Below are 57,671 nucleotides of genomic sequence, written 5' to 3' on the forward strand. Positions count from 1 at the left end.
GGCCTGAGAGGTCTTGAGGCGACTTAAAACGGCCTCAAACTATTGCCCCAGTATTTTGTTAATAAAACAGTCATGGCGCTAGAAAAGCAAAACCCCAGCAAAAATACTGGGGTTTATCAGTAACCTGAAACCGCTCAACGGAGCGGTTTTTTAATAACAGAGGGTAAGCAGATATTAAGCGTGAACTTTTGCTTCAAGGTAACGGGCATGATCCGCCGCAACACGGCAACCATAAACACCCACTTCACCTTTCCACCGCATCCAGGTTATAAAACCGCTTACGGCTGCAAACATCGAGCTGATCGTAGACGTCGTCTCGTTACCATACTCATCGTAATAGCCCATCGCTTGTAACTCACTCGCGATACGACGATCATCACACTCTACTCCGGTAAACACCGATTGTTTCATTGCGGGTCTCCTAACGGATCAATATTTAGACATAAGTATAATACATGTTTTGTGCAGTGCACAATTAAATTGTACGTTAAACAAACAAAAAACTGAGTGTTTGCTCAATAAATTCCCATTTCAATACCCGCTGCCATCGTCATTCCTAACGTTTCACATTGCTGCAAAAAAGCCTCATCCCAGTCGCCTCGACACACTAACGGCGGCTGGATCCAGTGCCAACGCAAGCCGGTACAAATCGTTTCAACCCCTCGGCAGGTTCCCGTACCATCATGGCCCGCCCGCACATAGAGCGCGCAAGGCAACCCCTGTTTCAGCTCCAATACAGGATAATAACAACGATCGAAAAAATCTTTTAAAGCACCGCTCATATACCCCAAGTTTTCGGTGGTTCCTAAAATAATGGCATCACAGCCTAAGATATCTTCTGGCGTAGCCTGCAAAGGCTCAACCCAACGACACTGCACCGCATCAATATCTGGATGATTGGCCCCGCGCAATACCGCTTCGGCCATACGTTGGGTATTCTCTGAAGGCGCGTGCGCCACCAGCAGCAACTGTTTTATTGACATAGGTTTAACACCCTCCTGTGACTATACATCCGTTATCGAGCAACGTAATCTTGAGTGCTCTGTCTATATGGAGCTAAAGAATGGCTAACCTCTGGCAACAACTACAGTTAACCCGTCAGAGCGCGCTTGCCACCGGCGCGCTACAGCCGATTCATACCGAGATCGAAACGGTCTATGAAACCATCGACAATGCTACCCTTACCTATCAGCTTCGCTGCCTAAACAGTCTAGAACAGAAAGATAGTGAACGGCGTCTCAAGCAGGCCGGCAGCCACAAGGTAGATCCGTTTCAGCCCTACGACCCTGACCTTTTTGTCGCTGATATCGGCCAACATCATATTGGCCTGTTAAATAAGTTTAATGTGATCGATAACCACCTACTCATCGTCACCCGTGAGTTCGAGCCACAAACAGACCTATTAACCATCGCCGATCTTAACGCAGCACTGATCGGCCTTAAAGCGATCAACGGCTTGGTCTTTTTTAACGGCGGAGCCAACGCGGGCGCAAGCCAACCGCACAAACACCTGCAACTCGTGCCTCTCAGCCCCCAAGCCCTGCCACTCGCTACCCCCTTGAGCTGTTTTTTAGCTCAGCCACAACCTAACCCAGCTCTCCCCTTTAGACAGGTGGGAATGCGCCTGCCAAACAACCTTATCGACGACACAATTATCGGTGCGCAGTGGTTACACAACGCCTACCTAACACTATTAGATAAACTGAAAATTGATCAGCAGCATCAAGTGGCGAAGGCCTACAATCTACTACTGTGTCGAGAATGGCTAATGTTAGTGCCCCGCCAGAGGGAATCCTTCGCGGGGATCTCTTTTAACGCTCTCGCCTTTAGTGGCACGCTACTGGTCAAAAATAGCGATCAGGCTCAAGCGCTAAAAGCCGCCGGCATTTCTCAGGCGTTGCGCAGCGTCACCGAATAGTCGGCCAAACAGCTCGCCCGATCGACCTCAACCGATCGGCGCTATTCATCTCGATCACCGATAACCGCAAGCCAAAGAGGTTTTAGCTCACCCGGTCATCAGAATCGATCGACACCAAAGGGGCTGGTATCGATGCTGGTTGCCTGCTTCTGTATCAACTGAAGCATCAGTTCGGCCGTGATCGCCGCCTGTGTCACCCCTAGGTGCTGGTTGCCAAAGGCAAAACATAAACGGCCATAGTCGGGATGTTGATCAATCACCGGCAAAGAGTCGGGCAGTGTTGGTCGATGGCCCATCCACTCGCTTCCCTCTCGCTCTGACGTATTCAACTCAGGCAGCAGTTGTTGGCTATGGTGACGCAACACCTCAAAGCGGCGTTGACAAGGCGGTAGCGTTAACCCACCCAGTTCGGTCATACCGACAACACGCAAACCACTGGCCAGTGGCCCCATGACAAACTTACGCTCGGCCGAACCAATATGATGACGCAACAATGTGGTCGCTGTCGGAAACGTCACATGATAGCCCCGTTCAGCTTCCAGAGGCAGATCGAGACCGACGCTGTTTAATAGCTTGCGGCTCCACACACCGGCACAGAGAATCGTATGATCATATTGATAGGTGTCTTTTTCCGTCCTCACGCCCACCTCATTCATGGATGGTATTAAGTCGGTGACCGCTTGCTGAATAAACTGCCCTCCCCGTTCAGTAAAGGCGGTAAATAACCGTTGGCAGAGTTCGTGTGGCTCCTTCACCCGATAGGCATCTGGAAAATACAGAGCATGACTCACCCCACGAGAAAGAGCCGGTTCGAGTTCAATCAGCCGCTCGCCCTGCACCAACTCAGTCTGGATTCCGTTGTCAGCTAACCAAGCCTGATGACGCTGCACCGCGGCGAGCCCCTTAGCGGACTCCCACACCAACAGATAGCCGGACTTTATGATCTGCTCACGGGCATCGATATCATCAAGACTGCGCTGCCAAGCCTCGATCGAGGCGCTATTTAACTGCAGTAATGCCTTGCGACTGCGCTCTAGTGATTGAGGCAGCGCCGCTAGCACAAACCGAAACAGCCAAGGGGCGATACGATGCATATACCTCACTGGCAGCGCTAAAGGCCCTTTCGGATTAAGCCATAAGGAGAGTGCTGAGCGCAGTGTCGCAGGATTGGACAGTGGTTCAATCAACTCGGTAGCCAAGTAACCCGCATTACCAAAGGATGCCCCCAGTCCCGGCTCATCCCGATCAAACAGGGTGACGTTAAAACCTTGTCGCTGTGCTTCAAGCGCACAACTCAAACCGATAACCCCAGCGCCAATCACCGCGATGGAATCCCCATTCGGCTTAACGGACTGATTCCCTATGGATGAAACCATTGCACACCTCTTAAACAATAGAAAAGACGATGATAGCCAGCGCGCTATCCCGTCATGACAGGACCTAACGAATAGCCTTAAACCAGTACTAACAGCCTGTTATTGGTCAGTCGCCGTTTGCTGATAAGCAAGAATCGCTGCCGCTAGGTCTTCCCGCGAATCTCCTACGGATTTAAACAGAGTGATCGCATTTTGTGGGTCCTCTAGCTCAGCTCTGCCCCGATGATGACCTCGGCACAGCTCAGTAAACTCAGCCTGAATAACGGCATCGGTGATAGCGCCTTCCTTAATAGGAATAATCAGATCACCGGTTTCACTCAGGGCTCCAGCACGCACATCGACAAAAACCTGACAGCGTTGCAGTGCAATATTATTCGTTTCACGCATCGTTGGGGTAAAGCTGCCCACCAAATCCAAATGTGCACCCGGCTTTAACCACTCTCCGAGTACCAACGGCTCCGTCGACATAGTGGCACAGCTGATAATATCCGCCTCCCGCGCCATGGATTCCAACTCATCTAAGGGGCACAGTTTTGCCGCTATGCCCTCGGCGACAAGCTCATTTACTAAGGTTAATGCGGCGGCTTCATTACGATTCCAAACACTCACCGTACGAATCGGCCGAACACTCCTATGCGCCGATATCAAATAGCGAGCCATTCGCCCCGCCCCAACCATCAGTAGATCTGAGGCATCTTCTCGAGAGAGGTAACCTGAAGCCATCGCCGATGCTCCCGCCGTGCGCAGGGCGGTTAACTCATTAGCCTCTAACTGCGCCAACGGCTGACCGGTTTTGCCCGAGGACAACATATAGTTGCTATTGAGCCCCGGCAATCCCCGCTGATTATTACCCGGAAACACATTCACCAATTTCACCCCCAGGTATTCACCCTCTAGCCAAGCGGGCATCAATAACAGGGTCGCCTGCGGATCATTCGGCACATTAATACTATGGTGATGACGCACCGGTGCGCAGACCTCTTTGGTAAAGATCTCATTCAGTGCGGCAATCAAGCGATCCCAAGGTAGTGCTTTACGGATATCGGCGGCATTCAATTGCATATCGGCTTCTCATATAACGGGTTTTTGCGTTATGTTAGCCTGAAATACACTAAAATACTTAGCCTAAACTGCTAAGTTATTGACTCACACTTGGTTTCTCAGTGTATGACGCCGAATAACCCCTCTATGAAACCACAGTCTTCTCGCCGTAATCTGTGCGCCTCGCCCGATTTTTATGACCACAGAGTGATATAACTCAAACCCTGAACGACGCCACCTTTCTTATGCAGTTGGAGTGGTTTAAGCGCCTCATTCACTCCCGTCTATAGCGCCAACCTTATCTCATCCTTGCCAACGATAAATAACCTGCAACTACGAGTTGGCCTTTGATTTTCAATAGACTCTCATCCACAGATTGATGACATTTACCGGAGTTAATCTTGACTCTTGCTGCAACCAACGTCACATTGAAGGTAATTAATAGACGAGCGCCGGCTATCACCATGCTTCACCTGGACACTAACGAAATTCTCAAACAGCTTGCAGACCTAACCAGTGCGCTGTCTACTGAAAAAGATCACGTACAGTTACTGGACCGGATTATTCTCGGCTGCATGTTTTTGACCAATGCCGACGGCGGAACTTTATATACCGTTGATGAAGAAAACGAAAACCAACTGCACTTTACGATCCTGCATAACCGTTCCTTGGGAATACATAGCAAGCCTCGCGATATGCCCACCGTTGAGATCTACAATGCTCAACAACAGGCATCTAAGCTGGTGGTCGCACAAACCTTTGTGCAGCAGACAACCATCAATATTGCCGACGTCTACCGGTCGGATAAATATGATTTTTCCGGCACCCGAAAATTCGACAAACAGCTCAACTATCGTTCAAAGTCATTTCTCTGTGTGCCATTGGTCGATCACGAAGGTGAAATTATCGGCGTCTTACAGCTGATCAACGCCATGGATGCTGATAATCAGGTGATGACCTTTCCCCAAGAGCAGCAACACCTAGTGGAATCATTGGCGTCTCTTGCGGCAACGGTATTAACAAAACGTCGACTCATTGACGCCCAGCGGGAGCTGTTTGAATCCTTCATTAAATTGATGGGCCGAGCCATTGACCATAAGTCACCGGTGACCGGCAAACACTGTGAACAGGTACCTGAAATCGCCATGTTACTGGCGGAAGCGGTTAACGACAGCGATAAAAGCCGTTATTCCGCAGTGCAGTTTAATGAGCAAGAGATGTATGAACTCAGGATTGCCGCTTGGTTACACGATTGCGGCAAGATCACCTCGCCCGAATACATTATCGACAAGGCCACTAAGTTACATACGATGTTTGATCGTATCGAACTACTCGAATCCCGCTTTCGAGAATATAAGCTGCAACTACAGCTCAACCATTTAAGGACAATGCCGACCCTCTCCGCCGCTGAGGCAGAGGTCGCAGAGCAGCAGTTACAACAACACTGTCAGACACTCGATGACGATATCGCCTTTTTGCGGCAAAGTAACACCGGTTCCGAGTTTATGATTGACGAAGATGTGGCCCGAATACAGCAGATCGCGAAGATCTCTTGGACCGATGATCACGGCCATACACGCTTAATGCTGACCGAAGACGAAACCGAAAACCTCTGTATCCGCAAAGGCACCTTGTTACAAAGTGAAATTCAGGTGATGCGTGACCATATCAAGGTCACCATCGATATGTTGGAGTCCCTACCTTACCCAAAGCACCTCGCCCAAGTCCCTGAGATTGCTTGCAATCATCATGAACACTTAGATGGCACTGGCTATCCTAGAGGGTTAAAGGCAGAGCAACTCTCTGTTCGCGCTCGAATTATGTGTATCGCAGATATATTTGAAGCACTCACCTCACCAGACAGACCCTACAAAAAAGGGATGCTACTCTCACAAGCGATGAACATTATCGGCAGAATGGTAGAGGATAATCACCTCGACGCCGATCTGTTTAGCGTTTTCGTGGAAAGCGGTGCTTACATCAAATATGCTCAGCGCCATATGTCGCCACGACAGATTGATACCGTTGATATAACCACCCTGCCGGGGCTTGTCTAGCCTGCTTTAGAAAGCGAAGACGCGTTGTTACTTTTCTTGATGACTAAACACCGCATCCCAGTTTTCCTTTGGTGGATCACGCTCTAATGCGTTAAGCCGCTCTAAATAAAGCGGTGCAACACTATCTTCAGCATTGTCTGCTAACCAGTGTAAAAATAATCGCCGAGCCTCTTCCCATTGCCCTTGTTGGTAACAACGCACCGCTCGGTTAAATATCTCAATCTGAGCCACTAAAGAGGCGTCCGCTGAAGCTCGCTCGGCCAGCGGCTGAAACAGCTCCACCGGTTCAGTACGGCCCTTAACCCTCACGCGATCGATATAGCGATAGAGATAATCAGGCGAACCTGTGGCTAGGTCACCACTGACTAACAGTGGGCAACCGTAATACTTCGTCAGAGATTCCAACCGCGATGCCAGATTCACCGCGTCGCCCATCACCGTATAGGCCATGCGAAACTCTGACCCCATGTTGCCAACACTGACCGTGCCACAATGTAACCCGATACCAATATTGACCCTGGGCAACCCCGCCGCCAACAACTGCTGATTAACCCTTGGCAGCTGCAATAACATCTGCCACGCCGTATTTAAGCCATGCTTAGCATGCTCCTCATCCGGTAACGGCGCCCCCCAGAAAGCCATCACCGCATCGCCGATATATTTATCAACAGTGCCCCGCTGCTGATGAATAATACGGGTCATCTCAGTGAGATAGATATTCATCATACGGCTCAACTGCTGGGGTGACAGTTGCTCTGATATCTGCGTGAAGTCTCTGATATCCGAGAAAAAGATGGTCATCTCACGGGTTTCACCACTGAGGTGAACCGCGTTCTGTTGACGACCTAACTCCTGTACGATTTCAGGCGGAATATAATAGCCAAACTGCCCCGCCAACCGCTTCATATTTCGCGTTTCAAAGAAGTAACCGGTCGTCTGCTGAAACAGATAGAGTATGAATATAAGAAACAGGGTATACCCCAATGGAATCACCCAAAGCAGACTCTGCCAAGCATAGAGATTAAAACCCACCAAGGTAGCAACCCAAACCAGCGTCATTAACGTGGAAAACATCACCGAACTACGGGGAATCAGCAGTGATAGCAGCAGCCCACTCAGCAGTATCTGGATGATCTCGACCCCAAGGGTATAGTCCGGCTCGCTGCTAATCCGATCATCCAGTAGTCCCGATAGAATATTGGCATGCACCTCAACCCCCGGATAACGGCTACTAACGGGCGTTACTCGTAAGTCGAGTAACCCGGCAGCACTGGTGCCGATCAGTATAATCGCGCCGCTAAGCTGCTCTGGATCGGCTAACCCGTTGATCACATCGGTTGCAGAGATATAGGGAAAACTCCCTTGACCACCACGGTAAGGTACCAAGAGCCCACTCGAAGGATTCACCGGAATCTGCTGCCCCGCGGCATTAATAGCCACCAGCGTCTGCTGTTCACCGCTAATATCTGACTCAAATTCAGGCATCACCTGATGCTCATCAAACAGAGCCAACCACATTGCTAACGCCAGCGATGGATAATACTCACCTTGATAGCGCTGTAACATCGGCACCCAACGGTAAACCCCATCACTATCCACCATGGGATTATCAAAAAAACCACCGTAGACATCCTGACGTTGTAGCGTATCAATACTGGCGATCACCCCTTTGGCCTCGGGTATTGGCTGTTTATCCAGCAGGACATCTGAGCCCATCACCGACACGCCTGGGTTGCCTACCCGCAACTCACGGTCACTTCGATCAAAGGCATAACCTAACACCACGGGGCGATCATCAATCGCCTCAGCAAGACGCTGATCAGGATCAAGCTGTTGCCGTAAGCTCGCTAGACTCGGTATTGTTTTGGCATCCTGTAACAAGCGGCTCAACTGCTGCAGATCGATACTACTATCGGCTTCGGAAAACACCATATCAAAGCCGACAATCGCCACATCGTAGCGATCGAACAACTGATCCAGTAGTTGTGCCAGCTTAGCCCTATTCCACGGCCACCGCCCTTGCTCAAGCAGACTTTTCTCATCCACATCGACGATAACGATACGCGGATCTTGATCACCTTTGGCGAAGTGTCTTAAACGCAAATCATAAAGATCATATTCAAACTTTTGCAGCAGCGCCGGACGGCTATCCTGAATCACGGGATACAACATCAACAGGGTCAACATAATGCCGAGCAATGTCCGGATTCTACGTTGTTTCATAAGTTATTCCGTTTGAGGATAATAAACCAAGACCAACCATTAACGGCCCTCTTAGCCAGAGATCGATAAGACATCCATCATAGCCTGCCAACACCTTAGGTCGTAACAATTCGTTCTTTTTATTAGCTTAATAGGGCCAACGACTATAAGGATGCTGCCCCCTTGTGCTATAAACATATGATTGACGCTATTTAAATCGAACATAGACGTCAGGGTAATCGGAGATCTAAGTGAAAATTGAAATTTTGGGTTGTAGTGGCGGTATCGGTCAAGGACTGAAAACCACCACCTTTTTGATCGACGAGACCCTGTTATTAGACGCTGGAACGGGCTTAGAACTGTTGACCATGGAGCGACTACTCAATATTCGCGATGTGGTGATTACCCACGGCCATCTCGATCATATTATCGGCTTACCCCTGATGTTAGCGACCATCTTTGATCAACACCGCGCGCCTATCGATGTCTATGCGTTACCCGAAGTCATTACCGCACTTAAAGAGCATATTTTTAACTGGACCATCTGGCCTGATTACACCACCCTGCCAGAAGACAATCCGATTATCAGACTCCACCCAGTCGATGTTGGCGATATCATGAACATCCAAGATAAAGCGATTGAAGTCATACCCGCCACGCATCCGACCCCCACTGCGGGCTATTTAATTAAAGATGCCAGTCACAGCTTTCTGTTTACCGGCGACAGCGGCCTCAATGAGCCACTCTCGGCACTGTTAAACCAACATCAACCGGAGCTCTTAATTATCGATGTATCCTTCATCGATGAGTCCACGGCCTTAGCTCAGTTGAGCGGCCATCTCACTCCGTCGCTGTTAGCCCTGCAACTGAAATCACTTGAGTACAATCCCCGCATCGCCATTACTCACCTTAAGCCGGGCGTTGAAGATCACATCATGCAACAGTGTCATCGTTTACTACCACAGCAGCAGGTAGACCGTTTACTACAGGGCGAAGTCATCACCCTGCGTTAATTAAGCCCAGCAACCCACAGCCCTAAGGCTTATCACGACTAAATGGTTTAAACGGGTTGTTTAGTGAGCCGCTGCGGGTACCGGCCCAGCATCTTCCAATAAAGCAGTACCCACCAGGGTAATATTCTGATCGGCAGCGCTTGTGCCCGAAGCGCCATAACTAGTCACTGCTCCTTCCGCCTGAGCACCCACAAGATCAAAGGTTAGCTGTCCACTCATATTGGTATCGATACCATCCTCGGTACACTGACCACCGCTACAGCTACCCGCTAAGGTCAACTGACCGCCTTGAAGCACCGCGTCTAAATCTGTCTTTACACCGGCCTCTTCCGTCAGGTTATAGATACGTATCCCCGCGCCATCATTGATTTCGGCATTAATATTCACCTGCTCAATCTGCTGAGCATCCCAATCAACCATCACATAGGTGCCGGAAGCGTAGCGTCCCGCCAGCGCATGACCCGAATCGATCGCCACCAACGTACCGCTAGCCCCCGTATCAATCTGAGGAGCGGTTAAGCTGGTTGATTCACTCGTGTGGGTATACAGATAGGAACCACTGCGCGCAGAGACTAGTGCAGCCAGTTCGCTAGGGGTGGTTAAGCTATCGCTGTAGATAAAGTGAAATCCACCCTTTAAGGCCTGCTCGGTGTTATTTTCGACTAAACTAAACTCTGAATTCCAACGTCCCCAAGTAACCTTTGCCCCACCCAATTCGATCGTATCCTCGCCGGAGATTGATGCAGCGCCGCCACGCGCAGTAAACTCACAGGGAGCACAGGCGTGGTTGGTAATATTAGGCTGCGGCGCTTTATGCGTAATACCGGTCAGAAAACGATCCTCTGTTTCGCCACCACTCGCATCATCAAGTTGCTCTAGGGTTATTGAGGAAGTACCGTCTGCCACGACAGAGCCATTACCCGCGATAAAACCACCAGTATCACTATCTTGAGTAAACGCAACCGCCACTAGCGAACCATTGGGGGCCTTATTCGCATCACTGACACCATTAGAATCAGATCGATCGATCTGATTCTCAGTCTCTGGATTTGCCGCAGGAATCACCGGACGATCACCGCCTTTTTTACGCAATAGATAATCACCGGTACGCCCGTTAGCCGAGCTTTTCTTAATCGAACCATTTTCCTTAATGGTGACACCCTCACCGGCACTCACGAGCACCTGTGTAACCTTGGTCTTCACCTCAATAGCGCCTTCAATGGTTTCACAGTAAACGCCTTCTGGCGTATATTGCACGCCATAATGGGTACCGCGAATACCGATAGTCGCTACAGTGGTCTCAAGACGGTAATTATCCTGATTAGCTTTGCCAATCTGACCAGAAATAGTGCGCATCCCACCTTTTAGCAGCTTTAAAATAGCTTTGCCCTCTTCCGGTTGCTGCTTGTCAAACTGATAGGTCGCGATCTGGAATTCAGAATCGGGCTTCAATGCGAGCCGAGAGTGGTCGCTAAAGCGTAACTGCAACCGCCCTGTCTTGCCGGTAACCAACAAGTCATCGGCATAGATATCCGCATGACGCTTCAACAGCCGCTCACTGCCATCCGCCCCCTTAGCGATATTCTCACCAACACTCAAAATCACGCTGCCAACAACCTCAGCGGCACTGGCCAATCCCGTACAGAGAAGCAATACAACGGTAAAAAATAGAGATCTCATAGCCTACCTCACTTGAAGCTATAGCGTAGACCCAGCACTGTCTGCTGACGGTCATACTCATATAGCTCAATATTCGAATTAGCATGGCTTACACTATAGCCGGCCAAAACGGTCCAGTTATTTTCAACGGCCCACTCAAGGTTAAGATTGAAGATGGTGTAGTCATCTTGGCGTCGCACTCGATACAACCAGTCATCACCCTTATAACGGCTCGACTGAAAGGTTAAGGCCGGTGTTAATGTCAGCTTATCCGAAAGACTCAACTGCACTCCAAGATTCGCCCCCCAAAAGAAGCGATCCACTTGTGCATCCGCTAATATGCCAGCGGTATCCGGTGTTTCCTGGCCAACAAAGGCCCCAGCAAACCAGAGAGGCTTCCAGCGGTGATTGCCTGACAGCAGATAGTTGCCTCCCAGATAAGACTGGGTACTATCCTTCCAGCTAGAATCAACATAATCCAGCGAACTAATCCCGCCGTATAAACGCCATTGGGACTGTTTATCCAGTTGGTGGGTCCAGCTACCATTGATACCCAGCAGATCACGATAACCTTCACCATCACGACTAAAATGCTGTAAATCTGCGCCTAATCGGTAGCGGTTGTTCTGTTGTGTCCAACTATGCCCTCCCGATAGCGATAACGTGCTGAAATCCTGTTCAGATTCATTATCGTAGTAACGGAAGTTCCCCTTTAAACTGACATCCAACTGACGATCGGCGGCATATTGATGTTCAATGGTGCTGCCCATCTGTACCCGGTTAAACGGGTCGCCTTGCCCTAGGGCATCACTGCTAAGCGAAACGATCGTTGTCTGAGATTCGGGCCCGGAATTAATATTGCTATCGTAGCCCCGCCAGACTTCGATAAAACTACGCACCCGCGTGATGGGAAAACTTTGCTGGTTGATACGATCGAGGTAGGTCGCAATGCGAACACGGGTATTATCCGGCGGATTCAGTAACAGCACCGCCTCAAAGAGCTGCTGGGCTTTATCGAACTGCTCTAAAAGATAATAACCACGGGCCAGCTCCAACGATACTAGCGGGTTCTCAGGGGCGAAGAATGCTACACGCTCCAGCGCAAACACTCCTTCGCTAACATGGCCGCTGTCGATCGCGGCGACACCATATTGAAGATCAAAGGTGGGGTCGCCTTCTAAATCATCGATATAGTTTAAGGCAAGATCATAAGCTTCACTAAAACGCCCGGCATCCAATAAGGCTTTAACCTCTTCTGCCCCATGATCAGAAGCAGGATTCTCTGAGGCAAAGCTATGGCTGCAGGACAGAATTGTTAACAACGCAATTCCTGTCAGTTTAATCAAAGTAGCCTCTCCAATAATTCGGGCACCAAAAACGTTAAACAACGACATAGGTCACTGCGTAATGATCAACTATAAAGAAAAAATAAAACAAATTAACCCTGTTTATGACATTTCTAACGATTTGTCACCGAAACAGACTTAACCCGCTAAACTAGAAGGAGGATCAACATCTTCAAGGAAGGGTTGAGTAACCAATTTATACAACCGCCACGGAGCTAGCAATGCACTCATCAATAGAGCACCGTTCACCCCAAAAAGCGGCCACCGATTCACCCTGCCAACGCAATTGCTGCCTCAATGAACAGGATATCTGTATGGGGTGCTACCGGACACTCCAAGAAATCTTAGACTGGCATGGTTCAAGCACAGCCGAAAAAGAGGCCATTTTAGCCCTCTGCCAAGAGAGACGGCAGCAGCAGTTACACCGCTAACTGCTCTACCTTGTTTCGAATATCCGCATACCGAAGTGCTTCACAACAGCCAAACCCACTCAGCTGACGCACTTTATGACGCGTAAACAACGGCATACTGATACCGGCAAGAAAGCGACACTGGGTATCCAGTGTCAATGTACTCCTAAGGTGCTGACGCAACCCCGTTAAGTCATTCAGCAATTGTTGATCGGAAGGCCAGCGAGGTGATAACGAATATTCAAGTCTGACCGATTGACCTCGACAAGAGGAACAATGGCCACACTGCTCAGCACTGTTATGGTCATCAAAGTACAGTGCTAAGCAATGACTCAAGCAGCTATCCAACTCAAAAAACTTCACTAATGCCGCGATTCGCGCAATCTCTTTATGCTCTTTATCGATAAAGTAATCATACAGCTGCTGCCCTAGTGCAGGCTCGGCTAACCGCTGCTCATCGACCTGATAAACCTCAGTCACTTTTTTTGTTTCCAACTCGAGCAAACGCTGCTCTTGTAGATAATCTAAGGCAGCCACCACACGTTTACGATCACAATGATAACCCTGCAACAGTGCCTCAAAATCCAACGTACCCCACACCCGCTTAAACTGAGTGTGGGCCAATACCGCCGTCAAAAACGCTTTTCGCTCACCCTGAAAACGGTCAAGAATCTGCTCCTGCGGCTGCAACAGCTTATATTTAAAATCGGCAAAATACGCATAGAGTGGTTGCACCACGCCGAGCAACTCTAACTGTACCAAAAGGGTTTTCATCGGTAGCTGGCGGATATTACTGGCCGTGGATAACGCGTTGAGTTGCAGCTCCCACTGCCCGTTCTGAGATTCACTGCGGATATTATTCAGGACAAACTCAATCCCCTCTAATTCAGGGGTGTCACCATAAACAAAATTTTCTACCGTATTCAGGCCATCTAGATTAGCCAGAGTAATACAGTTGGACGGCAACCCATCACGGCCAGCGCGGCCGATCTCCTGACTGTAGTTCTCAATCGATTTAGGTAGATCATAATGAATAACAAAACGGATATTACTTTTATCGATGCCCATACCAAAAGCGATGGTAGCAACCACCACATCGATCTTTCCCGACATAAAATCCGTTTGAATCTGCTGCCGCTTTTGATCTTCAAAGCCCGCATGATACGCCGACGCGCGCACACCCTGTTTCACCAGAAAGTCAGCCACCTGCTCGGCACTGTGTTGCAAGGTAACGTAGACAATACCGGCCCCTTGCTGCTGTCGAATCAGTTCGATCAAACGGCTGTTTTTTTCTTCACTCGCAACCGACAACACGGTTAAATCAAGGTTAGGTCGATAAAAACCGGTCTGAACAATATGGTCGTCCGTTATCGCAAATTTGCGGGCCATATCCAACTTTACCTGTTGTGTCGCGGTGGCGGTTAGCAGCAGTACCAGCGGAATATTCAGCGCTTCACGATAAGCGGGTAGCTTCAGATAATCGGGGCGAAAGTTATGCCCCCATTCAGAGATGCAATGCGCCTCATCCACCACCAACATCGATACCGATATCGATTGGATAAATTGGCGAAAGCGTTCATTCTTAAATCGCTCGACCGATACCATTAGAATTTTAGTGGTGCCATTACGCACATCACTCATCACCTGCCGGTTTTGCTCTGGCGTGAGTGTTGAATCGATACTCGCCGCGGGAATACCTTTTTTTGCCAGAAAAGCTAATTGGTCTTTCATCAGCGCCAGTAGTGGCGACACCACCAAAGTTAAATGTGGCAAGCAGGTGGCGGTGAGTTGATAACAGAGAGATTTCCCAGAACCCGTTGGGAAAATGGCCAGCGATGATTCCCCCTGCAACAGCTGTCGAATCGTCTGTTCCTGTCCAGGCCGAAACTGATCAAAACCAAACCATTGCTGTAAAGTGTCGTGCAGTGCTACCGACATAATCGCCTCTCCCTGTTCGGGCTCTCAAGAAAATCCCTGAGTATACCCTTGATTATCATGTTCAATCCCTTTGTCAGGCAGAAATACCTGATGAACGCTTATGATGACCCCATTATCTTCGTTGAAGCAGGCCTGCTGCTCATAACAACCCCTTTGCACGTCGTTAACTCATGTAACTCTTATTCCTAAGACAGATGATAGACAGCAAGATAGTGTTCGAAAAATCAGATTTTGCTATTTAGAGGAGTACATTATTCAGTAGGTATGCGCGCGGGTAATTATTTGGCTGTAGCCAAAGCAAAGCAGAAAGAAGACGCATAAAAAAGGGAGGACATACGCATATGCCCTCCCAAAAAGGTGATCCAGAAGGATCTGTGTGTCAAGACAAGGCAGGCTTAGAGGAACCTGCCAGATAGAACTGAGTCTCTAGGCCAACGCATTAGCCCTGAGATAAAGCAATCGAACTGGCCAGTTCTCCACCAGCTCGACCATACAACTCATCGCTCGTTAGGGATTAAGCGACAATCATGCCTTCACGGGTCACAAAGTCGAGCGTCTCATCCAACGCTTTACCCAGTTTCTCGATCATCTCATCGATCTGCGCTTCATTGACGATCAATGGTGGACAGAATGCTAGAGAGTTACCGGCAACCGCCCGAGTAATCATGCCATGGTTCTGACAGGCCTGTACCGCAAAAGCCCCCGCCGCGCCATTATTAAAGGCTTCGCCGGTTTTCTTATTGGCGACCATTTCCACTGCACCGACCATACCCGCACCGCGAACTTCACCCACCAATGGATGATCTCGGAATTCAGCCATACGTTTCTGCATGTATTCACCGATTGTCGCCGCATGACCAAAGATATTATCCCGCTCATAAATTTCTAGCGTTTTCAGTGCCACAGCCGATGCAACAGGGTGACCCGAATAGGTAAAGCCATGACCAAAGGCACCCACTGCAGCGCTCGGTTCAATCATCGCCTCATACATATCACCGCGAATCGCCGCTGCACTGATCGGCATATAAGCAGACGACAACTGTTTCGCCATCGACATCATGTCAGGTTTTTCGATACCCACGGTGGTGCAACCAAAGTCATTACCCGTACGGCCAAAACCGGTGATGACTTCATCGGCCCAGAACAGGATATCGTACTTATTCAGTACCGCCTGCACTTTCTGATAATAGCCCTTAGGTGGCACAATCACGCCGCTAGCGCCGGTAATCGGCTCTGCAATAAAGGCCGCAATCGTGTTCGCGCCCTCTTTCAGTATCAGCTGTTCTAAGTTGTTAACGATACGGTCAACAAACTGCTCTTCAGATTCACCTGGCAGCGCACCACGGTAGTAATGCGGCGCATCCGTCCGCAAAATACCGAGGGCATCAAACGGCAGATCAAAATAGGTATGGTTAGCATGCAAGCCGGTCAGGCAAGCAGCCGCCAAGGTTACACCATGGTATGAACGTTCACGGGCAATGATCTTGAATTTCTCAGGCTTACCAATGGCGTTGTTGTAATACCGCAGCATCTTAATCTGACTATCATTGGCATCACTACCAGAGTTACCAAAGAATACTTTGGCATTCTCAACCGGCAGCATCGCGGTTAGCTTATCAGCCAGATCCATACCCACCTGATGGGTTTTACCACCAAACATATGGGAAAAGGACAGTTGACCCATCTGCTCAGCCGCCGCATCGATCAATTCACGATTATTATAGCCAAGGGATGTACACCATAAGCCGGCAAGCGCTTCGAGGTACTGATTACCTTCGTTATCATAAACATAAGCACCGTCACCTCGCTCCATTGTCAGCGTTTCAGTGGCTTTAAAATTAGTTGTTGGGTAGATCAAATTACTCATAACACGTCTCCACTATGTGCAGCTTATCGCTGTAATGCACCAAAACAGATGTACTTAGTTTCCAGATAATCATCTAGACCATATTTAGAACCTTCACGGCCCTGACCTGACTCTTTAACACCACCGAAGGGAATCACTTCGGAGCTGATCGCTGTTTCATTCACACCGACCATACCGTATTCAACCGCTTCAGATACCCGCCAGCTTCGCCCCATACTCTCGGTATAAAGATAAGCTGCCAGGCCAAACTCAGTATCATTGGCCATCCGTATCGCATCCGCTTCAGTACTAAACTTAAAGACCGGTGCAACAGGGCCAAAAATCTCTTCGCGGAACACGCGCATATCGTCGGTCACATTGGTTAAAACGGTAGGCTGGTAGAAACAAGCCCCCTGTTCACCCGGCTGACCACCGATCACGACGATTGCGCCCTCTTCAACAGCATTCTGTACTTTAGAATGAATCTCTTTAGCCGCTTTCTCAGTAATCACTGGGCCATGAGTCGTGCCAGCCTCAAAACCATTACCGATACGGAACTCGCTGACCGCCGCACTGAATTTTTCGACGAATGCATCATAGATACCTTCCTGCACTAACAAACGGTTAGCACAGATACAGGTCTGGCCTGAGTTACGGTATTTAGCGGTTAACGCACCGGCCACCGCGATATCTAAATCGGCATCATCAAAAATGATGACTGGCGCATTGCCGCCCAACTCCATCGAGGTGCGTTTCACGGTATCGGCACACTGTTTCATCAACAGTTTGCCCACCGGCGTAGAACCGGTAAAGGTGACTTTCTTAACCGTAGGGTTAGAGGTCATCTCACCACCAATCGCGGGCGCATCTATACCGGGTACAACATTAAACAGTCCAGCCGGTAACCCAGCACGGTTAGCCAGTTCGACCAGCGCCAACGCCGATAATGGTGTTTCAGCGGCGGGCTTCAATACGATAGCGCAACCGACCGCTAGGGCTGGGCCGGCTTTACGTGTAATCATTGCATTGGGGAAGTTCCACGGCGTAATCGCCGCAACCACACCCACCGGCTGCTTAACCACCACACCGCGACGATCGGATGGGGTTGGAATAATATCACCGTAAACCCGCTTACCTTCTTCAGCAAACCACTTAACGAAGGATGCACCGTAGGCCACTTCGCCACGGGATTCAGCTAATGTCTTGCCCTGCTCTGCAGTCATAATAATGGCAAGGTCTTCGGTATTATCGAGGATCAGTTGATGCCACTTTTCCAGCACATCACTACGGCTTTTCGCCGGCAACGCCTTCCATTCGATCATGGCTCGAGCGGCCGCATCGATCGCCCGTCGGGTTTCAGTTGCACCCACACTCGCCACATCAGCCAAATGCTGACCGGTGGCGGGGTCTGTGACGGCAAAGGTTTCACCCTGATCACCATCAACCCAAGCACCATCAATAAAGGCCTGAGTTTTAAGTAATGATGCATCTTTTAATTGTATTGTCATGCTTTCTCTCCGGCAGACATTCGCTCAGCTAACTGCGTTATAACTGTATTTATAGATCGACAAAGCTTTTGCTTATATAATTATTTGTAAATATTTATATTTACAAATACAAATATAAATAACCAACTCCCGACAATAACCTAGGATTCCTCCATGGGACGCAGAAAAGTAGCCCTTTCTGGCCAGCTGGCTGATATGGATCTTCGCCTACTCAAAGTATTTAAAGCGGTGGTCGAGTGTGGTGGTTTCACACCCGCAGAGATTGAACTCAATCTTGCCAATTCAACCATTTCCAACTACATCTCTGATTTAGAAAAACGACTCGATATGCGTTTATGCGAACGGGGTCGAGCGGGATTCTCCTTAACAGAGCAGGGACAAACCGTTTATAACGCCACATTGGAGCTACTCAGCGCCCTTGATCAATTCAAAAACACCATCAACCAAAGCCATAACCGCATTCTTGGTGATCTTCATCTAGGCTTTGCCGAACATATGTTGGGCGCCCATAACTCATCCATCCTGAACGTGCTAGACCAGTTCTCACTGAAAGCCCCCGATGTCCGAATTCGCATCAGCACCATGAGTTCCGATGATGTGATTGCCGCACTACTCAACCAGCAGGTCGATATCGGCATCACCGTTATCAATCAGCCCTACCCCGAACTCAGCAACATAAAACTGTTCGATGAAGAGATGCAGCTGTACTGCTCCCAAGACCATCCGCTGTTTGAACGCACCGATAAGATCGACCCAGCGGAGCTACGCCAATACCGGTTTGTTGAGTCCCCTAGATTGATGGCCGGTAGAGAGAGCCATCCCGACATGAAACTGTGGAATAAACAGGCTAAAGCCCACCACCAAGAAGCCCGGGCCACCTTGATTCTCAGTGGCCACTATCTGGGCTTTTTGCCACGCCACTTAGTCAGCAACTGGCAACTGGAAAAAGAGCTACGCCCGTTACTCAGTGAGCGCTATGGCTACACCAACAGCTTCCGGGCGCTATGGCGTAAACGGCAACAGAATCAGCTCATCATTCAGCTATTCATCGATTGCTTAGGCGCATCAACTATCTGATGCATCCCCACGGATGATAAACACCGAACAAGGCGCGTGACGCACGACTCGTTCGGCGTTTGAACCGATAAAGTAACTGCTGATACCTGGTTTACGGGCCATCATGACGATAACATCGGCATTCAGCTGTTTTGCGGTCGCCAAAATCTGATCGTGAGCAACACCATCCCGATAAAGCGATGTAACCTGAATATTATCCGGTAGATCAGCCAGTAGGGTCTCCATCGCTTCAAGGGCTTCTTTGCGATGCCTTTGGTGCAAACTTTTATCAAACTGCGGATCGCCAGCACCGTGCACAAAGCTTTGATCGACATAGAGTAAACACAACTGAGCTGGCTTCCCTTCTGCCAACTTCGTGGCAATCTGCCCCAATTCAACGACCTGCTCTTTATGCGATAAATCCAGCGGAATAAGAATATTGTTGTACATGTTAATGCCTCACCCCATCACTAAATTAGGTAACCAAAGCACAATCTCTGGGAATATCATGCAAATAATCAAGACAGTCAGATTCAGCAATATAAACGGTGTAACCGACTTATAGATTTCTGACATACCGATACCCGCCGGCGCGATACCTTTAAGATAGAAAAGCGCAAAACCATAGGGTGGCGTCTGAACCGCAATGAGAATATTCAGAATCATTAATACGCCAAACCAGATCGGGTCATACCCGAGAGAGACAGCAATCGGCGTAAACAGAGGCGCACACATCAAGACGATGATGAACTCATCAATAATAAAGCCCAGTAACAGCATAATCAGCTGGAACATAATGATGATCATAATGGGGGGAAGATCTAGCTGCCCCGTAAAGTCCGCCACCATACTCTGCACTCCCATCAACAGATGAAAGTTACTAAAGACAGATGCCCCAAAAATAATCCACATCGCCACACTGACCAAGGTAGCGGTCTGAAAACCAGATTGTAAAAACATATCCACTTTGAAACGTTTAAATAGGATCGCAAGGACAATCGCGCCGACCACACCAATAGCACCCGACTCCGTTGGTGTTGCTATACCGGTAATAATACTGCCCAGCACGGCCACAATCAGCAGCATCGAGCACAAACCATCGCGAGCAATACGGAATTTAGCTTTACCTTCAAGCTTAACAATATCCTTGTTATCCATATCCCGTGGCGCCCGTTCCGGGAACAACCAGCAGCTAATACCGACGTAAAGCACCATCATCACCACCGTGAGTAACGCTGGGACCATTGCGCCTAGAAACATCCTACCAACCGAATTTTGCGTGGATGCCGCAAACATGATCATCGGAATACTCGGTGGTATCAGGATACCCAAACCACCGCCGGCCATGATCACCCCAAGCGCCAAACGTTGGTTATAGCCCCGTTCAAGCATTGGCCGTAACGCAATACTACCGGACGTCATAATACCCGCGCCGATAATACCCACCATTGCACCGATCATGGAGCAAACACCGATAACACTGATCGCAAGCGAACCACGCACCCGGCCAATCAGCATCTGACTAAAATTAAACATGGCATCGCCGATGCCAGACTTAGTTAACAACTGTCCCATATAAATGTAGAGAGGAATCGCTAACAGGATAAAACTAAAATACGTTGATTCTAACGTGGTAGGAATAACATTAAATATACCATCGCCCCAGGTCATATAACCCACGGCCATTGCAATCCCACCGAGCGCCAAACCGACCTGGGCGCCAATCGCAAAAAACACCAAAATACATAGCAGAAGAACTACGGTTAATAACTCAATTCCCATCATCATTCTCCTCAATAAGTGCTTGGCCTGTCAGAAGAAAATACAACTCTGCCAGCATATCTCTTGCCAACTGGGCAATAAACAGACCACAGGCAACCATCATCATGATCCAGAAGTGAAACATGGGCGGAGCCCATTCACTCTGACGGCGATAATCAAACTCAATCGCTTCTTCATACTTACCGATACTCATCATGACGATGATGACAAGAAAGAAAATGGCCAACGAAAACGAAACTAGGTTGAACACACTGCGGGTTTTATGAGAGACCTTGAGGTAAAGGATATCAACATTGATATGTGCTCGTTGCTGCTGTGCATAGGCGCCACCTAAGGCGGCCAAATAACCAAACATAAACAACGATAGATCAAATGCCCAGATGGTTGGCTTACCAAGAACATAACGGGAGAAAACTTCAAAAGCGACCACAAGTGCCAACATCGGCATCATAAACGCGGCCATCCGACCCGCTTGACGCACCACCCAATCAACGGCGTGACAAAAACTTGTCAGTATTATTTTAAGCATAAAAATACCTGCAACAAAAAAGGGGGTGATTACACCCCCTTTAGTTCATTCGAATGCCTTACTTGCTGTTACGCAGGATATCGATCAGCTCTTTGCTGTACTTATCCTTAGCCGCGTATTCATCCCACAAACCTGCACCCGCGGCCTGCCATGCTGCTTTATCGGCTTCGCTTGGCTCAGGACTCCACTTAAGTCCTTTTGCTTCCATCTCTGTAACCGCTTCAGATTCCCATTGACGAGACAAACGTAACTGATCAGCGGCATGCTGTTCTGTTGCTTTACGCACAACAGCTTGCAGGTCTTCTGGCAGTTTCTTCCAAGCAGAACGGTTAACAACGATTGGCAATACCTGTGCACCCGCCAATGGCAAGCGATACATATACTTAGCCACTTCAACGTGGTTACCATCGCGGTGATCGATCATGTTACTACCGATAGAGCCATCGATAACGCCGGTAGCCAGTGACGTATAGATTTCGCTCCAAGCGAGTGATACAGGTGATGCACCCAAGTTACGCAGGAACTTACCATAAGCACCCGGAGCACGTATTTTAAGCCCTTTAAAATCAGCGACTGACTTAATTTCTTTCTTAGTTAACACATATACCGGTGGTTGAATGTAAGGTTCAAGCCAAACCAATCCTTGTGAACCATAGGCTTTAGTGAGTACTTTTCCCCAGCCCTTATCATGGAACAATGCCTGTAGTTCAGCAGGGTCATCCGTACCACCAGGCAGGCCAATTTCAACCACGCCTGCAGGTAATTCACCCGCATGCATAGACTGGAATGGTGCGCCCATGGTGATCAAGCCGGATTTAACCGCACCCAATAAACCACTCGTACCAACACCTTCACCGGAATACAAAACCTGAACTTTAATACGGCCTTCTGATTCAGTTTCGATATTCTTCGCTAGGCTTTCATACACATCACCAAAAGCAGTACCGCGACCATAAAGGTTGCTAAAACGCCAGTTATAGTCAGCAGCAGACACATCAGCAGCCAAAGTACTCAGGCCTAATGTCACAGCTAAAGCAGAGGTTGATAGTTTTTTCTTAAGGTTCTTGATCATGCTTCATCCTGGGTTTTGTAATAAGTATGCGGCGAATTAAATAATTGCGGCCGCATTTTCACATAGATCAAAGATGCGTTAAATCACAAATAACCCACATTAACGTTTAACTTTCTTTACGTAAGATAGATTCTTATGTATAAGAAAACCAACGAATCTTAGTTTGCTATCCCACACAAAGCGAAACCTATAAAGGTATAAAAAGAATGACGAAATTTGTGCTTGGGCAACTGGGTGACATCGAGATAAAACAGCTTAAAATATTTAAGTCTGTTGTAGAATGTGAAGGGTTTTCAGCCGCAGAAGTTGAACTCAACATCAGCCGCCCCACCATTAGTAATCACATCGCTGCACTGGAAAAACGCTTAAATATTACGCTATGTAAACGGGGAAGAGCCGGGTTTAGCTTAACGCCAGAGGGCAAAGTTGTATTTGATCAAACCACTCACCTGTTGCATAACCTTGAACAGTTTCGCAGTACCATTAATAACCTTGGCGATAACCCTGCCGGTAAACTGAGAATTGCTCTGAGTGATACTTTCAGTACCGATCCACGCTTCAAACTGCCGGCGATCATCCGCCACTTCTATCATCGAGCGCCGAATGTCGAGCTTCAAATTGAAGTTGAGCACATGAAAGTCATGGAAAAGATGGTACTCAATAATCAACTCGATATTGCCATCATCCCCTATCATCGAAAACTTGAAGGGCTTAACTATATTCACCTATTCACAGACGAAAACTATATCTATTGTGGCAAAGACCACCCTTTGTTTGATCTGCCTAAAGATCAGGTAACACAAACGGTTATCAACAGCTACAAATTGGTACATGCGGGTCTTAAACCCCATGAAGAGATTTATCATCAGCTCTCTCAGATGAACCTTTCCGTTGCTTCTTATCACTATGAATCCCGCATCGCGATGCTGCTATCAGGCTGTTATATCAGTTTTTTACCGCAGCAAATTGCGCAACCCTATGTCATACAGGGATTACTCAAGGCTGTTGCGCAAGACATTAAGCATTTCCGCTTAGGCGTCGCCGTGATTACTAAAAAGTCCACACAACCCAACCGAGCAAGGGATATGTTTATCGACTCCATTAAAGTCATCCATAAAGATGCGGAAAGTGCCCCACCCTATTGAGCATCTGTCGGCTAAGCGTCAATCGCCGAATGACGCTCACCGACTTATCTATCCCCTGATAGGTATAGCGTCTAAGCCCGAGAAAAGATTATCTTAACCCTACATTGAAGGCTGAGGACGACCGTTCGTTATCCCAGCGACTATCAGCAATACCCTTATTGGGTCCGATTACAGGGTTTCCTTATGGCTGCTCCATCACACACCACGTCATACTATGCCGCTTCAGCAAACGATAAAGCGTTTCGGGCACCATTAACTAATCATATCACTGCCGATATCTGTGTTATCGGTGCGGGTTTTACCGGCATGTCGTCGGCATTACATCTCGCCGAACAGGGTTTTAAGGTAGTCGTTTTAGAAGCCAGCCGGATTGGCTTTGGTGCATCCGGTCGTAACGGCGGACAGATCGTTCACAGTTATAGCCGTGATATCGACTTTATTGAAAAGCATTATGGCCAAGACACCGGCCGTGAGATGGGAAAAATGGCTTTCGAAGGCGGACAAATTATCCGTCGTCTCGTCGATCAATATAACATTGACTGTGACTTGAAGGATGGCGGTATCTTCGCCGCCTGTAATAGCCGACAGCTCCGTGAGATGGAAGAAAAGAAAGCGCTTTGGGAAGCCCACGGCCATACCCAACTAGAGATGCTAACCCCTGACAGCATCCGCGACCATGTCGGTTCAAGCCGATATGAAGGCGGTTTACTAGATAAAAGCGGCGGCCACTTCCACCCGCTCAACCTCGTATTAGGTGAAGCGGCGGCCTTCGAAAGCCTCGGCGGTGTGATTTATGAAGACTCTGCCGTCACTCAGGTGCAGGAAGGTGACAAAGCCGTTATCCATACAGCAACAGGCTCAGTTACCGCGGACTTCGTCATTGTCGCAGGTAACGCTTATTTAGGTGGATTGATTCCTAAATTAGAGCAAAAAGCGATGCCTTGTGGCACTCAGGTGATTACCACCGAACCCCTCAATGAAGCGCAACAACGTGAGTTACTACCACAGGATAACTGCGTTGAAGACTGTAACTATCTGCTGGATTATTTCCGCCTCTCTGGCGATGGCCGCCTGATCTATGGCGGCGGTGTCACCTATGGCGCGCGGGAACCGGATAAGATCGAATCGTTGATTGTACCGAATATGCTGAAAACCTTTCCTCAGTTAAAAGGCGTTAAGGTGGATTATGCCTGGACCGGCAACTTCCTACTGACACTGATGCGTCTGCCGCAGTTTGGTCGTATCGGCAAGAATATTTACTACGCTCAGGGCTACAGCGGCCACGGTGTGACCAGTTCCCACCTCGCCGGCAAAGTGCTTTGTGACGCGATCAAAGGTCAAGCGGAACGGTTTGATATCTTTGCCGGTCTGCCACAATACCCCTTCCCTGGTGGCCGAGCATTACGTATTCCGTACACCGCCATGGGCGCTTGGTATTACAACCTGCGCGATAAACTGGGTATCTAATCAGCCACGGTACGAGCCTCCTATGCGCATTAAAGCCTAGCGCCTCGTGCCAATACATTGCTGTCATTAGGTATCTCCCTGCGACTACCACCGCATTCACCCTTTTGCTGGCCCTCAATACCGCGAGGCGTTGAGGGCTCAGGCTTTACATCATCAATTTATAACGATAAGAAAAGGTGCCATATGAGTACTGAGATCGGCTCGACTGTCAGCCCCGACACCATGGCTATCAAGCCAAACAACACCCCAAACACGACCCTTAATCGCCAAGGCAGCCCACAAAAGTGGCTGATCTTTTTTAGCGTTATTATGGCCTTTTTTGCCTACCTTTCGACCCAGCATGTAGACGGCGAGCCCTATGGCTTTTTAAGTTTCCTGCCAGCTATGCTCATTCTATGCGTGGCGGTGATCACCAAGAAGGCTCTGGAATCGATCTTCGCCGGCATTATTGCGGGCTTGCTGTTACTCGATCCGAGCAACCTTGTCAGTGGGCTCGGTGACCTCTCAATATCGGTGGTCATGGATGAAACCATCGCCTGGATCGTACTGGTGTGCGGCATGATGGGCGGCCTCATTAATATGTTGGAACGCGGTGGCAGCGTCTTGAGTTTTGGCGAGCTACTCGCTAAACGGATTAAAACCAAGCGCGGCACCATGCTCACTACCTGTACTTTAGGGGTCATGGTGTTTATCGATGATTACCTGAATTCACTGGCGGTCTCTGCCTCGATGAAAAGCCTCACCGACCGCTATAAGATCTCTCGCGAAAAACTGGCCTTCTTAGTCGATTCTACCGCCGCACCGGTGTGTATTCTGGTGCCTGTTTCAACCTGGGCGGTTTATTTTGCCGCCTTACTGGAAGAAAACGGCGCCGCAGCCGAAGGCAAAGGGATGTCCCTCTATATCGACGCTATTCCCTACATGGTGTACGGCTGGGCGGCACTGCTGGTCGTATTTCTAGTGGCCTTCGGAATCCTTGGTGATTTTGGCGAAATGAAAAAAGCCGAACAGCGCGCCCAAGCCGGTCAGCCCATCCCCGATGGTATTCAGCAAGATGGTTTCGACACCTCAGCGCTGAAGAAAACCCCACCCCTCATTGGTTTATTAAACTTCCTGTTGCCGATGGCCGTGTTAATAGCAGCCAGTGTTTATTACGATATCGATTTACTACTCGGTGCTCTGGTAGCCTCGATGTTTACCATGGTGCTCTACTTCTGGCAGCGATTGCTCTCCTTTGCTCAGTTGGTTGATGCAATGCTGGATGGGTTTAAGGTGATGCTGCACCCCATTGCGGTCGTCTGTGCGGGCTTTATGGTCAAAGAGATCAACGATCAACTCGGCCTAACCCCTTATATCATCGACTCACTGACCCCCTTCCTGTCGAAAGAGATGCTACCGGCGTTAGTCTTTGCTTCGATGGCCATGGTGGTGTTCGCCACGGGTTCTAGCTGGGGTGTGTTTGTGGTCTCCCTACCGATTGTGATCCCCATGGCCATTAGCATGGATATGTCGATGCCACTGACGGTGGGTGCACTACTATCCGCCTCAGCTTTTGGTAGCCACGCCTGTTTCTTCAGTGACTCGACCGTACTGTCATCCCAAGGTTCCGGCTGTACCCCGATGCAACATGCCCTCAGCCAGATTCCCTACGCCCTGATTGGTGCCGTTATCGCGTTTATCTGCTTGGTAACACTGGGCTTTATGCTGGCCTAACGTAGAATGTATCAGCGTTTGCTGGAGACTTCGGTCTCCATTGTTTAAGCCTGTAGAGTCTAGCGACTTAGCTGGCTTAACGACGTATTCAAAAACTGACTCAATAGCTCTATCGACAAGGACTTCCCATGCTTATCCGATCATCACGCACAGCACAACTGCTACTTCTATTAGTCTGCTTTATCTGGGGCGTAGAGTTCGTGTTGATCGATCTAGCGATTGAAGAGATACCCACCCACACCTTTAATGCCATCCGTTTCTTATTAGCGGGATTATCACTGATCCCGCTGCTTTGGTTTAACCGACAGCAACTGGTGAACATCCGCTGGTTACCGCTCTGTGGCGCCAGTGCCCTGCTCGGTTTTCTGCTGTTTGTCAGTTTCTACACTCAAACAGAGGGCATGCATTACACCTCGGTGTCTAATGCTGGCTTTATTACCGGTTTAAACGTGCCGTTAGTGCCGCTACTGGGCTTTCTGCTGTTTCGCATCAAGGCTTCCGCGGCGGTGTGGATCGGTATGGTGATCGCCACGGCAGGGCTCTACCTGTTAACCGTTGGTGATAACCTAGAATTCAATCGGGGTGACACTCTCATACTGACCTGCGCATTTGGCTTTGCCATTCATATTTTGCTGACCGGTCGCTTCGTCGATTCACTCCCAGTGATGCCCTTGAGCATCCTACAGTTGCTAGCTGTAGCCCTGTATAGCAGTATTGCTGCTTGGATTAGCCCCGAGCCCGCATTTTATCATTCAGGTGCAACACCCCTGAGCTGGCAGGATTTGGCGACGAATCCTTTGATTATCAGCGCAGTGTTGATTACCGGTCTGTTAGGCACGGCCTATGCCTACTGGGCACAATCAGCCTGCCAGCAGATACTCGCCTCGCATCAGGTGGCACTGATCTTCGCCACCGAACCGGTGTTTGCTTGCCTCTCCGCTTGGTTATTCCTAAACGAGCAACTCGGTACGCTAGGATTAGTCGGTGCGGGCATGATTATCGCTGCGATGCTGATCTCTGAACTCGGTGATCGCCGAGGACGCGTCACCCTAGAACCGCTCGATCAAAGTACCTCAGTATCACCAAAGCCGTAACAACAAAGGGGTTTATCTAGACACCGGCGTTTATGATTCTATTCCGCCGGAACGATATCCCCTTGTCGCCCCTGCACAATGCCAGTGTTCCATTTTTCTGCCGAGTTATTCAGCACTTTCTGCAACCGTTCAAAGAACAGCTCAAGCTCTGCGGCCTTCAAGGTTTGGCTTTTAATCTGAAACATCAACTCACGCCTTAAATCACACAGGGTGTAATAGGTAGTCCGCTCATGAATCCACAGTTCATCCGCCTTACGCAGCCCTTCTAGGGACGCGAGAATACCGGCGGTGCCTGAGAAAACCAAAATAGCGACATTCAGATGGGTGGAATAAGCGGGCAGATACAGCGCCAATCCAGATAGCAGAGACAACATAGCGGTAAGCCCAAAAGAGCCATAGCGCAACCGACGATGTAATGTTTTATGCGACTTAGAGTTGTGCCGGAACATCTCAATCTTTTTATCTAACTCATCCACTAGAAACTGTTGCTGCTCCATAACGCTTACCTCCTAGGGCGGGTTGATAAACACTCGCCTATCGAACCTTAATAGAACCTCGGTGAAATCATTATCTAACATCTTGCTATCCGTATTTAAAAACACCTTAGAGCGACTCTAAGCTGATCAAAAATCAAACAGCAGTTTAATCATAGTCTAGCGTTGAGCAACCTACCGCTTTGGACACACCATAAATCACAGAATCAAACGCTATAGGTAAACTAGCCCAGCATAGAGGTGAGGGTTAGGGTTAGAATTTGAGGTTAAAGATTAGAGGTATAAGTATAGGTAAACCGATCAGTGTTTATCGGCATAGAGCTGATCAAGATGACTAATTTCTCGGCTCATCTCTCGGGTAATATTGATCAGAAAGATCATAAACATCTCAGGGTATTGCTCGCAGAGCTTATGGAATAACTCAGTGCTAATCTCTAACAGATAACCCTCTTTTTCCACCACAGCATCTCCCCGGCGTGGATGCAGTCCAATCATACCAACAAAGCCAATCTGCTCACCTTCGTCATACAGGCGTATTGGCACGCTGGCACCGTCTTGAGGCCGATGCTGGTAAAACCGTACCGCGCCTTTAATGATGATATAAAACTGTTCCGACATATCATCTATGCTGAATAACCGATCCCCCGGCTGCACCGATAACAGTGTTCCCTGTTGCAGCAGAAAGTGGAGACTCTCATCCGATAAAGCACCAAACATAGACAGAGACTGACAGAAACCTTCCGGATACCGCTGTTCGAGTTCAGTAAGCGTAACGGCCTTCATAGTATTACATCCGTAATCAGTATTTCGTAGCGAACGCGACGAACATAAATAACTCGGCCATTATAAAACAGAAACACTCGCTAGCAGATACCTAAAAAGAGATATGGAGCCATGGCGACGAAAAAACCTGTCATTAGGTAAGACACTGATCCAGCCTTAAGGCTGACGAACCCGCATAAAACTGGCAAAACGGGGGACACCCTTTGCACTGACACCTGTGTATTTATAGGTAACGATACTGCCGATCGCTGGAGGATGTTGCCGCTGTTGATCGGTAAAGCCGCTGCCGAGCTTAAAGCGAATACCCGTCGGTGTTTCCACTAACAACGCACCGAGCATGCCGACATACTTCCCCTTCCCCGGCTGATGCCCAATCACTTTCGCCTCGGCATCTTGCCATAGCTTAAGCTTTAACAGCTGAGCACTACGCCCTGATTGATACAAGGCATCCTGATGGTGCAGCATCAACCCTTCGCCGTCGTCAGCGACCACCTGCTTTAACCAAGCCATGAGCGTACTATCATCACTGACTCGTCGCTGATCAATCAACTGAACCCAGTCCCGATCAATCTCATCCACGAGTTGGCCCAATTGCTGTAAACGCTGGGTAAAGGTGCCTGGAAACTGTGGTAGATCAAACAACATAAATTTCACCCGCCGCCAACGATCTGCCTGCCCTTGCGACGCCTCGGTCGATGCGCTTCTAACAAGCGAAGACACCGCGTTAAACTTGCCTCGCCCGATCCACAACTCACCATCCAACGGCTGCTCGGGTAATACTTGGGTAAACCAATCCGGCGCATGGATTCGGTAACCCTGTCGCGTTAATAACTGTTTGCCATCCCAATACCCCCGCACACCATCGAGTTTTTCACTCACCCAATAATCAGATACGTCCAGACCCGCATGATAGACTGTCGCCAGCTGTAGTTTGGGTTTGTCAGCAAAGCTTTTATCAGCCCAACCAAGAGAAATCATCAGTAAACTAATGAGCAGCAGACGCTGAAAAGCCCCATGACTATTGCGATTTAACATGATGCCCGAAGACCATTCAGTGCGCTGGCAGTGGAAGCGAAAACGAATATATTGGCGGTTCTTGCCAAAGAAATAAAAATTCATACGGTACATCCTTGTACTGTTTTTTTATGAAAAAGTTTTTCATAAAGTATAAAGCGATGCAAATCTTGAGTTAGAGATTCGCTAAACATCCCTAGGCAAACTAATCCCAAGCTTTTTCATTCGTCTATAAATCGTCGGCCGTGATACGCCCAACTGTTTAGCAACTGCTGAGATGTTCCATCGCTGCTGACGGAGCCTATCAATCAGCATTTGCTGCTCGGGTATAGAATTAGTCTTTTCTAACCATGGGTCTGATAAAGGCTCTGCCGATAATGTTGATGTGTCGCAAGAATTTAGTGATTGCATGGGTAAAGCAAAAGTGGACTTATCCAACCGCCCTGCAACACACTCTTCCGGTAAATGGTGGACGGTGATCTCTCCCTCTTCGCATACCGCTTCGGCAAACGTAAGCGTGTTAACCAACTGCCTGATATTACCTGGCCATGAGTAGCCCAGTAACGCACTCATTGCATCGGCACGTAGTCGAGCAGCTGGGTTCAAACGTTTTAGCAATAATTTGATTAGATAGTGCTTATCGACTCGTGCTTTTAAAGCGGGAAGCTTTAGCGTTGCGCCGTTTAGCCGATAGTAAAGGTCTTCTCTAAACAGCCCGTCAGCAATGAGCTGCATCACATTACAGTGCGTGGCCGCGAGTACACGGACATCAATATTAACCGGCTGAGATGTGCCAAGAGGTAACACCTGCCCTTCGGCTAATACCCGTAATAAACGACTTTGTAGCTGTAACGGCATATCGCCTATTTCATCTAAAAAAAGCGTCCCCCCGTTGGCTTCTTGAATAAGACCCTTTGCACCCTTCACTCGTCCCCCTGTAAAGGTTCCCGGCGCATAACCAAACAACTCGCTTTCAATTAATGATTCAGGAATAGCGGCACAGTTAACCGCTATAAAAGGTTGATCTGACCGGTGGCTTGTTGCATGAATGGCTTTAGCGAGCACTTCTTTGCCAGTGCCCGTTTCACCTAAAATCAGCAGGCTAACATCACGGTGGCGTAATCGTTTAGCTAAGCTAATTGTTTGTCGCATAGCAGGGTCATCGGCACATAGCTTATCTAACGCAGGGACTGACTCCTCTTGCGAGGCGCACACCTCTGATACGTTCAATTGGCTAAAGGTATTCGTCTTTGGCTCAATCAAAATGCCATATAACATCTGCTGAGTGCCCGAGACCCTAAACGCACGTACTCCGTCTTTACTTTCGTAAGTGATGGATAGAATATCCCGCCACTGGCACTCCAGTAGGTCTGGTAATGAAATCGAATCTTTGGAGAAGGGCCGGTATTGCGCCAACAAAGTGCGACCTGCGGTATTCGCCGCAAGGATATTCCCCTGCTCATCTAAGGCAAACAACAACTGGCCATTGACCTGAACGAGCTCTCGCGATTGATCACACTTAAAAACCAAACGGTTGCGATAGCGCCGTAAAAAATAAGCATCTTCAATCAGACGCGCATATAGTTGCGTTAGGTGTAAGGCAAAGTTTTGGCTTTCCGGCGTACGGGATGAGTTTAATGCCGAGATATCCAATACCGCTAATAACTGCCCGGATGGATCTTTAATCGGTGCCGCCGTGCAGGTTAGACCTATATGGGAACTATCGAAGTGATCAACACGATGGCAAGTCAGCGCTTGTTGCTCTTGTATACAGGTACCTACCGCCGATGTGCCCGCGTATTGCTCACTCCAATCAGCCCCTAAGTAGAGCCCCGCTTTATGTAAACGATCGTCATCATGTTTATTACCCAAAAATTGAACGGTAATCCCCCGATGGTCGCTTAACAATAGTACGTACCCAAGACCCGAAATTTGCGTGTAGAGCTGTTCGACGCCCGCCCGTGCTACGTTCAAAAACTCATCTACCGAATCTTGATGCTCACGCAATGTTTGATGTGTAACGATGCGCGCTGGTCTGGGCTGACTGGGATCTAAACCATATTCGGTTAAACATCGCCGCCACGAACGTCCAATCAACTCATGAGTGGGCGAGTAGCTTTTATACATTGATTGGTGTCCGCCATAACTGAGTATGGTATCGATATGACGACGCTGACTTGTGTTAATCATGCCTATTCCTTTGCCCGTGACTGTTATTTTTATTTCACGATGCCATCGAGTCTACCGCTGAAAAGAGGCGTTTTCTATACTTCTTTCAGGCATGTATCTAACCTCACCCTCTGCCGTTAAATTCAAAGATTATGTATCTACAAGCTGCATCAAATCGTTAACTAAAACCCTTTACACCTGTAACGTTCGTTGTCATCCAGCGTTACAGTTGTTATGTGTTCGCATTACAGATGTAACACTCAGCGAGAGCACCCAACTTAATTAATTTAACTAAAAACATACTAATAAATAAAATAATTCACATATAAATCAATTGGTTATATTTAACAAAAATAAAAACAGTCGATACTGGCACGCTTTCTGCTCTATCTCCTGCGTCAACGCAGCACAAAAAAAACAAACTGCACTGGAGATAGTTATGACCAATACTGCACTAACCGCTACTCATCAACCCACACTGGATGCTGTCGCATGGGTAGAAACGTTAGCCGCGACTCTTAGCTCTACATCACCCGCCGACGCCGCCTCTTTATTCGAAGAAGATGGATACTGGCGCGACCTAGTCGCCTTTACATGGAATATTAAAACCATGGAAGGTCGCGACGCTATCAGCGATATGCTCACCGCCACCATGGCCGATGCTGCACCGAGCAATTGGCAAGTTGAAGAAGACGCCACCGAAACCGATGGTGTGGTTGAGGCATGGATCACCTTCGAAACCCAAATAGCGAAAGGTCGTGGCTATTTGCGATTACGTGATGGTCTAGCATGGACCTTCCTTACCACCATGACTGAGCTAAAAGATTTTCCCGAAAAGCGTAACAAATTACGTCCGAAAGGGGCTGAACACGGCGCGAATAAAAACCGCCAAACCTGGCTCGAAAAACGTCAACATGAAGAAGCAAGTTTAGGCTACACCGAGCAGCCCTACTGTTTAATTATTGGTGGCGGCCAAGGCGGGATAGGTTTAGGCGCTCGCCTTCGTCAATTAGAAGTACCTACAATCGTGATTGATGCATTACCTAAGCCTGGTGATACATGGCGTAATCGTTATAAGTCACTCTCGCTTCACGATCCTATTTGGTATGACCACATGCCTTACCTACCCTTCCCTGAAAACTGGCCAGTGTTTACCCCAAAAGACAAAGTGGGTGACTGGCTAGAGATGTACACCAAGGTCATGGAGCTAAATTACTGGGGATCAACCCGCTGCACGCATGCCAAATATGATGAAGACAAACAGGAGTGGACGGTAGAGGTCGATCGCAATGGTGAAAAACTCACCCTACACCCTAAACAACTTGTACTGGCAACCGGCATGTCAGGCATTCCCAACATGCCCGATATCCCAGGCATGGATACCTTTGAAGGCGAGCAACATCACTCTAGTCAGCATCCCGGTGGCGAAGCGTATAAAGGTAAAAAATGTATCGTGCTGGGCGCTAACAACTCAGCCCATGATATTTGCTGTGCACTCTGGGAAAACGATGCCGACGTCACCATGATTCAACGCTCATCGACACACATCATCAAATCAGATTCGTTAATGGAACTGGTGCTAGGTGGTTTGTACTCTGAAGAGGCGGTTGAAAATGGTATGACGACCTATAAAGCCGACCTCACCTTTGGGTCTGTTCCGTTCAAGATCATGCCACAGTTTCATATTCCTGCTTATAAAGCCGTTGCAGAGCGCGATGCTGAATTTTACCAACGCCTAACCGATGCGGGATTCTTACTCGACTTTGGTGAAGATGGTTCAGGACTATTCATGAAATACCTACGTCGTGGATCGGGTTATTATATTGATGTTGGTGCTTCTGATCTCGTTGCCGACGGTGAAATCAAACTCAAATCCGGCGTATCCATCGCCGAGATAAAACCGAAGTCGGTTGTTCTTACCGATGGCACTGAGCTAGAAGCGGATTTGATTGTGTACGCTACCGGTTTCGGATCAATGAACGGCTGGGCCGCTAAAATCATCTCCCAAGAAGTCGCCGACAAAGTCGGAAAATGCTGGGGCTTAGGGTCTGATACCGCAAAAGATCCGGGACCTTGGGAAGGTGAACTACGCAACATGTGGAAGCCAACACAGCAAGAAGCACTGTGGTTCCATGGCGGTAATTTACACCAATCCCGACACTATTCGCAGTATCTATCGCTGCAAATTAAAGCTCGTATGGAAGGTATCGACACGCCGGTTTACGGGCTACAAGAGGTCCATCATCTAAGTTAGCCCATGTAGCACTTCGGCAGCGATAATCGCTGCCTTTTTTACGAACGCCTAAAAGATCAACGTCGCACTGAAGCCCACACCGAATCCTACGGGCTTTTGTACACATCACCAATAAGCACCTTTAAACTGACAATAAACAAAGCGGGTCAAGAGGCAACAAGCAACACCTGACCCTGTCACTTTTTAGGCTAAGAGTTCGCGTCGAACTATCTCTGTGCCGGCCCTTAAAGCATCGAGTTTCGCCGCGGCGACTCGACGAGACAAAGGTGCCATACCGCAGTTGGTGCACGGGTAGAGCTTGTCTGCATCGACAAATTTCAGTGCTTTTCTCAGGGTACCGGCGACTTCCTCGGGTGTCTCAATGGTATCGGTCGCTACATCAATGGCCCCTACCATTACTTTTTTACCCCGAATAAGTTCAAGTAATTCCATGGGAACATGGGAGTTATGACACTCTAGCGAGATAATATCGATGTTCGATTTTTGCAGTTTAGGGAACGCCTCTTCATATTGTCGCCATTCAGAGCCCAGTGTTTTTTTCCAATCGGTATTGGCTTTAATGCCATAGCCATAGCAAATATGTACAGCCGTTTCACATTTAAGCCCTTCAATAGCTCTTTCTAGCGTCGCGATACCCCACTCGTTGACCTCATCAAAAAACACATTAAATGCGGGTTCATCAAATTGGATAATATCAACACCAGCCGCTTCTAACTCTTTAGCTTCTTGGTTGAGAATGATGGCAAATTCCCACGCGAGTTTTTCACGACTCTTATAATGATCATCATAAAGCGTGTCAATCATCGTCATAGGGCCAGGTAAAGCCCACTTAATAGGTTGCTTGGTTTGCTGGCGTAAAAACTTAGCATCTTCGACAAAGACGGATTTTTGGCGAGAGACAGGACCCACAACCGTGGGGACACTCGCATCATAGCGATCACGAATTTTAACCGTTTTACGTTTCTCAAAATCAACACCGTTGAGGTGTTCAATAAAGGTTGTGACAAAGTGTTGGCGTGTTTGCTCGCCATCACTGACAATATCAATACCCGCATGCTGCTGCTCTTGTAATGACACCCGCAATGCATCCTGTTTGCCGTCGATTAATTCCTCGCCTTGCAGTTTCCAAGGTGACCAAAGTGTCTCAGGCTCTGCAAGCCAAGTCGGTTTAGGTAGGCTGCCTGCGGTTGAAGTCGGTAATAATGTTTTCATAATCAATGATATCGTCTATGTAAGTAAATGATTGAACCTAACAATTAAGCGTAATTTGCTGACCATTGTTCCAGCACGGTTTGGTAAGGTTTGATGAAGTGCTCTTCAGCAAATTTCCCCTGTTGATTGGCTAATTGGCCCCGCTCTTCTCGGTCATAAATAATTTGGGTGACTGAGTGATCCTGATTTTGTAATTTAGGCTGATAACGCTGGCCTGCCACCGCGTTAGCATTATAAATTTCAGGTCGGTATATTTTCTGAAAGGTCTCCATCGTGCTGATCGTACTGATCAACTCAAGGTTCGTGTAATCGTTGAGTAAATCACCAAAAAAGTAAAAGGCCAACGGCGCTACGCTATTTGAAGGCATAAAATAGCGAACCTGTAAGCCCATTTTTTCAAAGTATTGCTCAGTCAAGGATGACTCATTAGGCTGGTACTCAAATCCTAAAACAGGATGCTGATTCTCTTTCCGATAGTAGGTTTTGTTGTTAGAAACACTGAGACAGATAACCGGTGGCTTTTTAAAATGCTGCTGATAAGCCTTCGAGTTAACGAAATATTTAAAGAGTTTCCCGTGTAGCTCACCAAAGTTCTCTGGAACCGTAAATTGGGGCTGATCCTTATTATGATCCATCAGCAACACGCTAAAATCATAGTCACGCACATAGGAGGAAAAGTTATTGCCAACAATGCCGTCGATACGTTCACCGGTGCTATGATCAACAATATTCGTTTTCAGTACTTCAATGGCAGGGAAGCTCTGACCATTGCCTTCAATGTCCATATCAACAGAGATGATATCGAGTTCGACAGAATAACGATCGCCGTTAGGGTTATCCCAATGCGCTAAGGCATTAAAACGGTTATCAATCATTCTTAGGGTATTGCACAGGTTCTCTTGACGGCTCTCGCCTCTCGCCAAATTCGCGAAATTGGTCGTGATACGCGTATTTTCTAATGGACGATAGTTCTCATCGAAGCCTATGCTCTTAATCGTAAAGGTAAAGTCTGTGTTCATCGTAATCGCACCCTAATGTCTGAGATAAAGCCTGAGCTTGTTTCTTGCTATTGCTAGACAGTCTCAATTTGTCTGCCGGTTTCTTCAGTGAGTCGCCTTCACCATATTTGATTTGTGCGGTTCACTAAGAATCAACGGCAATATTGTCTAGGCTTAATAGTTAGGAGTATTTATACCCGCACTCAAACATGAATGAAAATGCTTTATATTTAACTTCTCGTGAATTTTATTCATAGTTGAGATATTCAACAATATCAGCGGCCATTTATTAGGGTGATTTACCCTGTTCGTTACAAGGTATTCAAACTTACACCAGGCATCAGCAACGCTCGCTGAAGGACAACTTATATCTAAGAACGTTGCCTGATACTATCCTTAATCACTAGCCTTAACCCTTAGCAGACAAGCTCTAAAAAAAACCTTAAAAACCATCAGACACAAAAAACCGGTAGTCGCGTGAACGGCTACCGGTTAATCGAAAAGCATCAAGAGACGCTGATATAAAGCGCCTCTTTGACAGGTGAATCAGCAGGGTTGCCCTACTGACTCACTGCGCCTTAGCTTGGGAAGGCGAACGAAACACCTTCACGCACACCACTGGAAGGCCAGCGCTGTGTAATCGTCTTACGTTTGGTGTAGAAACGTACCGCATCTGGGCCGTAAGCGTGCAGATCACCAAACAATGAACGCTTCCAACCACCAAAGCTGTGGTAAGCCACTGGTACTGGCAGTGGTACGTTAATACCAACCATACCCACCTGAATATTGTCAGAGAAGTAACGCGCTGCTTCGCCATCACGGGTAAAGATACAGGTACCGTTACCATATTCGTGATCATTGATCAGCTTCATCGCTTCTTCCATGGTATTCACACGGACAATCTGCAATACCGGACCGAAGATCTCAGCTTGGTAGCTTTCCATAGTCGGTGTTACGCCATCGATAAGCGTCGCCCCAACAAAAAAGCCATCATCATAGCCTTCAACGACAGGGTTACGACCATCCACAACAATCGTAGCACCATCCGCTTCGGCGCTATCGATAAAGCCATTCACTTTCAGCTGATGAGCACGGGTGATCACTGGGCCAAAGTCATTGTCGCTATTGCTAAAGGCACCTACTTTCAACGGCGCCATCGCTGCTTTCATTTTCGCAACCAAGGTATCTGCCGCTTCATCGCCAACCGCAACCGCGACAGACAACGCCATGCAACGCTCACCGGAAGAGCCAAAGGCCGCACCCAATAGCTGGTTAACCGCATTGTCCATGTCTGCATCTTGCATCACGATCGCATGGTTCTTCGCGCCACCCAGTGCCTGACAACGCTTACCGTTGGCATTAGCGGTGCTGTAGATATATTCCGCAATCGGTGTTGATCCAACAAAGCTCACCGCTTTAACTCGGCTATCGGTCAGCAACACATCAACCGCTTCTTTATCACCATTTACGACGTTGATAACGCCTTTAGGCAGGCCAGCTTCTTGTAACAACTGAGCAATAAACAGCGTGGATGATGGATCACGTTCAGACGGTTTCAGGATAAAGGTGTTACCACAGACGATCGCCATCGGATACATCCACAGAGGTACCATCGCTGGGAAGTTAAACGGTGTAATACCCGCGACCACACCCAGTGGTTGAAACTCGCTCCAAGAATCGATACCAGGGCCAACATTGCGGCTGTGCTCGCCTTTTAACAGTTCTGGCGCGCCACAGGCATACTCGACGTTTTCAATGCCGCGTTGCAATTCACCGGCGGCATCATGGGAAATCTTGCCATGTTCTTCACCGATCATTTCACAGATCTTAGCGGAATTTTCTTCTAGCAATGTTTTAAAACGAAACATGACTTGAGCACGTTTCGCCGGTGGCGTATTACGCCATGCTGGGAACGCTTGCTCTGCTGCGGCAATCGCCTCTTCAACGGTAGCAACAGACGCCAATGCGACCTGCTTGCTCTCTTCACCCGTTGATGGGTTAAATATTGCCTGTGTGCGAGCCGCGTCTGTGCGCATCTCGCCATTAATCAAGTGGCCTACAACAGTCATAATGTTATCTCTTTATTCTTTTTAAACGCTGCACCTAAGGTGCAGCTAAATTTAGTTAAAAACGGTGTTAACTTAACTCTCGAATCGATTCGCCCAATGCGTTGATCAACCCGTCGATCTCTTCGGTTTCGACAGTAAATGGCAGACCCAATTGGATGGTATCGCCACCGTGACGCACATAGTAGCCTTTTTCCCAACACTTCATGGCGATCTGATGTGGCCGCAAAGCAGGCTCGCCCGGTGCCGCTTCAATGGTCAGGCCTGCGGCCAAACCGTAGTTACGAATATCGGCGATGTACTGCGTACCCTTCAGGCTATGCACCATCTCTTGAAACTTAGGTGCCATCGATTTAGACCGTTCGATCAGCTTATCATTTGCCAAAATATCCAGTGATGCCAGTCCCGCTGCACAAGCTACTGGGTGGGCTGAATAGGTATAACCGTGTGGCAATTCCAGCATATATTCTGGGCCAGCATCCGCCATGAAGGTATCGTAGATCTCTTGCTTAGCAACCACCGCACCCATTGGAATCACACCGTTGGTCAGCTGTTTTGCCACCGTCATGAGATCCGGTGTCACACCGAACGCTTCTGCACCGGTATTAGCGCCCATACGACCAAAGGCAGTAATGACTTCATCAAAAATCAGCAAGATATTGTGTTTATCACAGATTTCACGCAGACGTTTCAGGTAACCAACCGGTGGTGGAATCACACCGGTAGAACCAGCCATCGGCTCAACAATCACTGCGGCGATGTTAGAGGCATCATGAATAGCAATCTGCGACTCTAACTCATCGGCCAAGTAAGCACCGGTTTCCGGCATCCCTTGGGTAAACAGGTTTTCCTTCAGCATTGTGTGAGGGATATGCACTGCATCGATACCCTGACCGTAGATGGCACGGTTTGGCCCGATACCACCGACACTGATACCGCCGAAGTTAACACCATGATAGCCACGTGCACGACCGACCAGACGGGTTTTACCCGCTTGGCCTTTCTTGCGCCAATAGGCTCGGGCGATTTTCAATGCAGTCTCAACCGCTTCTGAACCAGAACCAGTAAAGAATACCCGGTTCAGTCCATCGGGCATCAACTCAGTCATACGGTGAGCTAATTCAAATGATTTCGGATGACCAAACTGAAACGCGGGAGCGTAATCCAACTCCTTAACTTGCTTGCTTACCGCTTCAGTAATTTCCGGACGGCTATGACCAGCACCACAGTTCCATAGGCCAGATAAACCATCAAAAATCTTACGACCATCGGCCGCGGTATAATAATTCCCCTCGGCGGCAACAATCAGGCGAGGATCTTGTTTAAAGCTTCGGTTAGCTGTAAATGGCATCCAATGGGCATCAAGTTGCTCTTGGGATAGGCCACAACGATTCTGATCATCAGTCATAATTTTCATCTCAGGTTATTCACTTGTTGACTCTATTATCGCTAAAGATTAAGTTTATTAAATCTACAAATATTAATTTAAAGTTAACTATAAGGTTACCTATAAATGAGTCGTTCAGAAAACCTATTACCCCGACAACTGGGTGATGCGCATATTCGCTTACTACGTATCTATAAAGCCGTAGTCGAAAGTGGTGGATTTTCGGCCGCCGAGGTGGAACTGAATATCAGCCGACCAGCCATCAGCTTGGCAATATCCGAATTGGAAAGCCTGTTGAATATGCGTCTATGCAACCGTGGTCGTGCCGGTTTTGCGCTCACCGAACAGGGCGAAGAAGCCTATGATGCAACTCTGCAACTGTTTGGCGGACTAGAGAATTTTCGTGCCCGTATTAATGCGATCAATACCGAACTCAAGGGTGAGCTTAACATCGGCATCACCGACAACATGGTGACGGTCCCCCAGATGCGTATTACGCGAGCCTTGGCCGCCCTTAAAGCGCGAGGCCCAGAGGTCATTATCAATATCCGCATGATCCCGCCTAAAGACATTGAATCAGGGGTATTAGATGGTCAGCTATTAGTCGGCGTAGTATCAGAACAACGTACACTGCCCGGCCTTAACTACCTACCGCTGTATGATGAACAATCACTGCTCTACTGTAGCGATCAGCACTCCCTATTCAATCAAGATGATAGCCAGTTGGGTGACACTGAACTAAGCCAGTACGACGCTGTCCTGCCCGCCTACCCTCAGTCCGCCGAGATTAAGCAGCAACAAACCATGCTCAAAGCCAGTGCTAGCTCAACCGATCGTGAAGGGATCGCCTTTCTGATCCTCAGTGGCAGTTATATCGGTTTTCTACCCACCCACTATGCGCAACAGTGGGTACGGGAAAATCGTCTCAAGGCGATACAACCTGAACAACGTAGTTTTACCACCCACTACTCGGTGATCACCCGTAAAGGCGCCCGCAACAACCTGATCCGTGATGCCTTTATCGAAGAGTTAGAAAAACAATAATGGCGCTTTGCTGAAAACATGAAAACAGAGGATCACCCGTGAACCGAATCGCTATTTTTGCCGATGTACAAAATATCTACTACACCACTCGACAGGCTTATGGGCGACAGTTTAACTACCGTAAACTGTGGCAAACAATCAGCCAACAAGGCGATATTGTCTCGGCGACCGCGTATGCGATTCATCGCGGCGATGACAACCAGCTAAAATTTCAGAATGCCCTGAAACATATCGGTTTCGATATCAAACTCAAACCCTATATCCAACGCAGTGATGGCTCGGCTAAAGGCGATTGGGATGTGGGTATCGCCATTGACGTGATGGACACCGCCGCCGATGTCGACACCATTATCTTACTTTCAGGAGATGGGGATTTTGACCTGTTACTCGAGAGAGTAAAGTTCAAATATGGCGTAAAAACTCAGGTATATGGGGTGCCAGCATTAACCGCAAGCTCACTGATCAACTCAGCCACAGAGTTTTTTCCTATCGAGCAAAACCTCTTACTTTAACGACAGGTCGATACCAATAGAGACGAACTAACGACCCGTCAGATCTATGAAAGTCTGACGAGCCGTTTTTAGTCATTATTTACAGCGGTTTAACCTCAAAATAACCCACCTCGCAGCCCTCTTCGGCGGCGCACTGTGTTTGTTCAGCTTGGGTGCGAACCGGGTAGCCCAAACTTTCAGCGACCTGATCCAGCGCACCGGCAAACCAACCGGTAAACATATAATCCACTTTACGATTAACCTTGCCGTACTGATAAACGAAGCAGGAGTTTTCTAAACGAACGGTGGCAGTACCCGCCTCAACATCCAGCGCTTCGGTGATAAAGAATCCCCAGCCACGCTGTGATAGACGTTTCAGGTAGTGATGCCAGATATCCGCACCTTCGAGACCATGCTCTTCCGCTTCTTTTTCACACCAGTAATAAGCAGATTTATAACCCGCTTTATAAAGAATATCGGCATAACGTTCAGCACCGATCTCTTCTTCGATCCCCATATGGTTGTTCACAAAGAAATGGCGTGGCACATACAACATCGGCAGTGCATCGGTCGTCCATACGCCGGTTTCATCATCAACAACAATTGGCATTTCAGGTGCGTGTCCACTCATCATTCTCTACCTCAAAACTCTCTATTTATTCGGTTTATCTCAGCTGCTCGTGTCGGCTGAGCTATCTTTAATACTGTGATGCTATTGTTTAGATCAGCGAGATTACTCGCCCCACACATCCTTCAGCAGCGTGACCCAGTTCTCACCCATAATCTTACGTACTTGGGTTTCAGAGAAACCGTTACGCAACAGCGCTTCAGTCAAGTTAGGGAACTCACCCACGGTACGGATACCCTTCGGATTAACGATCTCACCAAAGCGGGTTAAACGGCGGGCATAGCCTTTATCGTGGGTCAGGTATTCGAAGAAATCATGGCCGTGGCCTTGGGTGAAATCGGTGCCGATACCGATCGCATCTTCACCCACGAGGTTATAGATGTATTGAATCGCTTCAACGTAATCATCGATGGTGGCGTTAACACCCGCCTTCAGGAAGGGGGTAAACATGGTGACGCCGACAAAGCCGCCTTTATCCGCGATATACTTCAGCTCTTCATCGCTACGGTTACGGGGATGCTCTTTCAAACCCGAGGGCAAGCAATGGGAGTAACAGACCCGCTGTTTGGATTCGTCGATCACCTCTTTCGCGGTGTTCGGGCCCACATGGGATAGATCACATAGCAGACCGTGCTTGTTCATCTCCGCCACAATCTCACGACCGAAACCGGACAAACCACCATCGCGCTCATAGCAGCCGGTGCCAACGAGGTTCTGGGTGTTGTAACACATCTGTACAATGCCCACGCCGAGATCTTTAAACGCCTTAACGTAGCCGATCTGATCTTGGAACGGGTTGGCATTTTGAAAGCCCATCATCACACCGGTCTTACCTTCTCGCTTAGCGCGTTTGATATCTTCGGTGGTGCGTACCTTGATCAGCAGATCACTGCTCTCTTCGATCAGGTTATTCATCTCAACGATATTTTGTACGGTGCCTTCAAAGTTTTCCCAGAAGGCCACGGTGCAGTTCGCCGCTGTTAGGCCGCCTTTGGCCATATCTTCAAACAGCGCGCGTTCCCATTTGGCGCAGATCAAACCATCGATAACAATGGCGTCCTTGTGTAGATCAGCTGCATTCATTCGTCTCATCCTTTTACTCAACGCTCCGGTGATTAGCCGGAGAACTTAGTTAAAAACTCATCTATTGATCACCATGGAAGCTGCAGCTAAAAAACAAAGCAGCCTAAAAGCAGCAGCCTTTGTTTTTTGCATCTCAGTTAGCATGAATGATCCAGTAACATCGCCATCAACAACCTACAGGTTAAGCTCTATGATAATTAACCTTTAAGGCACCGTATCAAACAGTGTTGCCGGCAACCAAAGAGCCAGTTCAGGCACTGCCGTCAATATAACGACCGCGATACTCATCAGAATAAAAAATGGTGCCGCCGCGCGGGCCACTCTGCCGATGGGATGCCCCGTTAGGTTTTGCATCACGAATAGGTTAAAACCAACAGGCGGCGTTACTTGCCCCAACTCGACCATAACCACCAAAAACACACCGAACCAGAGCGGGTCGAAACCCGCCTGCAGAATCAGCGGCAGGGTAATCGGCAAGCTCATCACAGTAATAGAAATACCATCCAAAAACAGCCCTAACATGATGTAGAACAGCGCGAGGATTAGAATCAAGACATAGGGTGATAAATCAAGGCTACCGATGGCATGGGCTAGATCTTGAGGTACATGTAGATACCCCATTGCTGTCGACAAAAATGCAGCCGCCACCAAGATGGAACACACCATGCAGGAAACCTTAACGGCCCCCATCAAGGACTCGGTAAAAATAGTCCAACTGAATTGACCCGTCACGATGATCAAGACCATCGTAGCGGCAACCCCTACCCCTGCAGCTTCCGACGGTGTAGCTAAGCCACTGTAGATAGAGCCCAACACTACGCACACCAACAATAGAATCGGCATTAACAACCAAATTCCATGTAGGCATTGAACAAAAGAGTAGCCCTCTGAAGAGCGCGGAGCTAACTCAGGCTGACGTACACAACGGTAAATAATATAAGCCGAATATAAGCCAGCAATCAGCAGCCCAGGCAAAACACCTGCAGCAAACAGTTTATTGATGGAAACTTCCGCTAAGACACCATAAATAATCATCACGATCGAAGGTGGTATCAACAGACCAAGACTGCCGGCACCCGCGAGAGAGCCTATGGATAGATTGACATCATATTTTCGTGCAGCAAGTTCACTGGTGGTAATCTTACCCACCGTAGCGGTTGTTGCTGCGCTCGAACCGCTGACGGCAGCAAACAGTGTGCAACCCAGTACATTCGTATGTAATAGCCCGCCAGGGATTCGGTTGACTAACGGCGTTAAGCCCCTAAACAGGCGATCCGAAATGTCGGTTCTAAAGATCAGCTCCCCCATCCACACAAACATTGGGATGGCCGCCAACTCCCATGAACTCGCACTACGAACCATTATTTTAGATAGAATGACGCCAATACGCTGGGGAGAGAAATCTAATAGTAGAGCCAGCCCGGTAACACCTACCATCAGAAGGCCGGCAAACACCCATGTCCCTGTGCCTAAAAAAAAGAAAATCAACGTCAGCACGATGAGACCCGTCACTAAAGCATCCATAAAAGGTACTTCCTTATCATTAATGGTGAAGGTTGGTTTATTCGCTAGTTACACGACTGACAGGGGTAAGTTGTTTCACTAACAACGCGAATAACTGAATAGAGAAAAGCACAATACCAAGCAACACTAACCCTTCAGGGATCCATAGTGGGACCTCGGCAATACTTTCACTGACCGCGCCACGATCCCAATTACGTTTAACGCCGATCCACATATACCAGGTGATATAACAACTCATAGCCAGAGTCATCGCTAAACATAGCGTTTCGAGGGCACGCTTTGCCCGTCCTCTCAACCGAGAAGCAACAATATTGACACGGATAAGGGCATCATCATGTACGGCATAACCTAGCGTGAGAAACGTCATCGCAGCAACGCCATAACCCACCATTTCATCCAGTACAAAGGTCGATGTTGCAAAAAAGCTACGCAGCACAATCTCTAATAAAATATGCAGCACCATATAAACCAGCAGGACCGCCGACAATTGTGCGGCTAAGCGAGACAGCCGGTAAACGAGACTTTGAAAGGTATTCATAAAACGTCCTCTCACAAATATAAAAATCGCCCCGCCGTTATAAATACGAAGGGGCGATATACGACAGTTTACATACCGAGACGTTGACGATAATCAGCAATAATTTTCGCACCGTTCGGACCGGCTTTTTCTAGCCACTGATCAATCGCGGTTTGACCGGCAGTCGACAGCCCTTCCAAATACGCGACCGGCGCATCTGTTACGATATTGACTCCGTTAGCCTCGAGCTTCTTATAGTTATTCGCACGACGCTCCACTAAAGCGCTCCAGTTATGTTCACTAGCTGCTTTGGCCGCATCTAACAACTGCTGGCGCTCTTCGGAAGACAGGGCGTTATAAGCATCGAGATTGACATGCACCATGTTCAACGGCACTGCGTAGTTCACTTCAGTAAAGTAGTTAAGGTGCTCCCAGAACTTACCACTCGCCCCCGCATCTGCGGATGTCAGTACTGCAGCAATACCTCCAGTTGACAGTTGCGGCACAACGTCACCCCAGCTTAACTGGATCGGTGCGGCACCTGCCGCTCGCAATGCAACCGTACCGTTGGCGTCATAGGTCCGAATTTTTAGATTGGCTAATTCCGCCATGCTAGTGACGGGCTTATTCGCCCAGATACCACTGGGAGTCCAAGGTGAAGCATAAAGAAGCTTCTGATTGTTTTTCTCAAATACTGCGTCGTAATAAGGCTTAGCCACCTCATAAAGGATTTTGGCTTCTTCCGGTGTTTTCGCTAGAAAAGGCAAAGCCGTTAACTGGAAGATAGGATCGATTCCTCCTAAAGGTGCAGCCAGTGTATCGGCTATTTGCACCGCCCCATCGCCTACGGCATCGAGGTGATCCTTAGACTTAAAGCCTAATGCGCCGCCAAAGTGAACCGTGATCGCGAATTTACCATCGGATTTTTCACTCAACTGCTGTACAAAATAGCTATCTCCCTCACCGTGAATGGAGGTGTTGCTATACTCGTTAGACATGTCCCATTTAACGTCTGCGTTTGCGCTACTGATTCCCATAGTGAGTAAAGCGCTGGCAAGTGTAAGGCCAATTTTCTTTTTCATTTTAATCTCCGACTTATTTAAGATTATTACTATTTGGTCATACAAAAACGTTTGAAATTGTGGAACATTCCCCTGAGAAAGATTGCCTGATAACGACAATACTTTGAGGTAACAAAATACTTATCAGAATAATTGCAGCCTTGAGAGTTAAGGCCGGGAGGAGAAAAGCTAAAGCGAACATGGGAGCGCTACCATGATGACAGCGCCGAGGTTGTTGATATTTATAACGGGCTAAACAGACATTAATAACCGTTGATGATGCCGGCACCTCAAACATTGTTCTCTGTTCATATCGCGCCGGCTTAATCATTCGTTTATCCCTCTTCGCCGCTAGACTGTCGAGGCTGCTGACCGTCCGTCTCAATAACTTCTTCGCGCTTTATTAGGAATGACGACAGAATCGTCTTCCAAGCCTCGAGAATTTCGACATAGTAATCGGGATCATCACGTAACACCGTTTGCACAGCCATACCACGCAAGAGGCAAAGCGTCATGTTCAAGAGCGTCTCTACTCGGGCGGGTGACGCTTCAGTTGTTTGAAAGAAGCGTAGCCACAGCGCATCGAGTTGATCGTGAAGCTCCTTGATGAGCGGCATAAGCCTCTCTTTAAGATTTGGATCTGTACGTGCAGCGGTGATCAGTTCTAGTGACGCGAAAAAGAAACGTCCATGGAAAAACTTCTCCAATGAACCGTGTAAAAAGGATTCCAGATCGCCGCCAGAACTATGTACTTCTGTCGCTAACTCCTGCACCTCATCAATAAAGCCTGAAAATAGATACTGAGCCGCGGCCGTAATCAAACCGACTTTGCTGTGGAAGTGATGCACTTGAGCGCCACGTGTGACACCGGCACGCATAACGATTGCAGCCGAGCTAGCATCCGCATAGCCGACCTCGATCAGTGTATCGATGGTCGCCTCTAACAACAAAGCACGTGTTTCAGCACTACGCTGCGCCTGTGTTCGTGGTAACGGTGTAGCAACGGTCATGTCTACTCCTTCGATAACAATCATAACTTTATTTTTATTTTACATACATCCCAGTATGTATGTGTTTGAAAATTTGTCAATGCCTTTTAATTTCCAACTAACAACCTATATGGTTTAACGCACTCTAAGGATGTTTAAACATGAAGTGATCAAAGATTTAACATGATGGTGTCTTTCTTTTCTGCATATTGGGTTCAAACAACAGCTCGGCAATTAGCAACCAGCATTCATTAATCGAGCCCCAAAAAAACCTTACTCATTACAGCAGCGAGATATTGGTGACGCTAAAATTGAAACCCGATGATTAGACTAATCAGTAGGTATTTACAGAACGGACGATAGACTTAATGTTATGAATATCTTTAACAAAACGGAAAACTAAGCATCAATTGACGCTCGAAAGACCAGCATTCAGCTTTGATCTACTAATAACAAAAGGAATAGACAATAGAGTACGGGGTCGAAGCCTAATACAGGGCGTATAGACATCTTGAGAGCAGCAACAGCAACACCAAAAACCGAACCCGTTGACCCATTTAGGCTCGCCAATAACCGCCGCTTCTAATATTGCATGCTATCTCATGCCTATTTTGAATAGGCTAATTAATCAGCTCAGACACTTCCAATGTGCCGTTGATATCGAGAAAGGGGCAATCTTTTACCGCTGCCAATGCTAGCGCCATGGAATCCATCTCAAGGACCGTATAGCCCGACATTGATGACGCACTGCCAACACTAATGCGGCCATCAGGATGTACTGTGTGGGTGATTTTAAACGGTGTCGCGGGATTTACTACGCAGCTTCCAAGCGAGAGCAGCCACTCTTTATAACGCGCGTAATGCTGTTGCCCTTCTTCAACGGTAGAAGGCTTATCGCCGCCAATATAGGTAACCATATACTGAGACATAATAGACTCCGAAATCCCAAGTAGCTGTCGGCATAACAACTCTATCGGTCATTTCAGTTTAGCTCTGCAACACACTTTTTGCTGCTGAAAGATTCACGCATAACAAGACCTGCATCACGATATTCGGTCTAAATTGTCTCCAGCTGTGCCAATGAGGTCACGCTACTGGCCTTAATCATCGGCTTCTGAGTATTGCCTTAGGAGGTTGCAAATAATCATATTCAGATCGGCCAACGTACGCTTTGCCCGCTCCCCTTTTTGGTTCACGACCACCAACATAACACTATGCGTCACCTCAAGATAAAGACGCCCTAAACGCTGCCGTTCTTTCAGATGACGATTGATACCCATGCGTTTAAACACCGCCGCCATCCTCGAGATCTCTAACTCATCATGTTGCTCATCCAACTCCCGCAGTTCGGGAACAGAGAACATCGCCTGCACCAGCGTCAAAATGGCCTTTTGCTGTTTATAGGTTTTTAACTTTAGCGCCAGCATCTGCTCCACCAACGTCGCCATCGGTAAGGTTTCAACCGGCCAGCGGTCGATTTCATCCAGCGCCGCCTCGACTGTTTCCAGCCAGCGTGAACCCATCGCATAGAGAATTGCATGTTTGTTGGGGAAGTAATGATAGAGAGAGCCGACAGAAATACCGACCTCTTTGGCAATTAAAATGGTATTCAGATCATCGAGCCCGACCCGCTCAAGCAGTTCGCCGGTAATATCAATAATCTGTTTTGAGCGCATTTTTGAGCGCCCCTGCACCGGCGCATTACGTGGCGCTAACTCTTGTGCTGTTTTTACCCGACGTTTATCTGTCAATTTTGCTTCCAACGCTTCTGATTCAACGACCCTTGCAGGACGGCATTATAGACTGAATCATCAAGGTTCTGAAAACACTCGCTACTCCCCTGCCATTTCATTCACAGATAAGAGCTAGAAAAAGCGGTCACGCATGGAATAATACAGCATCCCCGCGACCAATCCTGGCCAACGTAACAAGGTGCCACCGGGAAAAGACGGCGTCGGCACGCGAGCAAATAGATCGAATTTCTCTGCTGAACCACTGATCGCTTCAGCCATCAATTTACCGCCCAATGTCGCCAGTGCCACCCCATGACCTGAATACCCTTGCGCCACAAACAGATTTTCCTCTAATCGATCAAAATGAGGCATCCGATTAAGGGTAATCGCCAAGGTACCGCCCCAACCATAATCGATCTTCACATCTGCCAATTCAGGATAGAACTGCAGCATATAGGGTCGAACAAAGTTCGGTATATCTTTAGGAAAATGACGACTGTAGTTTTCACCACCGCCCCACAGCAGCCGGTTATCGCCCGATAATTTGAAATAGTTAATCACAAAACGAGAATCGGCTACCGCGACATCATCGCGGTTAATACGCTGACACAGCTCATCACTGAGCGGTTCTGTCGCAATGATAAAGTTATTGATCGGCATGATTTTAGCGGCAACACGCGGCTCTAACTTGTCCAAATAACCATTACACGCCAGCAAAATATATTTCGCTTTAACAACGCCTTGATCGGTGCGAACTTCCGCCTGCTTGCCGGCGGTATAGCCTGTCACTCGGCTATGTTCATGGATCACCACGCCGGCTTTGATTGCGGCCGCAGCAAGCCCTAAGGCATAGTTAAGCGGATGAAGATGAACCGCATCTTGCCAATATTCACCGCCATAATAGCGTTCGGTGCCGAGCATCCCCTGCACCTCATCATCATCGACAAAACGGATCTTATCGTAGCCCAGCACTTTATGTTTATAGGCCACGCTCTCGCGTATCTCGGCGACATGCCCAGGCTTTGCCGCCACATGCATCACCCCCTGTTTCAAATCACAGTTGATCTGATGCTCGGCGATTAACGTTTTGACCAGCTCAACCGATGCCAGCGAGCTTTGCCACAGCGCATCGGCCGCTGCCCGCCCCATCTTCTTTGTCAGTTCCGCGTGCCCCATATTATGCCCCTGACACACCTGACCACCGTTGCGCCCCGAAGCCCCCCAACCGACCGCTTCACCTTCTAACAAGCGAACCGAATAGCCCTTTTCAGCCAAGTGCAGCGCTGCCGACAACCCGGTATAACCTGCACCAATAATACAAACATCCGCCTGCTGTTCACCCACTAACGGAGAATACTCAGGGCGAGGGTTGGCTGAATCAACATAATATGAGGGTCGGCAGTTGTTAGCATTCATAAACAGGGGTTCCATAAAACATAGATTCATCAAACAAAAAAGGGTGGCACAAAAACTATAAACCGAATAATAATTCTAATTTAATCGAACAACAAGCCCATAAAACGGCATTTAAAATTAAATTAATGTTGATTTTGCAAAAGTCATAGAATAACCTAAAACCCGAATAATGATTCGATTAACAAAAAGAATGTGCCTCACCCAAAACAGGCTGAGTCACAAAAGATTGAACGCTGACATCATACGCAGTAGCGATATCACGAGACGTTTCGCTGAGTTATCAACTAAGCTCAGCACAAAGAAGTATTACCGCTATAGTAAATAGCACCCATCAGACTAACACGACAAAGTAGGTGATTTATGGAAGCCGTGGAAAGGTTTCTCAAAGAGAACGGGATAACTGAGGTCGAATCGACCCTGCCAGACATGACTGGCAATGCCCGGGGTAAATTTTACCCCACTAAAAAATATCTGGCCGAAAACGGAGGTAAGATCCCTGAGACCTTGCTGGTACAAACCGTCACCGGTGAATGGGCCGATAACCACTACGATATTGTCGATCCTGCGGATCGAGATATGGTCTTGGTTCCCGATTCCAACACCTTACGCCTAGTTCCCTGGACCGATGAGCCCACCGCACAGGTCATCAATGATTGCTATACCAGTGATGGTCAGCTACACCCGCTTTCCAGCCGTTCTGTTCTACGTCGCATACTGAAGCTGTATGAAGATGAAGGCCTACGTCCGGTGATCGCCCCAGAGGTCGAGTTTTATCTTATTCAGAAAAACACCGACCCCGACTATGAACTCAAGCCCGCCACCGGACGCTCTGGACGCCGCGAAACTGCGCGCCAATCCTACGGCATTGATGCGGTCAATGAGTTCAACCCGGTCATCGACACGCTATACAACTATTGTGAAATTCAGGGCCTCGATGTGGATACCCTGATCCATGAGTCTGGCGCAGCACAGATGGAGATCAACTTCCTTCACGGAGATGCTCTGGACTTGGCCGATCAGGTGTTTGTTTTCAAGCGTACCCTGCGTGAAACCGCCATGAAGCATGATATGTATGCCACCTTTATGGCTAAGCCGATGCAACATGAGCCCGGCAGTGCCATGCATATCCATCAGAGCATGATCGATATCGCAACCGGTGAAAATATCTTTGCTGGGGATGAGAACAATCAGTTTTCTGAACGGTTCTATCACTATCTGGGTGGGTTACAAAAGTACACCCCACAAGCGATCTCGTTCTATGCGCCAAATGTGAACTCCTATCGTCGTTTCGCACCCGATATTGCTGCGCCGATCAACTTCAAATGGGGCATCGATAACCGTACAACCGGTTTACGAGTGCCCATTGCGCCACTCTCCGCGACCCGGATTGAAAACCGCTTTCCCGGCTCTGACTGCAATCCATACCTAGCGATCGCGGCCAGTCTTGCCTGCGGTTATCTGGGAATGAAGCAAAAACTCAACGCGACAAAACCGGTTACCACTCTCGGGGCCGACGAAGATGATGTAGTAGAAGTAGCCCGTTCACTCGGTGAAGGCTTATCACTACTAGAAGAAAGCCCAGAATTATGTGAAATTATGGGTTCAGAGTTCGTCAAAGCTTATCTAGGGGTTAAACGAGCAGAATTTGAAACCTTCCATGAGGTTATCAGCTCATGGGAGCGGGAATATCTGCTACTAACGGTTTAACACCTGTAAAAAAACACCTCTAATCTGTTTAATAACGGATTAGAGGTCTTTAAAATCACCCGACTTATTTAACTGCAACTCCGATACGAGGCACAACATAATGATAAAGACTGTACCTTATCTGATCAGAAAAACGTTACAGCTATCTGCCCTAGGCTTAGCAGCCTCTGTACCGCTAGCACAAGCAGAGGAAGTACTAAACTTCTATAACTGGTCAGACTATATCGCTGAAGATACCTTAGCGAAATTTGAAGCGGAGACCGGCATAAAGGTCGTTTATGACGTTTATGACAGCAATGAGACCCTTGAAGCAAAGCTGCTAGCAGGCCATTCAGGTTATGACCTCGTTGTTCCTAGCTCTCATTTTATGGAACAGCAGATTAAAGCGGGGATTTTTCAGAAACTGCAAAAAGATAAACTCAGCAATCTCACCAACCTTGATCCTAGCTTGATGAAACTACTCGACAGCAAAGACCAGGGTAACCAATATGGCGTCCCCTACCTGTGGGGTACCACGGGTATCGGTTATAACGTTAAACAGGTTCAAGCCGCCTTGGGTGTTGATGCCCCCGTCGATAGCTGGGATCTCGTTTTGAACCCAGAGAACATGAAAAAGCTGGCCGAGTGTGGTGTCACCTTTTTAGACTCTCCCGACGAAATGTACCCTCTTTCTCTGCTCTATACGGGTCAATCTTCACTCGACACCAGTACCGCAGCGCATAAAGACAATAGCCCAGCAGCCAAAGCCCTCAAAGCGGTGCGCCCTTACCTTCGTCAGTTCAGCTCATCACAATACGTGAATGATCTGGCCAATGGTGATATCTGTGTTGCTATCGGCTACTCAGGCGATATTTTCCAATCACAAGCGCGCGCGGAAGAGGCAGGCAATGGTAACGAGATTGCCTATAGTATTCCAAAAGAGGGAACTGAAATTTGGTTTGATATGTTGCTGATTCCTTCCGATGCGAAGCACGCAGAAAACGCACATAAATTTATTAACTTTCTGCTGCGCCCGGATATCATTGCCGACATTACTAACTATGTTTGGTACGCCAACCCTAACCTAGCATCAACCGATCTAGTCGATCCAGAGATCACCGCTGATCCGGCGATCTATCCGGATGCCAGCACCCGCGACCGCTTATACATGCCAGCAACGCTGCCTGCTAAAACGGCCCGCGTGCGCAGCCGCACCTGGTCAAACATAAAAACGGGCAAATAAGTCACCGACATGTTCACTACGAAAACCGCTCTTTTGGGCGGTTTTTTTTTGCATGGGACAATCTCAATCTTGATGCTAACCATTCAGCTCATGATTAACATAGATGCTTTTAATATAGGAGTAACAGGCTCAATTCTGCTAGTATCACCGCTCGACACGCGTTCTCATTTCAGCGGTCGATCCACTTAAACCGATAGATGAAATTTTATGAGCTTGCACCTGCGCAAACCTTCTTTTGTTCTGATCAGCGGTCTGTTGTTATCACTGGCGTTCACCGCTATTAGCTTGATCAGTTACTATGTCGCCAACCAGTCACTGAATCAGCACATCACCACCAACACGCTACCGCTAACCAGTGACACCATCTATTCAGAAGTTCAACGCGATCTATTACAACCCGTACTCGTATCATCACTCATGGCTCAAGACACCTTCGTCCACGACTGGATCGAAGAGGGCGAACAAAATCCAGAGCAGATGCAACGCTACCTCAAAGCGATTCAACAACGCTACGATGCCTTCACTGCTTTTTTTGTCTCCGAATATACGCACAAGTACTACCACAGCACCGGCATCCTCAAGCAGGTTTCAGACACTCTCCCGGCTGATCGCTGGTATTTCCATAGCCGCAAAGCACCCGAAGAATTTAATATCAATCTCGATTTAGATACCGCTAACACCTCGATCACCACCCTGTTCGTCAATCATAAAGTCACAGACGAACAAGGAAAATTACTCGGTATTATTGGCGTCGGGCTCGCATCAACCACCATCAAAGAGTTGATCGAAACCTATCAAAGTCGATACGGCCGACAAGTGTACTTTATTGACGCCCAGGGGAAGGTCACAATGCAGGGCAGTCAGTTCAGTGGCGCTAGCGATATACATGAGGTCAAAGGGCTGCAAAATATAGCCCCTGAGATTTTGAGCAGCCCTGAAGGGTCATACACCTATACTAACGACAACCAAACCTATCTGATAAAAACCCGCTTCATCCCTGAGCTCAGCTGGTATCTGATCGTGCAACACACCGAGCAGAGTGAAGCAAGAATTACAACGACACTGTGGATCAACCTAACTATTAGCCTCGCGGTAATCATTATTGTTCTGTTATTACAGCATTTCACACTCGGCGGATACCAACGTCGATTAGAGTATATGGCGAATACCGATCCTCTGACGGGCGCTTCTAGTCGGCATGCCTTTGAAATGCTATTTCAACAAATTCTTAACTTTGCTAAACGTCAAAAGCACCCCGTTTCCACCATTCTGGTCGACATAGACCACTTCAAGACGTTCAATGATAATTATGGCCACCTGCTAGGAGATACTATCCTGACCAACGTCGCCAAGGTCCTCACTCAGAATTTACGGCAGGCCGACACCCTCTGTCGCTGGGGTGGCGATGAGTTCTTTATCGTCCTACCCAACTGTCACCAGAGTAACGCTCTGCTGATCGCCGAAAAGATGCGGCAGGAGATCGAAGAGTCCTTACAAGTCATAAATGATCAACAACTGCACGTTACCGCCAGCTTTGGCGTCGCCGAGTATAGCAACGACGAAACAACTGTCAGTCTGTTTAACCGCACCGATTTAGCTCTGTATCGCGCTAAATCCAAAAACCGAAATCAGGTTGAGGTCGCCACAGAATCCGCTTTCAAAACGGTATAATCACTCACTATTACAACAAACAATCAAATAAAGAGTTGCCATTAAAGGTTGGATTGTATATAGTAGATTTCAGCTTGAAGATTCACCATATTTTTATGCATCATTTCGAAGATCCTGTTTCAGCTTCTCGTCCTGTTTCCATAATGTATAGTAAAAATTCCTGCGTCATCCGCTATCTCTGATAGCAAAAACATTATTTACAAAATAGGATAACTAACATGTCTACTGTAACCGGTACTGTTAAATGGTTTAACGCTGATAAAGGCTTCGGTTTTATTGAGCAAGAAAATGGCCCTGACGTATTCGCACATTTCAGTGCAATCCAGAGCAATGGCTTCAAGACTCTTGAAGAAGGCCAGCAGGTACAGTTCTCTGTAACTCAAGGTCAACGTGGTCCACAAGCAGAAAACATCGTTGCTGTTTAAGACCCCGTAAGCTAACAGATCTTTGATCTGTTGCTACCAGAGAAAGGCTTGATTTATATCAAGCCTTTTTTGTGTCTGCGATTTAGCAAAACCCTTAACCGATTCACCCCCCTGCTCTCCTTGCCCCTTATACACACAAACACCACAAAACTTTCAGCCTAGCCCTCGATTTAACAGCACAACCTTACCTTCTTCTGCCATAACGCCTAACGCCTAACGCCTAACGCCTAACGCCTAACGCCTATCAGCTATCAGCTATCAGCTATCACCAGCAAAGCACCCTAAGCACTCAACAGCGAAACAATTTCACTTACCACCGCCTCTGGGTCAGCTTGCTGATTCGATAACGCACTCATCGCCTGCTCAGCTTCACCTTCGGTAATATGTTCAGGGGTAATCGCCATAAGCAATGCCCGCATATAATCTAGCTTAAACTCTGGATGGGCCTGCAGGGTAAAAATATGCTGACCATACCTCAGCACTGCATTCGGACAAAACTCAGAGCCAGCAAGCACCTCAGCCCCTTCAGGCACCTTAACAACCTGATCCTGATGAATGACATGCAATCGTACTCCATCATGCCCAAGCACTGCGCCTACAGATGGTGCTGGTGTGTAGCAATCAAGACCCAAGCCCCAGCCCTTCGCTTTAGCTACCCTTCCTCCGAGCGCCTGCGCGATAATCTGATGACCAAAACAGATACCCACCAAAGGCTGACGACGCTGATCAATATCGCGAATCAACTGCTCCAACGGTGCGATCCACGCCAACTCATCATAAACGCTTGCCGGTGAGCCGGTAATAATCCAGCCATCACACTGATCTGCTGCTTCAGGAAACTCCCCCAACCAAACATTCCAACAAACAAAGCTAAACTCGTGACCGTCCAGCATCGTCTCCGTCATCTGCGCAAAAGAGCCGTACTCAGCAAGCAATGCACCCTCATTACTGCCAGTCGCCAAAATACCAATTTTTTTCATCGAATCTCCAGACGTAAAAAAACCGCCAAATAGAGCGGTTTTAATGGTTAACTTAGGCTTAGCGCAATAAGAAATCAGCCATCCAGCGCGCTACTTTTTGCGAATCAGTGGCCGCACCTTCCGCCTGAAGCTCAGCTAAACCGACTTCGGCCACCGGATCGGGAATCACTTCACCTTTACGCAGCTTAACCAGTTCGGTTTCATAGCTAAGATTAAACTCCGGATGCGCCTGCACAGTGAAAATATTATCGCCATACACTAAACCCGCATACTGACAGAATTCAGATTCAGCAAACACACGGGCGTTCTCAGGCTTCTCTGTTACCTGGTAGCGATGCATCGCACTGATCGCAAAATGATCGCTATCATCTTTGATAAAGTCATTGTTACCTACAAGGTTATAACGGTGCAGACCCACACCCCAGCCACCTTCATAGGCTTCAACTTTACCGCCAAACGCATCCGCAATAATCTGATGACCAAAGCAGATACCCAATAAAGGAAGATGACAGGCATCAATCTCTAGAATCAGCTTTTTCAACGCGATCATCCAATCACGATGCTCATCAACATTATATTTAGAACCCGTGATCACCCAGCCATCACACTGCCGAGCGTTTTCTGGAAAAAC

Annotated in this window: 49 protein-coding genes (1 of these 49 running past the window's edge); 16 read left to right on the forward strand and 33 right to left on the reverse strand. The window is 48.1% G+C overall.

The genetic code is table 11. The annotated features are described in order from the left end of the window. Positions 1-174: 174 nt before the first annotated feature. Both EH243_RS15320 and EH243_RS15325 read right to left on the reverse strand, forming a co-directional pair. Positions 175-411, reverse strand: a complete 237-nt coding sequence (locus EH243_RS15320) for a hypothetical protein (RefSeq protein ID WP_126159543.1) — start codon at positions 409-411, stop codon at positions 175-177. 104 nt (positions 412-515) lie between these two features. Beyond that, the gene (locus EH243_RS15325) at positions 516-977 is read right to left on the reverse strand and encodes a flavodoxin family protein (RefSeq protein ID WP_126159613.1); all 462 of its coding nucleotides are present in this window, start codon (positions 975-977) and stop codon (positions 516-518) included. A gap of 86 nt (positions 978-1,063) precedes the next feature. On the opposite strand from EH243_RS15325, the gene EH243_RS15330 reads away from it, so the two are divergent. Continuing rightward, positions 1,064-1,918 carry an ATP adenylyltransferase family protein gene (locus tag EH243_RS15330; protein WP_126159544.1) on the forward strand — a complete coding sequence of 285 codons (855 nt, stop codon included), beginning with the start codon at positions 1,064-1,066 and terminating at the stop codon, positions 1,916-1,918. Positions 1,919-2,016: 98 nt separating this feature from the next. Here the strand turns inward: EH243_RS15330 and EH243_RS15335 are convergent, their stop codons facing one another. Both EH243_RS15335 and lhpI read right to left on the reverse strand, forming a co-directional pair. Beyond that, the gene (locus tag EH243_RS15335; RefSeq protein WP_126159545.1) at positions 2,017-3,294 is read right to left on the reverse strand and encodes an NAD(P)/FAD-dependent oxidoreductase; all 1,278 of its coding nucleotides are present in this window, start codon (positions 3,292-3,294) and stop codon (positions 2,017-2,019) included. A 99-nt stretch (positions 3,295-3,393) separates the two neighbouring features. Then, positions 3,394-4,356 carry a bifunctional Delta(1)-pyrroline-2-carboxylate/Delta(1)-piperideine-2-carboxylate reductase gene (lhpI, locus tag EH243_RS15340; protein ID WP_126159546.1) on the reverse strand — a complete coding sequence of 321 codons (963 nt, stop codon included), beginning with the start codon at positions 4,354-4,356 and terminating at the stop codon, positions 3,394-3,396. A 443-nt stretch (positions 4,357-4,799) separates the two neighbouring features. Here lhpI and EH243_RS15345 point away from each other — a divergent pair, with 443 nt between their 5' ends. Next, the gene (locus tag EH243_RS15345) at positions 4,800-6,392 is read left to right on the forward strand and encodes an HD domain-containing phosphohydrolase (RefSeq protein ID WP_126159547.1); all 1,593 of its coding nucleotides are present in this window, start codon (positions 4,800-4,802) and stop codon (positions 6,390-6,392) included. A gap of 27 nt (positions 6,393-6,419) precedes the next feature. Here the strand turns inward: EH243_RS15345 and EH243_RS15350 are convergent, their stop codons facing one another. After that, positions 6,420-8,615, reverse strand: a complete 2,196-nt coding sequence (locus tag EH243_RS15350) for a CHASE2 domain-containing protein (protein WP_126159548.1) — start codon at positions 8,613-8,615, stop codon at positions 6,420-6,422. Between the two features lie 230 nt (positions 8,616-8,845). On the opposite strand from EH243_RS15350, the gene EH243_RS15355 reads away from it, so the two are divergent. Beyond that, entirely contained in the window at positions 8,846-9,607 is a 762-nt protein-coding gene (locus EH243_RS15355; RefSeq protein ID WP_126159549.1) for a 3',5'-cyclic-nucleotide phosphodiesterase, read from the forward strand. 60 nt (positions 9,608-9,667) lie between these two features. Here the strand turns inward: EH243_RS15355 and EH243_RS15360 are convergent, their stop codons facing one another. Together EH243_RS15360 and EH243_RS15365 are read right to left on the reverse strand one after the other, a co-directional pair. Further along, positions 9,668-11,287, reverse strand: a complete 1,620-nt coding sequence (locus EH243_RS15360; RefSeq protein ID WP_126159550.1) for a FecR family protein — start codon at positions 11,285-11,287, stop codon at positions 9,668-9,670. 8 nt (positions 11,288-11,295) lie between these two features. Beyond that, on the reverse strand, positions 11,296-12,588 hold the full coding sequence (locus EH243_RS15365) for a porin family protein (RefSeq protein WP_241235104.1): 1,293 nt from the start codon (positions 12,586-12,588) through the stop codon (positions 11,296-11,298). Positions 12,589-12,833: 245 nt separating this feature from the next. Here EH243_RS15365 and EH243_RS15370 point away from each other — a divergent pair, with 245 nt between their 5' ends. Next, entirely contained in the window at positions 12,834-13,043 is a 210-nt protein-coding gene (locus tag EH243_RS15370; protein WP_126159552.1) for a DUF1289 domain-containing protein, read from the forward strand. Here the strand turns inward: EH243_RS15370 and EH243_RS15375 are convergent. The 3 genes from EH243_RS15375 to EH243_RS15385 form a co-directional block, all read right to left on the reverse strand. Next, a complete protein-coding gene (locus EH243_RS15375) occupies positions 13,032-14,960 on the reverse strand; it encodes a RecQ family ATP-dependent DNA helicase (RefSeq protein ID WP_126159553.1) in 1,929 nt (642 codons plus the stop codon). The genes EH243_RS15370 and EH243_RS15375 overlap by 12 nt on opposite strands. 514 nt (positions 14,961-15,474) lie before the next feature. Further along, complete coding sequence (locus tag EH243_RS15380; protein WP_126159554.1) at positions 15,475-16,827, reverse strand: aminotransferase; 1,353 nt, start codon at positions 16,825-16,827, stop codon at positions 15,475-15,477. 23 nt (positions 16,828-16,850) lie between these two features. Continuing rightward, positions 16,851-18,314 (reverse strand): succinate-semialdehyde dehydrogenase, encoded by a 1,464-nt coding sequence (locus EH243_RS15385; protein ID WP_126159555.1) that lies wholly within the window; start codon positions 18,312-18,314, stop codon positions 16,851-16,853. Between the two features lie 153 nt (positions 18,315-18,467). Here EH243_RS15385 and EH243_RS15390 point away from each other — a divergent pair, with 153 nt between their 5' ends. Beyond that, a complete protein-coding gene (locus EH243_RS15390) occupies positions 18,468-19,391 on the forward strand; it encodes a LysR family transcriptional regulator (RefSeq protein ID WP_126159556.1) in 924 nt (307 codons plus the stop codon). On the opposite strand, the gene EH243_RS15395 is transcribed toward EH243_RS15390, so the two are convergent. The 4 genes from EH243_RS15395 to EH243_RS15410 are packed head-to-tail and all read right to left on the reverse strand — an operon-like array spanning position 19,380 to position 22,753. Then, positions 19,380-19,820, reverse strand: a complete 441-nt coding sequence (locus tag EH243_RS15395) for a universal stress protein (protein ID WP_126159557.1) — start codon at positions 19,818-19,820, stop codon at positions 19,380-19,382. The two genes, EH243_RS15390 and EH243_RS15395, sit on opposite strands and share 12 nt — an antisense overlap. Positions 19,821-19,829: 9 nt before the next feature. After that, positions 19,830-21,152: a TRAP transporter large permease gene (locus EH243_RS15400; RefSeq protein ID WP_126159558.1), complete on the reverse strand. Its 1,323-nt coding sequence runs from the start codon at positions 21,150-21,152 to the stop codon at positions 19,830-19,832. After that, on the reverse strand, positions 21,142-21,681 hold the full coding sequence (locus EH243_RS15405; RefSeq protein WP_126159559.1) for a TRAP transporter small permease subunit: 540 nt from the start codon (positions 21,679-21,681) through the stop codon (positions 21,142-21,144). Before EH243_RS15405 ends, EH243_RS15400 begins: the two co-directional genes overlap by 11 nt. Before the next feature lie 58 nt (positions 21,682-21,739). Beyond that, on the reverse strand, positions 21,740-22,753 hold the full coding sequence (locus EH243_RS15410; RefSeq protein ID WP_126159560.1) for a TRAP transporter substrate-binding protein: 1,014 nt from the start codon (positions 22,751-22,753) through the stop codon (positions 21,740-21,742). 206 nt (positions 22,754-22,959) lie between these two features. Here EH243_RS15410 and EH243_RS15415 point away from each other — a divergent pair, with 206 nt between their 5' ends. The 4 genes from EH243_RS15415 (at position 22,960) to EH243_RS15430 (ending at position 28,172) form a co-directional block, all read left to right on the forward strand. Continuing rightward, a complete protein-coding gene (locus EH243_RS15415; RefSeq protein ID WP_126159561.1) occupies positions 22,960-23,898 on the forward strand; it encodes a LysR family transcriptional regulator in 939 nt (312 codons plus the stop codon). A 183-nt stretch (positions 23,899-24,081) separates the two neighbouring features. Next, on the forward strand, positions 24,082-25,365 hold the full coding sequence (locus EH243_RS15420) for an NAD(P)/FAD-dependent oxidoreductase (protein WP_126159562.1): 1,284 nt from the start codon (positions 24,082-24,084) through the stop codon (positions 25,363-25,365). Between the two features lie 183 nt (positions 25,366-25,548). After that, complete coding sequence (locus EH243_RS15425) at positions 25,549-27,078, forward strand: Na+/H+ antiporter NhaC family protein (RefSeq protein WP_420897541.1); 1,530 nt, start codon at positions 25,549-25,551, stop codon at positions 27,076-27,078. A 128-nt stretch (positions 27,079-27,206) separates the two neighbouring features. Next, positions 27,207-28,172, forward strand: coding sequence for a DMT family transporter (locus tag EH243_RS15430; RefSeq protein WP_126159563.1), 966 nt, complete (start codon positions 27,207-27,209; stop codon positions 28,170-28,172). A gap of 38 nt (positions 28,173-28,210) precedes the next feature. Here the strand turns inward: EH243_RS15430 and EH243_RS15435 are convergent, their stop codons facing one another. From EH243_RS15435 to EH243_RS15450, 4 genes are all read right to left on the reverse strand, one after another. Next, the gene (locus EH243_RS15435) at positions 28,211-28,669 is read right to left on the reverse strand and encodes an SLATT domain-containing protein (RefSeq protein WP_126159564.1); all 459 of its coding nucleotides are present in this window, start codon (positions 28,667-28,669) and stop codon (positions 28,211-28,213) included. Positions 28,670-28,966: 297 nt separating this feature from the next. Continuing rightward, the gene (locus EH243_RS15440; RefSeq protein ID WP_126159565.1) at positions 28,967-29,449 is read right to left on the reverse strand and encodes a Crp/Fnr family transcriptional regulator; all 483 of its coding nucleotides are present in this window, start codon (positions 29,447-29,449) and stop codon (positions 28,967-28,969) included. 156 nt (positions 29,450-29,605) lie between these two features. Then, a complete protein-coding gene (locus tag EH243_RS15445) occupies positions 29,606-30,568 on the reverse strand; it encodes a DNA ligase (RefSeq protein ID WP_241235105.1) in 963 nt (320 codons plus the stop codon). A gap of 81 nt (positions 30,569-30,649) precedes the next feature. Next, on the reverse strand, positions 30,650-32,653 hold the full coding sequence (locus EH243_RS15450) for a sigma-54-dependent Fis family transcriptional regulator (RefSeq protein ID WP_126159566.1): 2,004 nt from the start codon (positions 32,651-32,653) through the stop codon (positions 30,650-30,652). 418 nt (positions 32,654-33,071) lie between these two features. Here EH243_RS15450 and EH243_RS15455 point away from each other — a divergent pair, with 418 nt between their 5' ends. Continuing rightward, positions 33,072-34,886, forward strand: a complete 1,815-nt coding sequence (locus EH243_RS15455) for an NAD(P)/FAD-dependent oxidoreductase (protein ID WP_126159567.1) — start codon at positions 33,072-33,074, stop codon at positions 34,884-34,886. 183 nt (positions 34,887-35,069) lie between these two features. Here EH243_RS15455 and EH243_RS15460 read toward each other — a convergent pair whose 3' ends face one another. The 4 genes from EH243_RS15460 to aptA all read right to left on the reverse strand — a co-directional run bounded on the left by EH243_RS15460 (position 35,070) and on the right by aptA (position 40,570). Then, entirely contained in the window at positions 35,070-36,098 is a 1,029-nt protein-coding gene (locus EH243_RS15460) for a methionine synthase (RefSeq protein ID WP_126159568.1), read from the reverse strand. A 44-nt stretch (positions 36,099-36,142) separates the two neighbouring features. After that, positions 36,143-37,117, reverse strand: coding sequence for a DUF1852 domain-containing protein (locus EH243_RS15465; protein ID WP_126159569.1), 975 nt, complete (start codon positions 37,115-37,117; stop codon positions 36,143-36,145). A 557-nt stretch (positions 37,118-37,674) separates the two neighbouring features. Further along, positions 37,675-39,165: a CoA-acylating methylmalonate-semialdehyde dehydrogenase gene (locus EH243_RS15470; protein ID WP_126159570.1), complete on the reverse strand. Its 1,491-nt coding sequence runs from the start codon at positions 39,163-39,165 to the stop codon at positions 37,675-37,677. A 67-nt stretch (positions 39,166-39,232) separates the two neighbouring features. Beyond that, positions 39,233-40,570, reverse strand: a complete 1,338-nt coding sequence (gene aptA / locus EH243_RS15475; protein ID WP_126159571.1) for an omega-aminotransferase AptA — start codon at positions 40,568-40,570, stop codon at positions 39,233-39,235. A 105-nt stretch (positions 40,571-40,675) separates the two neighbouring features. Here aptA and EH243_RS15480 point away from each other — a divergent pair, with 105 nt between their 5' ends. After that, a complete protein-coding gene (locus EH243_RS15480) occupies positions 40,676-41,593 on the forward strand; it encodes a LysR family transcriptional regulator (RefSeq protein WP_126159572.1) in 918 nt (305 codons plus the stop codon). A 38-nt stretch (positions 41,594-41,631) separates the two neighbouring features. Then, positions 41,632-42,105 carry a LabA-like NYN domain-containing protein gene (locus tag EH243_RS15485; RefSeq protein WP_126159573.1) on the forward strand — a complete coding sequence of 158 codons (474 nt, stop codon included), beginning with the start codon at positions 41,632-41,634 and terminating at the stop codon, positions 42,103-42,105. Positions 42,106-42,184: 79 nt separating this feature from the next. Here the strand turns inward: EH243_RS15485 and EH243_RS15490 are convergent, their stop codons facing one another. The 9 genes from EH243_RS15490 to EH243_RS15530 form a co-directional block, all read right to left on the reverse strand. Continuing rightward, complete coding sequence (locus EH243_RS15490; RefSeq protein WP_126159574.1) at positions 42,185-42,715, reverse strand: 4-vinyl reductase; 531 nt, start codon at positions 42,713-42,715, stop codon at positions 42,185-42,187. 102 nt (positions 42,716-42,817) lie between these two features. Next, the gene (locus EH243_RS15495; RefSeq protein WP_126159575.1) at positions 42,818-43,795 is read right to left on the reverse strand and encodes a dipeptidase; all 978 of its coding nucleotides are present in this window, start codon (positions 43,793-43,795) and stop codon (positions 42,818-42,820) included. Between the two features lie 204 nt (positions 43,796-43,999). After that, complete coding sequence (locus EH243_RS15500) at positions 44,000-45,319, reverse strand: TRAP transporter large permease (protein ID WP_126159576.1); 1,320 nt, start codon at positions 45,317-45,319, stop codon at positions 44,000-44,002. Positions 45,320-45,356: 37 nt separating this feature from the next. Beyond that, on the reverse strand, positions 45,357-45,857 hold the full coding sequence (locus EH243_RS15505; protein ID WP_126159577.1) for a TRAP transporter small permease subunit: 501 nt from the start codon (positions 45,855-45,857) through the stop codon (positions 45,357-45,359). Between the two features lie 68 nt (positions 45,858-45,925). Beyond that, on the reverse strand, positions 45,926-46,918 hold the full coding sequence (locus EH243_RS15510; RefSeq protein ID WP_126159578.1) for a TRAP transporter substrate-binding protein: 993 nt from the start codon (positions 46,916-46,918) through the stop codon (positions 45,926-45,928). A 314-nt stretch (positions 46,919-47,232) separates the two neighbouring features. Then, the gene (locus tag EH243_RS15515) at positions 47,233-47,907 is read right to left on the reverse strand and encodes a TetR/AcrR family transcriptional regulator (protein ID WP_164549138.1); all 675 of its coding nucleotides are present in this window, start codon (positions 47,905-47,907) and stop codon (positions 47,233-47,235) included. Positions 47,908-48,506: 599 nt separating this feature from the next. Further along, a complete protein-coding gene (locus EH243_RS15520) occupies positions 48,507-48,815 on the reverse strand; it encodes a YciI family protein (RefSeq protein ID WP_126159580.1) in 309 nt (102 codons plus the stop codon). A gap of 171 nt (positions 48,816-48,986) precedes the next feature. Then, a complete protein-coding gene (locus EH243_RS15525; RefSeq protein WP_241235106.1) occupies positions 48,987-49,637 on the reverse strand; it encodes a TetR/AcrR family transcriptional regulator in 651 nt (216 codons plus the stop codon). 114 nt (positions 49,638-49,751) lie between these two features. Continuing rightward, positions 49,752-51,035 carry an NAD(P)/FAD-dependent oxidoreductase gene (locus EH243_RS15530; RefSeq protein ID WP_126159581.1) on the reverse strand — a complete coding sequence of 428 codons (1,284 nt, stop codon included), beginning with the start codon at positions 51,033-51,035 and terminating at the stop codon, positions 49,752-49,754. 360 nt (positions 51,036-51,395) lie between these two features. Here EH243_RS15530 and EH243_RS15535 point away from each other — a divergent pair, with 360 nt between their 5' ends. The 4 genes from EH243_RS15535 (at position 51,396) to cspE (ending at position 56,060) form a co-directional block, all read left to right on the forward strand. Beyond that, positions 51,396-52,742, forward strand: a complete 1,347-nt coding sequence (locus EH243_RS15535) for a glutamine synthetase family protein (RefSeq protein ID WP_126159582.1) — start codon at positions 51,396-51,398, stop codon at positions 52,740-52,742. A gap of 100 nt (positions 52,743-52,842) precedes the next feature. After that, the gene (locus EH243_RS15540) at positions 52,843-53,964 is read left to right on the forward strand and encodes a polyamine ABC transporter substrate-binding protein (RefSeq protein WP_126159583.1); all 1,122 of its coding nucleotides are present in this window, start codon (positions 52,843-52,845) and stop codon (positions 53,962-53,964) included. A gap of 207 nt (positions 53,965-54,171) precedes the next feature. After that, entirely contained in the window at positions 54,172-55,635 is a 1,464-nt protein-coding gene (locus tag EH243_RS15545) for a sensor domain-containing diguanylate cyclase (RefSeq protein WP_126159584.1), read from the forward strand. Positions 55,636-55,853: 218 nt separating this feature from the next. Then, positions 55,854-56,060 (forward strand): transcription antiterminator/RNA stability regulator CspE, encoded by a 207-nt coding sequence (gene cspE / locus EH243_RS15550; RefSeq protein ID WP_126159585.1) that lies wholly within the window; start codon positions 55,854-55,856, stop codon positions 56,058-56,060. 281 nt (positions 56,061-56,341) lie between these two features. Here the strand turns inward: cspE and EH243_RS15555 are convergent, their stop codons facing one another. Continuing rightward, a complete protein-coding gene (locus EH243_RS15555) occupies positions 56,342-57,040 on the reverse strand; it encodes a type 1 glutamine amidotransferase (RefSeq protein WP_126159586.1) in 699 nt (232 codons plus the stop codon). A 58-nt stretch (positions 57,041-57,098) separates the two neighbouring features. Beyond that, positions 57,099-57,671 carry the 3' portion of a glutamine amidotransferase-related protein gene (locus EH243_RS15560; protein ID WP_241235107.1) on the reverse strand. The gene runs 144 nt beyond the window's last position, so 573 of the gene's 717 nt are visible here — the last part of the coding sequence; its start codon lies beyond the right edge, outside the window; it ends in the stop codon at positions 57,099-57,101.

It is taken from the genome of Amphritea opalescens (assembly GCF_003957515.1).
GTDB lineage: Bacteria > Pseudomonadota > Gammaproteobacteria > Pseudomonadales > Balneatricaceae > Amphritea > Amphritea opalescens.

Coding starts and splice junctions, on each gene's coding strand:
- EH243_RS15320 (WP_126159543.1), bottom strand. CDS start 411: ATGAAACAATCGGTGTTTACCGGAGTAGAGTGTGATGATCGTCGTATC.
- EH243_RS15330 (WP_126159544.1), top strand. CDS start 1,064: ATGGCTAACCTCTGGCAACAACTACAGTTAACCCGTCAGAGCGCGCTT.
- EH243_RS15335 (WP_126159545.1), bottom strand. CDS start 3,294: ATGGTTTCATCCATAGGGAATCAGTCCGTTAAGCCGAATGGGGATTCC.
- lhpI (WP_126159546.1), bottom strand. CDS start 4,356: ATGCAATTGAATGCCGCCGATATCCGTAAAGCACTACCTTGGGATCGC.
- EH243_RS15345 (WP_126159547.1), top strand. CDS start 4,800: ATGCTTCACCTGGACACTAACGAAATTCTCAAACAGCTTGCAGACCTA.
- EH243_RS15350 (WP_126159548.1), bottom strand. CDS start 8,615: ATGAAACAACGTAGAATCCGGACATTGCTCGGCATTATGTTGACCCTG.
- EH243_RS15360 (WP_126159550.1), bottom strand. CDS start 11,287: ATGAGATCTCTATTTTTTACCGTTGTATTGCTTCTCTGTACGGGATTG.
- EH243_RS15370 (WP_126159552.1), top strand. CDS start 12,834: ATGCACTCATCAATAGAGCACCGTTCACCCCAAAAAGCGGCCACCGAT.
- EH243_RS15375 (WP_126159553.1), bottom strand. CDS start 14,960: ATGTCGGTAGCACTGCACGACACTTTACAGCAATGGTTTGGTTTTGAT.
- EH243_RS15380 (WP_126159554.1), bottom strand. CDS start 16,827: ATGAGTAATTTGATCTACCCAACAACTAATTTTAAAGCCACTGAAACG.
- EH243_RS15385 (WP_126159555.1), bottom strand. CDS start 18,314: ATGACAATACAATTAAAAGATGCATCATTACTTAAAACTCAGGCCTTT.
- EH243_RS15390 (WP_126159556.1), top strand. CDS start 18,468: ATGGGACGCAGAAAAGTAGCCCTTTCTGGCCAGCTGGCTGATATGGAT.
- EH243_RS15395 (WP_126159557.1), bottom strand. CDS start 19,820: ATGTACAACAATATTCTTATTCCGCTGGATTTATCGCATAAAGAGCAG.
- EH243_RS15400 (WP_126159558.1), bottom strand. CDS start 21,152: ATGGGAATTGAGTTATTAACCGTAGTTCTTCTGCTATGTATTTTGGTG.
- EH243_RS15405 (WP_126159559.1), bottom strand. CDS start 21,681: ATGCTTAAAATAATACTGACAAGTTTTTGTCACGCCGTTGATTGGGTG.
- EH243_RS15410 (WP_126159560.1), bottom strand. CDS start 22,753: ATGATCAAGAACCTTAAGAAAAAACTATCAACCTCTGCTTTAGCTGTG.
- EH243_RS15415 (WP_126159561.1), top strand. CDS start 22,960: ATGACGAAATTTGTGCTTGGGCAACTGGGTGACATCGAGATAAAACAG.
- EH243_RS15420 (WP_126159562.1), top strand. CDS start 24,082: ATGGCTGCTCCATCACACACCACGTCATACTATGCCGCTTCAGCAAAC.
- EH243_RS15425 (WP_420897541.1), top strand. CDS start 25,549: ATGAGTACTGAGATCGGCTCGACTGTCAGCCCCGACACCATGGCTATC.
- EH243_RS15430 (WP_126159563.1), top strand. CDS start 27,207: ATGCTTATCCGATCATCACGCACAGCACAACTGCTACTTCTATTAGTC.
- EH243_RS15435 (WP_126159564.1), bottom strand. CDS start 28,669: ATGGAGCAGCAACAGTTTCTAGTGGATGAGTTAGATAAAAAGATTGAG.
- EH243_RS15440 (WP_126159565.1), bottom strand. CDS start 29,449: ATGAAGGCCGTTACGCTTACTGAACTCGAACAGCGGTATCCGGAAGGT.
- EH243_RS15445 (WP_241235105.1), bottom strand. CDS start 30,568: ATGAATTTTTATTTCTTTGGCAAGAACCGCCAATATATTCGTTTTCGC.
- EH243_RS15450 (WP_126159566.1), bottom strand. CDS start 32,653: ATGATTAACACAAGTCAGCGTCGTCATATCGATACCATACTCAGTTAT.
- EH243_RS15455 (WP_126159567.1), top strand. CDS start 33,072: ATGACCAATACTGCACTAACCGCTACTCATCAACCCACACTGGATGCT.
- EH243_RS15460 (WP_126159568.1), bottom strand. CDS start 36,098: ATGAAAACATTATTACCGACTTCAACCGCAGGCAGCCTACCTAAACCG.
- EH243_RS15465 (WP_126159569.1), bottom strand. CDS start 37,117: ATGAACACAGACTTTACCTTTACGATTAAGAGCATAGGCTTCGATGAG.
- EH243_RS15470 (WP_126159570.1), bottom strand. CDS start 39,165: ATGACTGTTGTAGGCCACTTGATTAATGGCGAGATGCGCACAGACGCG.
- aptA (WP_126159571.1), bottom strand. CDS start 40,570: ATGACTGATGATCAGAATCGTTGTGGCCTATCCCAAGAGCAACTTGAT.
- EH243_RS15480 (WP_126159572.1), top strand. CDS start 40,676: ATGAGTCGTTCAGAAAACCTATTACCCCGACAACTGGGTGATGCGCAT.
- EH243_RS15490 (WP_126159574.1), bottom strand. CDS start 42,715: ATGAGTGGACACGCACCTGAAATGCCAATTGTTGTTGATGATGAAACC.
- EH243_RS15495 (WP_126159575.1), bottom strand. CDS start 43,795: ATGAATGCAGCTGATCTACACAAGGACGCCATTGTTATCGATGGTTTG.
- EH243_RS15500 (WP_126159576.1), bottom strand. CDS start 45,319: ATGGATGCTTTAGTGACGGGTCTCATCGTGCTGACGTTGATTTTCTTT.
- EH243_RS15505 (WP_126159577.1), bottom strand. CDS start 45,857: ATGAATACCTTTCAAAGTCTCGTTTACCGGCTGTCTCGCTTAGCCGCA.
- EH243_RS15510 (WP_126159578.1), bottom strand. CDS start 46,918: ATGAAAAAGAAAATTGGCCTTACACTTGCCAGCGCTTTACTCACTATG.
- EH243_RS15515 (WP_164549138.1), bottom strand. CDS start 47,907: ATGACCGTTGCTACACCGTTACCACGAACACAGGCGCAGCGTAGTGCT.
- EH243_RS15520 (WP_126159580.1), bottom strand. CDS start 48,815: ATGTCTCAGTATATGGTTACCTATATTGGCGGCGATAAGCCTTCTACC.
- EH243_RS15530 (WP_126159581.1), bottom strand. CDS start 51,035: ATGAATGCTAACAACTGCCGACCCTCATATTATGTTGATTCAGCCAAC.
- EH243_RS15535 (WP_126159582.1), top strand. CDS start 51,396: ATGGAAGCCGTGGAAAGGTTTCTCAAAGAGAACGGGATAACTGAGGTC.
- EH243_RS15540 (WP_126159583.1), top strand. CDS start 52,843: ATGATAAAGACTGTACCTTATCTGATCAGAAAAACGTTACAGCTATCT.
- EH243_RS15545 (WP_126159584.1), top strand. CDS start 54,172: ATGAGCTTGCACCTGCGCAAACCTTCTTTTGTTCTGATCAGCGGTCTG.
- cspE (WP_126159585.1), top strand. CDS start 55,854: ATGTCTACTGTAACCGGTACTGTTAAATGGTTTAACGCTGATAAAGGC.
- EH243_RS15555 (WP_126159586.1), bottom strand. CDS start 57,040: ATGAAAAAAATTGGTATTTTGGCGACTGGCAGTAATGAGGGTGCATTG.